The organism is Caballeronia sordidicola, from assembly GCF_000729995.1.
GTDB lineage: Bacteria > Pseudomonadota > Gammaproteobacteria > Burkholderiales > Burkholderiaceae > Caballeronia > Caballeronia sordidicola_A.
This window is the reverse complement of the sequence record NZ_JNFG01000199.1, coordinates 634387-692057: the sequence shown is the minus strand read 5'-3', so window position 1 is coordinate 692057 and position 57671 is coordinate 634387. Positions and strand designations below refer to the sequence as shown.

53 protein-coding genes (2 of these 53 only partly in view) are annotated in these 57671 nt (G+C 59.8%); 20 read left to right on the top strand and 33 right to left on the bottom strand.

Annotated elements, in window-relative coordinates:
- Window positions 1-1162, top strand: the 3' portion of a protein-coding gene (locus tag FH08_RS0137865; RefSeq protein ID WP_031363332.1) for a dienelactone hydrolase family protein. Its footprint begins 77 nt before the window's first position; the window shows 1162 of its 1239 coding nt (coding positions 78-1239); the start codon falls outside the window, past its left edge; the stop codon is at window positions 1160-1162.
- 63 nt (window positions 1163-1225) lie between these two features.
- Here FH08_RS0137865 and FH08_RS0137860 read toward each other — a convergent pair whose 3' ends face one another.
- Genes FH08_RS0137860 through FH08_RS0137835 form a run of 6 tightly spaced genes read right to left on the bottom strand, consistent with a single transcriptional unit; the run spans window position 1226 to window position 5845 of the window.
- Window positions 1226-1969, bottom strand: a complete 744-nt coding sequence (locus tag FH08_RS0137860; RefSeq protein ID WP_031363331.1) for an SDR family NAD(P)-dependent oxidoreductase — start codon at window positions 1967-1969, stop codon at window positions 1226-1228.
- Between the two features lie 11 nt (window positions 1970-1980).
- Complete coding sequence (locus FH08_RS0137855) at window positions 1981-3120, bottom strand: amidase (protein ID WP_031363330.1); 1140 nt, start codon at window positions 3118-3120, stop codon at window positions 1981-1983.
- 13 nt (window positions 3121-3133) lie between these two features.
- Complete coding sequence (locus tag FH08_RS0137850) at window positions 3134-3646, bottom strand: nuclear transport factor 2 family protein (protein ID WP_031363329.1); 513 nt, start codon at window positions 3644-3646, stop codon at window positions 3134-3136.
- Entirely contained in the window at window positions 3643-4008 is a 366-nt protein-coding gene (locus tag FH08_RS0137845) for a hypothetical protein (RefSeq protein ID WP_031363328.1), read from the bottom strand. Before FH08_RS0137845 ends, FH08_RS0137850 begins: the two co-directional genes overlap by 4 nt.
- 45 nt (window positions 4009-4053) lie before the next feature.
- A complete protein-coding gene (locus tag FH08_RS0137840) occupies window positions 4054-4551 on the bottom strand; it encodes an aromatic-ring-hydroxylating dioxygenase subunit beta (protein ID WP_031363327.1) in 498 nt (165 codons plus the stop codon).
- Between the two features lies 1 nt (window position 4552).
- On the bottom strand, window positions 4553-5845 hold the full coding sequence (locus FH08_RS0137835; RefSeq protein WP_031363326.1) for an aromatic ring-hydroxylating oxygenase subunit alpha: 1293 nt from the start codon (window positions 5843-5845) through the stop codon (window positions 4553-4555).
- 134 nt (window positions 5846-5979) lie between these two features.
- Here FH08_RS0137835 and FH08_RS0137830 point away from each other — a divergent pair, with 134 nt between their 5' ends.
- The gene (locus FH08_RS0137830; RefSeq protein ID WP_031363325.1) at window positions 5980-6915 is read left to right on the top strand and encodes a LysR family transcriptional regulator; all 936 of its coding nucleotides are present in this window, start codon (window positions 5980-5982) and stop codon (window positions 6913-6915) included.
- Window positions 6916-6936: 21 nt separating this feature from the next.
- Here the strand turns inward: FH08_RS0137830 and FH08_RS0137825 are convergent, their stop codons facing one another.
- Window positions 6937-7905: a PDR/VanB family oxidoreductase gene (locus FH08_RS0137825; protein WP_031363324.1), complete on the bottom strand. Its 969-nt coding sequence runs from the start codon at window positions 7903-7905 to the stop codon at window positions 6937-6939.
- Window positions 7906-8225: 320 nt separating this feature from the next.
- Between FH08_RS0137825 and FH08_RS0137820 the strand changes: the two genes are divergently transcribed.
- A complete protein-coding gene (locus FH08_RS0137820) occupies window positions 8226-10979 on the top strand; it encodes an MGH1-like glycoside hydrolase domain-containing protein (RefSeq protein ID WP_031363323.1) in 2754 nt (917 codons plus the stop codon).
- 138 nt (window positions 10980-11117) lie between these two features.
- Here FH08_RS0137820 and FH08_RS0137815 read toward each other — a convergent pair whose 3' ends face one another.
- Entirely contained in the window at window positions 11118-12158 is a 1041-nt protein-coding gene (locus tag FH08_RS0137815; RefSeq protein ID WP_031363322.1) for a LacI family DNA-binding transcriptional regulator, read from the bottom strand.
- A gap of 92 nt (window positions 12159-12250) precedes the next feature.
- Between FH08_RS0137815 and FH08_RS0137810 the strand changes: the two genes are divergently transcribed.
- The gene (locus tag FH08_RS0137810) at window positions 12251-13444 is read left to right on the top strand and encodes a phytanoyl-CoA dioxygenase family protein (RefSeq protein ID WP_031363321.1); all 1194 of its coding nucleotides are present in this window, start codon (window positions 12251-12253) and stop codon (window positions 13442-13444) included.
- Between the two features lie 118 nt (window positions 13445-13562).
- Here the strand turns inward: FH08_RS0137810 and fliM are convergent, their stop codons facing one another.
- Window positions 13563-14561, bottom strand: coding sequence for a flagellar motor switch protein FliM (gene fliM / locus FH08_RS0137805; RefSeq protein WP_031363320.1), 999 nt, complete (start codon window positions 14559-14561; stop codon window positions 13563-13565).
- A 564-nt stretch (window positions 14562-15125) separates the two neighbouring features.
- Here fliM and FH08_RS0137800 point away from each other — a divergent pair.
- The 4 genes from FH08_RS0137800 (at window position 15126) to FH08_RS53760 (ending at window position 21317) form a co-directional block, all read left to right on the top strand.
- Entirely contained in the window at window positions 15126-16091 is a 966-nt protein-coding gene (locus FH08_RS0137800) for a chemotaxis protein (RefSeq protein ID WP_031363319.1), read from the top strand.
- A 405-nt stretch (window positions 16092-16496) separates the two neighbouring features.
- Window positions 16497-17561 (top strand): hypothetical protein, encoded by a 1065-nt coding sequence (locus FH08_RS0137795; RefSeq protein ID WP_063771264.1) that lies wholly within the window; start codon window positions 16497-16499, stop codon window positions 17559-17561.
- 11 nt (window positions 17562-17572) lie between these two features.
- Window positions 17573-18010: a phosphate ABC transporter substrate-binding protein gene (locus FH08_RS0137790; protein ID WP_235210630.1), complete on the top strand. Its 438-nt coding sequence runs from the start codon at window positions 17573-17575 to the stop codon at window positions 18008-18010.
- 58 nt (window positions 18011-18068) lie between these two features.
- Window positions 18069-21317 carry an EAL domain-containing protein gene (locus FH08_RS53760; RefSeq protein WP_051888830.1) on the top strand — a complete coding sequence of 1083 codons (3249 nt, stop codon included), beginning with the start codon at window positions 18069-18071 and terminating at the stop codon, window positions 21315-21317.
- 235 nt (window positions 21318-21552) lie between these two features.
- Here FH08_RS53760 and FH08_RS0137780 read toward each other — a convergent pair whose 3' ends face one another.
- The 14 genes from FH08_RS0137780 to FH08_RS48935 all read right to left on the bottom strand — a co-directional run bounded on the left by FH08_RS0137780 (window position 21553) and on the right by FH08_RS48935 (window position 35585).
- A complete protein-coding gene (locus FH08_RS0137780; RefSeq protein ID WP_235210629.1) occupies window positions 21553-23391 on the bottom strand; it encodes a TadE/TadG family type IV pilus assembly protein in 1839 nt (612 codons plus the stop codon).
- Window positions 23391-24065 (bottom strand): TadE/TadG family type IV pilus assembly protein, encoded by a 675-nt coding sequence (locus tag FH08_RS0137775; protein ID WP_031363314.1) that lies wholly within the window; start codon window positions 24063-24065, stop codon window positions 23391-23393. Before FH08_RS0137775 ends, FH08_RS0137780 begins: the two co-directional genes overlap by 1 nt.
- Window positions 24062-24556 (bottom strand): TadE/TadG family type IV pilus assembly protein, encoded by a 495-nt coding sequence (locus FH08_RS0137770; protein ID WP_031363313.1) that lies wholly within the window; start codon window positions 24554-24556, stop codon window positions 24062-24064. Before FH08_RS0137770 ends, FH08_RS0137775 begins: the two co-directional genes overlap by 4 nt.
- Complete coding sequence (locus FH08_RS0137765) at window positions 24553-25401, bottom strand: tetratricopeptide repeat protein (RefSeq protein WP_031363312.1); 849 nt, start codon at window positions 25399-25401, stop codon at window positions 24553-24555. The genes FH08_RS0137770 and FH08_RS0137765 overlap by 4 nt, the downstream gene beginning before the upstream one ends.
- A gap of 65 nt (window positions 25402-25466) precedes the next feature.
- Entirely contained in the window at window positions 25467-26429 is a 963-nt protein-coding gene (locus FH08_RS0137760; RefSeq protein ID WP_031363311.1) for a type II secretion system F family protein, read from the bottom strand.
- Window positions 26426-27400 carry a type II secretion system F family protein gene (locus tag FH08_RS0137755; protein ID WP_031363310.1) on the bottom strand — a complete coding sequence of 325 codons (975 nt, stop codon included), beginning with the start codon at window positions 27398-27400 and terminating at the stop codon, window positions 26426-26428. Before FH08_RS0137755 ends, FH08_RS0137760 begins: the two co-directional genes overlap by 4 nt.
- A complete protein-coding gene (locus FH08_RS0137750) occupies window positions 27397-28806 on the bottom strand; it encodes a CpaF family protein (RefSeq protein ID WP_031363309.1) in 1410 nt (469 codons plus the stop codon). Before FH08_RS0137750 ends, FH08_RS0137755 begins: the two co-directional genes overlap by 4 nt.
- On the bottom strand, window positions 28806-30026 hold the full coding sequence (locus FH08_RS0137745) for an AAA family ATPase (protein WP_031363308.1): 1221 nt from the start codon (window positions 30024-30026) through the stop codon (window positions 28806-28808). The genes FH08_RS0137750 and FH08_RS0137745 overlap by 1 nt, the downstream gene beginning before the upstream one ends.
- 28 nt (window positions 30027-30054) lie before the next feature.
- Entirely contained in the window at window positions 30055-30429 is a 375-nt protein-coding gene (locus FH08_RS0137740; RefSeq protein WP_031363307.1) for a CpaD family pilus assembly lipoprotein, read from the bottom strand.
- Between the two features lie 10 nt (window positions 30430-30439).
- Window positions 30440-31909: a type II and III secretion system protein family protein gene (locus FH08_RS0137735; protein ID WP_035568342.1), complete on the bottom strand. Its 1470-nt coding sequence runs from the start codon at window positions 31907-31909 to the stop codon at window positions 30440-30442.
- Between the two features lie 49 nt (window positions 31910-31958).
- Window positions 31959-32927 carry a Flp pilus assembly protein CpaB gene (gene cpaB / locus FH08_RS0137730; RefSeq protein ID WP_031363305.1) on the bottom strand — a complete coding sequence of 323 codons (969 nt, stop codon included), beginning with the start codon at window positions 32925-32927 and terminating at the stop codon, window positions 31959-31961.
- Between the two features lie 12 nt (window positions 32928-32939).
- Complete coding sequence (locus tag FH08_RS0137725; RefSeq protein WP_051888829.1) at window positions 32940-33449, bottom strand: A24 family peptidase; 510 nt, start codon at window positions 33447-33449, stop codon at window positions 32940-32942.
- A gap of 70 nt (window positions 33450-33519) precedes the next feature.
- Entirely contained in the window at window positions 33520-33711 is a 192-nt protein-coding gene (locus tag FH08_RS0137720) for a Flp family type IVb pilin (protein ID WP_031363303.1), read from the bottom strand.
- A 1175-nt stretch (window positions 33712-34886) separates the two neighbouring features.
- Entirely contained in the window at window positions 34887-35585 is a 699-nt protein-coding gene (locus FH08_RS48935) for an H-NS family nucleoid-associated regulatory protein (RefSeq protein WP_051888827.1), read from the bottom strand.
- 495 nt (window positions 35586-36080) lie between these two features.
- On the opposite strand from FH08_RS48935, the gene FH08_RS0137705 reads away from it, so the two are divergent.
- A complete protein-coding gene (locus FH08_RS0137705; protein ID WP_031363301.1) occupies window positions 36081-36554 on the top strand; it encodes an HU family DNA-binding protein in 474 nt (157 codons plus the stop codon).
- A gap of 237 nt (window positions 36555-36791) precedes the next feature.
- On the opposite strand, the gene FH08_RS0137700 is transcribed toward FH08_RS0137705, so the two are convergent.
- The 3 genes from FH08_RS0137700 to FH08_RS0137690 all read right to left on the bottom strand — a co-directional run bounded on the left by FH08_RS0137700 (window position 36792) and on the right by FH08_RS0137690 (window position 38867).
- The gene (locus FH08_RS0137700) at window positions 36792-37040 is read right to left on the bottom strand and encodes a hypothetical protein (protein ID WP_031363300.1); all 249 of its coding nucleotides are present in this window, start codon (window positions 37038-37040) and stop codon (window positions 36792-36794) included.
- 151 nt (window positions 37041-37191) lie between these two features.
- A complete protein-coding gene (locus FH08_RS0137695; protein ID WP_031363299.1) occupies window positions 37192-37434 on the bottom strand; it encodes a hypothetical protein in 243 nt (80 codons plus the stop codon).
- A 155-nt stretch (window positions 37435-37589) separates the two neighbouring features.
- On the bottom strand, window positions 37590-38867 hold the full coding sequence (locus FH08_RS0137690; RefSeq protein WP_051888826.1) for an MFS transporter: 1278 nt from the start codon (window positions 38865-38867) through the stop codon (window positions 37590-37592).
- Between the two features lie 95 nt (window positions 38868-38962).
- Here FH08_RS0137690 and FH08_RS0137685 point away from each other — a divergent pair, with 95 nt between their 5' ends.
- Window positions 38963-39634 (top strand): TetR/AcrR family transcriptional regulator, encoded by a 672-nt coding sequence (locus FH08_RS0137685; RefSeq protein WP_051888825.1) that lies wholly within the window; start codon window positions 38963-38965, stop codon window positions 39632-39634.
- Between the two features lie 137 nt (window positions 39635-39771).
- Here FH08_RS0137685 and FH08_RS0137680 read toward each other — a convergent pair whose 3' ends face one another.
- Complete coding sequence (locus FH08_RS0137680; RefSeq protein WP_031363296.1) at window positions 39772-40662, bottom strand: LysR family transcriptional regulator; 891 nt, start codon at window positions 40660-40662, stop codon at window positions 39772-39774.
- Window positions 40663-40783: 121 nt separating this feature from the next.
- Between FH08_RS0137680 and FH08_RS0137675 the strand changes: the two genes are divergently transcribed.
- Both FH08_RS0137675 and FH08_RS0137670 read left to right on the top strand, forming a co-directional pair.
- Complete coding sequence (locus FH08_RS0137675; RefSeq protein WP_031363295.1) at window positions 40784-41524, top strand: SDR family NAD(P)-dependent oxidoreductase; 741 nt, start codon at window positions 40784-40786, stop codon at window positions 41522-41524.
- Between the two features lie 49 nt (window positions 41525-41573).
- Entirely contained in the window at window positions 41574-42167 is a 594-nt protein-coding gene (locus tag FH08_RS0137670) for an NADPH-dependent F420 reductase (RefSeq protein ID WP_031363294.1), read from the top strand.
- A gap of 190 nt (window positions 42168-42357) precedes the next feature.
- Here FH08_RS0137670 and FH08_RS0137665 read toward each other — a convergent pair whose 3' ends face one another.
- The gene (locus FH08_RS0137665; RefSeq protein WP_031363293.1) at window positions 42358-43281 is read right to left on the bottom strand and encodes a carbon-nitrogen hydrolase family protein; all 924 of its coding nucleotides are present in this window, start codon (window positions 43279-43281) and stop codon (window positions 42358-42360) included.
- Between the two features lie 82 nt (window positions 43282-43363).
- On the opposite strand from FH08_RS0137665, the gene FH08_RS0137660 reads away from it, so the two are divergent.
- The 3 genes from FH08_RS0137660 to catA all read left to right on the top strand — a co-directional run bounded on the left by FH08_RS0137660 (window position 43364) and on the right by catA (window position 46610).
- Window positions 43364-44305 (top strand): LysR family transcriptional regulator, encoded by a 942-nt coding sequence (locus FH08_RS0137660; RefSeq protein ID WP_031363292.1) that lies wholly within the window; start codon window positions 43364-43366, stop codon window positions 44303-44305.
- Between the two features lie 185 nt (window positions 44306-44490).
- Window positions 44491-45648: a muconate/chloromuconate family cycloisomerase gene (locus tag FH08_RS0137655; RefSeq protein WP_051888824.1), complete on the top strand. Its 1158-nt coding sequence runs from the start codon at window positions 44491-44493 to the stop codon at window positions 45646-45648.
- Between the two features lie 53 nt (window positions 45649-45701).
- Window positions 45702-46610, top strand: a complete 909-nt coding sequence (catA, locus tag FH08_RS0137650; RefSeq protein ID WP_031363290.1) for a catechol 1,2-dioxygenase — start codon at window positions 45702-45704, stop codon at window positions 46608-46610.
- A gap of 154 nt (window positions 46611-46764) precedes the next feature.
- Here the strand turns inward: catA and FH08_RS0137645 are convergent, their stop codons facing one another.
- The 5 genes from FH08_RS0137645 to FH08_RS0137625 all read right to left on the bottom strand — a co-directional run bounded on the left by FH08_RS0137645 (window position 46765) and on the right by FH08_RS0137625 (window position 52133).
- Window positions 46765-47766 (bottom strand): anti-sigma factor family protein, encoded by a 1002-nt coding sequence (locus tag FH08_RS0137645; RefSeq protein WP_200878844.1) that lies wholly within the window; start codon window positions 47764-47766, stop codon window positions 46765-46767.
- Between the two features lie 252 nt (window positions 47767-48018).
- Window positions 48019-48942 carry an anti-sigma factor family protein gene (locus tag FH08_RS0137640; protein WP_031363288.1) on the bottom strand — a complete coding sequence of 308 codons (924 nt, stop codon included), beginning with the start codon at window positions 48940-48942 and terminating at the stop codon, window positions 48019-48021.
- The gene (locus FH08_RS0137635; protein ID WP_031363287.1) at window positions 48939-49484 is read right to left on the bottom strand and encodes an RNA polymerase sigma factor; all 546 of its coding nucleotides are present in this window, start codon (window positions 49482-49484) and stop codon (window positions 48939-48941) included. The genes FH08_RS0137640 and FH08_RS0137635 overlap by 4 nt, the downstream gene beginning before the upstream one ends.
- 331 nt (window positions 49485-49815) lie before the next feature.
- Window positions 49816-51069 (bottom strand): aromatic ring-hydroxylating oxygenase subunit alpha, encoded by a 1254-nt coding sequence (locus tag FH08_RS0137630; RefSeq protein WP_031363286.1) that lies wholly within the window; start codon window positions 51067-51069, stop codon window positions 49816-49818.
- Window positions 51070-51227: 158 nt separating this feature from the next.
- Window positions 51228-52133 carry a LysR substrate-binding domain-containing protein gene (locus tag FH08_RS0137625; protein ID WP_031363285.1) on the bottom strand — a complete coding sequence of 302 codons (906 nt, stop codon included), beginning with the start codon at window positions 52131-52133 and terminating at the stop codon, window positions 51228-51230.
- 255 nt (window positions 52134-52388) lie between these two features.
- Between FH08_RS0137625 and FH08_RS0137620 the strand changes: the two genes are divergently transcribed.
- The 5 genes in view from FH08_RS0137620 to FH08_RS0137600 are tightly spaced (at most 6 nt apart) and all read left to right on the top strand, a layout consistent with a single transcriptional unit that may run on beyond the window.
- A complete protein-coding gene (locus FH08_RS0137620) occupies window positions 52389-54023 on the top strand; it encodes an ABC transporter substrate-binding protein (RefSeq protein WP_081889698.1) in 1635 nt (544 codons plus the stop codon).
- On the top strand, window positions 54023-54970 hold the full coding sequence (locus FH08_RS0137615; protein WP_031363283.1) for an ABC transporter permease: 948 nt from the start codon (window positions 54023-54025) through the stop codon (window positions 54968-54970). The genes FH08_RS0137620 and FH08_RS0137615 overlap by 1 nt, the downstream gene beginning before the upstream one ends.
- A 6-nt stretch (window positions 54971-54976) precedes the next feature.
- Window positions 54977-55807 (top strand): ABC transporter permease, encoded by an 831-nt coding sequence (locus FH08_RS0137610; protein WP_031363282.1) that lies wholly within the window; start codon window positions 54977-54979, stop codon window positions 55805-55807.
- Window positions 55804-57453, top strand: coding sequence for an ABC transporter ATP-binding protein (locus FH08_RS0137605; protein WP_031363281.1), 1650 nt, complete (start codon window positions 55804-55806; stop codon window positions 57451-57453). The genes FH08_RS0137610 and FH08_RS0137605 overlap by 4 nt, the downstream gene beginning before the upstream one ends.
- Window positions 57437-57671, top strand: partial view of a CocE/NonD family hydrolase gene (locus tag FH08_RS0137600; RefSeq protein ID WP_031363280.1) — the beginning only. Its footprint extends 1808 nt past the window's final position; only the first 235 of its 2043 coding nucleotides appear in the window; it begins with the start codon at window positions 57437-57439; its stop codon lies beyond the right edge, outside the window. Before FH08_RS0137605 ends, FH08_RS0137600 begins: the two co-directional genes overlap by 17 nt.

Below are 57671 nucleotides of genomic sequence, written 5' to 3'. Positions count from 1 at the left end.
GTCGGGTCCCGGCCTCGTGTTGCTGCAGGAAATTTTCGGCATCAACGGGTACATGAAGTCGATGGCCGACCGTTATGCCGAGGAAGGCTACGTGGTGCTCGTTCCGGATTTATTCTGGCGCATGAAGCCGGGCGTGGAACTCGGCTATGGCGAAGCGGATTTCAAGGAAGCCTTGAGCTACAACGAAAGGCTCGACGAAGAGAACGCGGTCAACGATATCGCCGCGACCATCGCCGCGATTCGTGCCTTGCCTGAGCAGGCGGGCAAGGTTGGAGCGATTGGCTACTGCCTGGGAGGCCGCCTGGCGATGCTCGCAGCCGCGCGCACCGATGTGGATTGCGCCGTGAGCTACTACGGCGTGGGACTCGATGCCTACACGAGCAAGATCCCGGCGATCCACTGTCCGATGATCTTCCATTTCGCCGAGAACGACGTGATGACACCGGCGGCATCGCGTGAAAAGATCATCGCGGCGCTGAAGCAAAAATCGTCGATTGAAACCTATGTGTACCCGGGTTGCGATCACGCATTCGCCACGCCCGAGCGCGAGCACTTCGACAAACCCGCGGCCATGATGGCGTATTCGCGGACCATGACGTTGCTGCGTAAAGTGCTGGGTCCCGTGTACGACCTGAACCAGCTTTGGGAGATGCATTGCTACTACGAATTCGGCACGCGCGACGTCAATGCCGTGATGCCGACGATGGTGGCACAGCCTTACGTTAACCACGTTCCCACGATGACCGGCGGTGTCGGGCATGACCAGCTCAAACGTTTCTACAAGTACCATTTCGTCGATTCGAATCCGGCGGATACGCGGCTGATTCCGGTATCGCGCACGATCGGCTCGGATCGCGTGGTCGACGAGTTCGTGTTCTGCGCGACGCACGATCGGGAAATCGACTGGCTGTTGCCGGGCCTCAAGCCAACCGGAAAATACTTCGAAGTGCCCATGCTCGCGGTCATCTGTTTTCGCGGCGACAAGCTGTACAACGAGCATATCTATTGGGACCAGGCTTCGGTGCTGGTTCAGATCGGCGCGCTCGACCCGACAGGCTTGCCGGTCGCGGGCATTCAGACCGCCAAGAAAATGGTCGATGAAACCTTGCCGACGAATACGTTGATGCCGAACTGGGCATCGAGTGAAGGCAAGCCGGTTTAACGGGGAAAAGGATGTGAAAAGGCGGCGGCACCACATGGTTCCGTCGCCTTAAAAGCACACACCTCAGCGCATGAACAAGCCGCCGTTCACATCCCAGCATGCCCCGTTCGCAAAGTAGGCATTCTCTGCGGCGAGCATGACCGCCACATCGGCAATGTAATCGGCCGAGCCAAGACGTCCGCCCGGAATGCTCGCAATGACCGCGTTCAACTTGTCGGCAGGCACGCTTTCATGAACGATGGGCAAGTCCATCGGGCCGGGTGAAATGGCGTTGACCGTGACGCCACGCGAGGCGAGGTCACGCGCGAAAACCTTGGTGAGCGTAATGACGCCACCCTTCGATGCCGCGTAATGCGCGCCCGTTGCAGAGCCGCCATTCTGCCCCGCGAGCGATGCAATATTCACGATGCGCCCGGCGCCTGTATCGGCGAAATGCTGGCCGAAAACCTGGCATCCAAATAAGACGCTGCGCAGATTCACGTTGATGACATGGTCGAATTGGTCCGCTGTGATTTCCATCACCGGCACGACCTTCGATGCGCCCGCGTTGTTGACCAATGCATCGATGCGTTGCCACTTGTTCAGGATTGCATCGCGCGCAGCGCTGAAATCGGCCTTCGATGTCACGTCGAGGTTCAACGCAAACGCGGTCGAGTGATCCGCGCTGAGTTCGCTCGCCAGTTCCTGCGCGTCGTTGAACGCAATATCGCCGATCGCCACGCGATATCCCGACGCGTGAAAGCGCCGTGCGATGACTGCGCCGAGACCCCGCGCCGCACCTGTCACCAGGACTACCCTGTCCGTCATGCTCTCTTCGATCATTGAATAAACGCACCTTCAAAACAAGCTTCAAAACACGCGGCGATAGCGCAAACGAGTTCATCCTCACCCTTGCGTCCGACGATCTGCAAACCTGCTCGCAGGGGAGAACCGGCAATCGGTAAGGGCAGGCTGAGCGCCGGATGACCGCTTAGATTAAATGGCCGGATCAACGACGACATGGCGATCACCGGTGTACCGTTCCTCGCCGCCTCCAGTGTAATCGGCAACGCGGGGAGTGTCGGCAGCACGATGACATCGACGTTCTGCAATGCATGATCGACCTCGGCGGTAAAGCGGGCACGCACCGATTCAGCAACGGCAAGATCGGCCTCGGTCGTCTTCGACGCCATCCGCAAGCGTGCTTCCAGATCCGCACCGAGCTTGCCCGTCTCGAGCAGATGCCCGAACGCGGCCCACGTTTCGGCGTTGATCACGGTCAGGCCTGCATCGAACGCGGCACGCAGGTTGAGCAACTCGATGCCCTGCGATGCGAAGCCCGCAAGCGACGGCGCGTTTGTCACGGCGTCAGTGATCTCACGGGTTGCATCGGCGGAAACGACGCCGATCCTGATCGATGACGGCGCCGTGTTCGCCACGTGTTCATCGAAGCCGGGCGAAATAGCTGCCATCACATCGATCAGCGTCAGCATCTCGCGCGCAAACGGTCCGACGCAATCGAGCGTGCTTCGTGCCGGCGCCACGCCGCGTCGCGACACGCGACCGAACGTTGGCTTCATGCCGATTACGCCGCAGCAGGCAGCAGGACCGCGTACTGAGCCGCCGGTGTCGGTGCCGAGCGCCGCGCACGACAGATGCAGCCCCACCGCCGCCGCCGAGCCGCTCGACGAACCGCCCGGAATCCGCGTTTCGTCCTGCGGATTTTCGGGCGTGCCGGTGAAGTCGTTGATGCCGGTCATGCCGAACGCCAGTTCATGCATGTTGGTTTTGCCGACTACGCGCCAGCCCTGCGCGAGCAAGCGGTCCACCACGTCCGCATGACTCTGCGCCGGCGGGGTATCCAACAGCGCACGGCTTGCCGCAGTGGTCTGATACCCCGCGACGTCGATGGTGTCCTTGAGCGCAATGCTCGGGCCGTCGGCGTCGCCAAGCGTAAATTCACTGATGAATTCGTTCATTGCCTAAGGGACCCTAGGGGCTGGGTGTGGAGGGGTGGACCTGCCAGGGCGCATCGAACAGGCGTTGCGTACGGAAATGCCTGATGAGCCAGCGCCGGCCATCGGTGGCCGGCACGAAATCCACATCAAGTCTCGCGGACACCAGCTCGGCCCCGCCCGCCTGATAGCCCGATGCCTGCAACATGATCCAGCGCCCGGTGGCATGCGTCGCTGTAGCATCGACATCAATAGTCTCCGATGCCATGAAGTGCGTGTTCACACTGAAATGCGGCGTGGGCGGCAGATAGCGCGCCAGCATTGCGATGATCGCTTCGCGGCCGGTGAGCGCGCCGAACTTCTGTGCGTACTCGGGGCCGACGCCTTGCCATATGGCGTCTTCGCTGAATAGCCCAGCGAGTGTTTCGTACGGCCGGCCACCCGATGGCACATCGCAGAGCGCCATGTATCGCATCATGGTCCGGCGCACCGCACGCTCGGCCTCGAGCACGGCGAGCCGGGCAGTCAGATCGGCCAGGGTGTCGTTCATGTCGGGTTCGGCACGCTCAGCGCCCGGCCTATGCGGGCTTCAATCTTGCCGTAGCGCCACAGGTTGTATTCGCCCACGGGAGTGGTCCGGTACAGATTGCAGACGGCGGCGGCCGTGTCGAAGCTGTCGACATCGGCCATGATGTAGAAGGTCCACGGCGCACCGGCGGACTGACCCACAACCACGCGGTCATCGTCCATGATGCCGAGGACCTTGACTCCTTCCATGGCCTCGATGCTCTTCAGCATCACGCCATAGGCCTGCCACACCGTGCCGATCTGCTCGCGCGGAAGGTCAAAGAAATTCTGCGTTACGCCGCAGCAAAATAGTACCCGCAGAGGCAACGATACGTCGTCCACCATGGTGGAGTTCTCCTGAAATTTTTGTTGGATTGCCAGTGTAGCGAGTTAGAGCAAAAAGCCGATCGCGTTCAGCGCATCAGTGGAATCGATCAGCCTCACGACCTTCTGCACAATGCGCGGCTCGCCGCCGGACAGATCAATGCGATGCTCCACGTCCGCCGCGAATAGCGCGCTGACACCGCGCTTGTACGCGACGACAACCTGCGCGCTGCGTACGTCGACTGTGTCTGCCGAGTCACTCGACATCGTGAAGCGCGACACGGTGCGTACCGTGCGCGCGGCGTCCGTGACGGACGGTGAATAGCCCGAACTCAGCCGCTGCACGCGCAACGCGCGCATGGCGTCATCGTCATAAACGTAGTTCAGCGTGGCCGCGAAGTCGGTCGCAAGCGGGTCGATAGGCACCACGTAGAACCCCTTGGGCGACCACAGATCGAGCCATGCACGATAATCCTTTCGATCCAGAATCTCGGCTTCACGCCAGATGAACTGCACGGCTTTCGCAAACGCAGCCGGCGTGAGGAGGGCGTTGATATCGTCCATGTTATTGCTGCTCCATCAGCTCGCGCCATTTCGCGTAGGCGGCGCGCATGCCGGTTTCGTCGGTGGCGTGTGCCGTTTTCTCGCCGTTCGCCGCCGTGGTTTCGCGGTTCAATCCACGATTGACGAGGATCGGTACGTCGGGTCCCGCATGCGAGCCGCGCTGCACGCGCTCCCACGCTTCGGCGTCGTCGGGGCTGCCGAAACCGAATGGGCCCTGGAAATGTTCATGCACCCGCAAGCGTGCGCGGTTGGCTTCCTCGGGACCGCCGTCCATGCCGAGCGCCACATGACGGATCTCGGTCTCCTCCACCGAGATGGGCCGCAGTACGCGGAAAAATGCCATCGATAACGCCAGGTTCGGAAACAGGTTCAGGTTGAAGCCGACGCCCATCAGCGAGCGCACGATTCGTCTTACCTGATCGGGCGGATAGTCCTTCGCCAAGGACTCCGCCAGCGCCTCGTAGCGCGTCGGTATCGGCGCACCGTTGTCTTCGTCCAGGTCGACAATCTCGGGAACCAGGACGGCGAGACTATGGCCGTTGCCAAGCGAGCGGCAAAACGCTTTGTCGCTGGTCATGAAGCTGGTGATCGCAGCGGCAGTTTCGTCGTCGATGGTCTTCATCCACGACTTGTGGACGACGGGGAAGTGATACAGGTCGGTCGTGTTTTCGAGCTGGATCTTCCAGTTGCCCTTGAACTTGAACTTGTGTTCGCCGTTTGCCTTGACCGGAAATCCCGCGCCCTGTTTCATGAACAGGTCGATCCACGGTTTCGCTCCGCCCAGGAAGTCCTCCAGCGGTTCGATCGACTGATCGAAGCTCGCGAAAATCAGTCCGTGATAGATGCCGACACGCAGGCTCTTCAGCGGCAGTTCGGTCTTGTCGACAATACCCTCGTAACCATCGCCATACGGCAATGCGCGCAGTGCGCCGTCGAGTCCGTACGTCCAGCTGTGATACGGGCAGGTAAAGCCGCGTGCGTTGCCTTTGTGCTGTTCGCAGACGGTTGCGCCGCGATGGCGGCAACGGTTCTCGAGCACATTGATTTCACCGGTCTTGTCGCGGACCACGATCACCGGTTGGCGTCCGATTATCGTCGTACGAAAGTCGCCCGGCTTCGGCAGTTCGCTTTCATGCGCAACCCAGATCCACGTCTTGTAGAAGATGCGTTCGAGTTCCGCTTCGAAAATCGCCGGATCGTTATAAAGCGACGGCGAAACGCGGTCGGCTTCCGCGCGCTTGTAGAGCGCACTTGTATCGATGACGTGAGAGGCCGTGGAATTGATATCGCTCATCAATGACCTGAGTAAAGTGGGAGGCCCGAGGTGGGGAGGGGCCGTGGCGCTAGTTATGGATTGAAGTGTCGGCCGATAGCGCTTATAGGTCAAATTCATCTAAAATCGGTAGGTCCATCAATCCGGCAAATATCATGACCTCCATCGACCATGTCGACCTCAACTTGCTGCGCGTCTTCAACGCGATCATTGAAGAGCGCAGCCTGACGCGCGCGGGGCTGCGGCTGGCGTTGTCGCAGCCGGCGGTCAGCTATTCGCTCGGCCGCCTGCGCACGCTGTTCGACGACCCGCTTTTTATCCGCACGCGCGTCGGCATGCAGCCGACACCCATCGCGCTCGAACTGGCGGCTATCGTGGCGCGGGCGCTGGATACGGTGCGTGAAGCACTGCGTTATGCGGAACGGTTCGATCCGGCCATCAGTACGCGGACCTTCAGGCTGTCGTTATCGGATGCGGGGGAGTTGGCGTATTTGCCGCCGATCTGCGCGGCTTTGCAGCGGCTCGCGCCGCGCGTGAAGCTGCGGATAGAGCCGACGCCCGTGGAGGAGATTGAAGAAGCGTTGAGGGTAAGCCGGCTGGATTTCGCGATCGGCAATTTGCCGGAACTCACGGCGCGAACGTGCCATCGGCTTTTGTTCGAAGAGACTTACGTGTGCATGACGCGCAAGCGTCGCGGCTTGCCGCGCGGCGCGCAAATCGATCTGGCCGCGTTCACGGCGGCGCCGCACGTGCAGATCCTGTCGGTCGAGCACAGTCACCATGCACTGGAAGACGCGTTCCGCTCGCAAGGCGTCGGGCGCAATACGCTGCTCGAATTGCCGCACTTCGTCGCGTTGCCCAGCGTGCTCGGCGTCACGGATTACTACGCGACGCTGCCACGCCGGCTCGCCCAGATCTTTAATCGCGATGGCCGCTTCAAGGTTTACGAACTGCCGGTTCAGCTACCCGGTGCGTCCGTCTCAATGCACTGGCACGAGAACTTCAACAACGACGAAGGCAATGCCTGGCTCCGTGAATTGCTGAGCGAGAGGGTGCAGACCTTCGATCAGTTTCCGCTGGCGGAGGCGTAGAGGTCGATTTCAGAGGTCGATTTAGAGGTCGAGAATCAGCACGGGAGATCGCGAGCGCGAGACGCAGCAGCAAATGACCGTGCCGCTCGCGCGTTCCGATTTGCTCAGACAGTGATCACGATGTTCAGGCTCGCCGTCGACGACATCCACCATGCAGGTGCCGCAGACGCCTTCACCACAGGACGTGTCGACGATGATGTCGATGGACGCGAGCGCTTGCACAATCGACATGCCCTTGCCCACCCGAACTCTCGACCCTGTGCTGGCGATTTCCACGTCGAAGGAATCGAGTGTGGGGGCGGTGGTCGTATCAAGATCGGCGGCGAACCGTTCCAGATGGATCGATTCAGCGGGGACGTGTTGTTCCGCCACGCTCACCACGCGATTCATGAACGCGCCCGGGCCGCATGTGTAGACATGAGCGCCCGGGGCGATGCCTGCTAGACACCCGGTGACTTCCGCATCGACGCGATCCGCTTCGACGCCGCAATGAAACACTACATTAGCGGCGAAAGGAGGCTGCGAGAGCAACGGGATGAAGGCAGCACTTGCCTGGTCGCGAATGAAATAATGCAGCTTGAACGAGGCATTCTGTCGAACCAGGCGGTACGCCATGCTCAGTAGCGGCGTAATGCCGATCCCGGCTGCGATCAGGATATGTTCGCTGGCTGCCGGGTCAAGGCGAAACAAGCTGCGCGGCGCTCCGATCGACAGATGCGCGCCAGCCTCTACGTGGTCGTGCAACGAACTCGATCCTCCACGTGAAGCGTCTTCACGCTTGACCGCGAAAAGATGCTGCTCCCGCAGATCCGGGTCGCCACACAGGGAATATTGACGGGTGACACCGGAGGGACTGGTTACATCGATATGAGCGCCGGGTTCGTATGCGTCGAGCGGCGCGCCGTCGACGCGCGAGATGACGTAGGAGCGGATACCGGGGGCTTCGTCGCGCACAGCATCGACGCAGACGGTGATGACGGAAGAGTTCATGGTGTGTGGGGCTGCTTTTCGATTGACGATTAACGCGTGCAACGGTACCGAGGGATTTGGCCGGAGCGCGCTGTAATGGAAAATACAGGCAGATTAAAGATAGGCCAAATCGATAATAAATTGATAGTGCTATCAGTCGTGTTTATTTTGGTCGGCGCAGCCGGCATAGGGGAATGGGTTACTGGCCCCGTTGAGCAGGTTCCGCCGGCAGGGTACTCTTCCAAAGGAGGCCATCATGCAAGGTGTGGTTTGCGAAGGAGCCGGCTGGAATGCCTCGATCAGTAATGACGTAGAATTTCAGCACGCAATCGGGAGATTCCATGCAACCGCTACGCGCAGTCAATCTTCTCCAGTCGAAGGAAGGCGCCCGGCTTCACGGTCCGGAACTCGACCAATGGCGCCGCTGGGGACCGTATTTGAGCGAGCGGCAATGGGGCACTGTTCGCGAGGACTACAGCGAATACGGCACCGCATGGGACTACTTTCCACACGATCATGCGCGCAGCCGCATGTACCGCTGGGGTGAGGACGGCATTGCCGGGTTCGGCAACGACCCGCTCGACTGGTGCGTATCGCTTGCGCTCTGGAACGGGCACGATCCGATCATCAAGGAACGGCTCTTCGGGTTGACGAATGAACAGGGGAATCACGGCGAGGACGTAAAGGAGCTTTACTTCTATCTCGACGGCACGCCGACGCATTCGTACATGAAGATGTTGTACAGGTATCCTCATTACGCATTCCCTTACCAGGACCTGATCGACGAAAACAGGCGGCGCGGCGCCGATCAGCCCGAATATGAAATCCTCGATACAGGCGTGTTCGACGATAACCGCTACTTCGATATCTGCATCGAGTACGCGAAGCACACACCCGACGATATCGTGATGCGCGTTACTGTCGAAAACCGTGCGGATCACCGCGCGGCGCTTCATGTGTTGCCGCAATTCTGGGCGCGCAACAGATGGGCGTGGTCGGGCAAGCCCGGCAAGCCGTCGCTCAAACTGGAGCCGAATGCACGGGAGGGCGCACGTGTCATTGCACGTAACCCCGCGCTGGGAACGATGATCGTGACGGCTGCGGCGCAGCAGCCAATCGAGTGGCTCTTCTGCGAAAACGAAACGAATATGCGCCGCATTTTCGGCTTCGATGGAGCGGGGCCCGGGCCATTCAAGGACGGCATCAACGACTACCTTATCGACGGCGACGAGCAGGCAATCCGGCGCGACAGGGGCACTCGCGCCGCTGCGCATGTGCACCTGGAGCTCGCGCCTCATGAGCGCTCGGTGCTGTATTTGCGCTGGCGTCCAGAATCGTCTTCGGCTCCGGATGCCGTGCCGCTCGACATGGAAGCGCTCTTCGCGCGCCGGCAAGCGGAGGCCGATGAATTCTATGCGGCGCTTCAGCACGACATTGCCGATGCCGATGCACGGCTTGTACAGCGTCAGGCGCTAGCCGGCATGCTGTGGTCGAAGCAGTACTACCAGTTCGACGTGACGCGCTGGCACGATGGTGACCCCGGCCAGCCGACGCCACCGAGAGCACGCAGGCGCGGGCGCAACGCGGACTGGCGGCACATGTGCAATGGCGACATCGTGTCGATGCCCGACAAGTGGGAGTACCCCTGGTACGCGTCGTGGGACCTCGCATTTCATGCGGCTGCGTTCGCCATGATCGATCCCGACTTCGCGAAGCAGCAATTGCTGCTGCTCGTGAAGGAGCGCTACATGCATCCGAACGGGCAATTGCCTGCCTACGAGTGGGCGTTCGGCGACGCGAATCCACCGGTTCATGCGTGGGCTACATGGCGTGTGTACGAACTCGACCGCGAGGTGACGGGCGTTGGCGATCACGCGTTTCTCGAAGTCATGTTCCACAAGCTGCTGCTCAATTTCTCGTGGTGGGTCAACCGCAAGGACGCCGATGACCGCAACATTTTTCAGGGCGGTTTTCTCGGGCTCGATAACGTGGGCATCTTCGACCGGTCTTCGCCGCTACCGACCGGTGGCCACATCGATCAGGCCGATGGCACGGCATGGATGGCCTCCTACGCGCTCGACCTGATGCAGATCGGGCTCGAACTGGCGATGACGAACAACGCGTATGTGGAAATCGCAGTGAAGTTCTTCGAGCATTTTCTGTATATCGCTGAAGCGGTCAGTTGCAGCGAAGGCTGCAGCACCGGGTTATGGGAAGAACAAGACGAATTTTTCTATGACGTATTGCGCCTTCCGGACGGTACCCGTGTGCCCATGCGCATTCGTTCGATTGTCGGGCTGATTCCGCTCTTCGCCGTTCACGTGCTCGAGGAGCGGGTGTACGGCCATCTGCCGGGATTGCGCGAACGGCTGGCGTGGTTCCTTGAACATCGGCCGAACCTGGCAAAGCTGGTGTCGCGCTGGACCGAACCCGGGAAGGGCAACACCACGCTGCTGTCGATGTTGCGCGGACACCGGATGAAAGCGCTGCTGCAGCGCGCGCTCGATGAAGACGAGTTTCTCTCCGAGCACGGCGTGCGGGCTTTGTCCCGCGTCCATCTCGATGCACCGTACCTCTTCGACCATGACGGCACGAGCTTCTGCATCAAATACGAACCAGGGGAATCGGATTCGCGTTCGTTCGGCGGCAATTCGAACTGGCGCGGGCCAATCTGGATGCCGGTCAACTACTTGCTGATTGAGTCGCTGTATGAGTTCCATCGCTACTACGGCGATGAGTTTCGCGTCGAATATCCGACGGGATCGGGCAACAGCTGTTCACTGAGCGAGATTGCTGACGATCTCGCGCGGCGCGTCACCACACTCTTTCTCAAGGATGCAAACGGCGTGCGGCCCGTCATGGCGGCCTATCCAATGCTGCAGTCCGACCCGCGTTCGCAGGATCTCGTCCTGTTCCATGAATACTTTCATGGCGACAACGGACGCGGTGTCGGCGCTTCGCATCAGACTGGCTGGAGCGGGCTCGTTGCGTTGCTGCTTCAGCCGCGCATGATGAAGCTGTCTCACGTGGCGCCTGATGCTGCCTCAGTGGCCGCATCGGTGGCCGAAGTCACCGCACCGTCGATGGCGCGTTAGCATTTCGGCTGCTGGAATGATCATGCGTGTCTGGGCATACTGCATCGCACGGTGACAACCGCACGGGCAACCCGACCGGGTTTATTTCGAAGCCAACTCGGATCACGCCGGCTTGCAGCGCCTGCACTAACGTCGTTATCAACGAAACCGGCTCGCTATATGCTCCGGAATATTCTCGGGCGTGACGACAACAACCGATGAAGACGGCGACACGGCCGACGCCGGCAGGAGTTTGTGGAAACAGATGATGTGTTGGCACGCTGAGCGCATGTCCTGACGCAGATCGTGATGAAGAATTGCCTGCAGCTTACCTTCGCGCAACAGACGCACGTTGTCTCGATCCAGGTCGTGCCCGATAAAGCAGATCGGAGATTGCTGTTGTGCTTCGAGTGCACGGAGAATGGCGGCGTTTCCTCCTCCCATGGAGTAGACCGCGGCTATTTTGCTGTCTGTGGCGAGGACATCGAGCACTCGCTTTTCAGTGGATGTGTCAAGGCCGTGGCCGCCACTGGCATCAATCAACGTAAGCTGCGGATAGCGGGTTCGCAACGCGCGTCGAAAGCTTATTTCGCGTTCCTCCTCGCCCCTGAACCGCTCATCGCTCATGGTTATCAAGACGTTGCCAGTCCGTGGGCCGAGCCACTGCGCAACAAGATAGGCAGCAGTGGCGCCGGCGACTCGATTGTCCAGCCCCGCATAGGCGACACGTCCGGACAACGGGATATCGGTGAAGATCGTGATGACCGGAATGCCGCGACGTTGGAGATCGCCTATTGCATCGGCAATCTCGGGAACATCGCGCGCCTTCAGGACAACGCCGTGGCTTCCTCGACGTGCAATCGATTGAAGCGCTTCGACGACCTCAGCCGTTGTCATCGTTTCCCGCATCAGGAATCGCGGCCGGACGACTACCGGGTGCATCCCCGTCAGTTCCGTTTCAAGCGCGTCCTTGATCTCGTCAGCAAAGCGTGCAGGAGCTTCAACGATCACGTCGATCATGAGCTTTCGCCCTATGGTCGCCAACTGCAGCTCCTGCTTTTCGAGCTCCTTGATAGCTTGTTCGACGCGCTTGCGTGTGTGTTCACGAACGTGTGCACGTCCATTGAGCACGCGGTCGACCGTTGCCACCCCGACGCCGGACTGGAGAGCTATCTCCTTGATCAGAAAGCGGTGTGCCATGCCTGCGTTTCCGTTTTTGATGTGTTTTTGATGGTTTTATGATAACCGCATGTCAGCTTTGGACGCTATGCTCGCTTCACAGTGGAGGGCATATGAAACAGAGCCAGGGAAGCGCCGCGAATTGCGGGCCGCAGTGGTTTAGCGAACGTGATTGCTCCCTCAACGAATTCGTGGAGCAGCTCAAAGCGGACGACGAGTGTCCGCCGCGTTATGCGGCGGACGTCAGGCAGGGGATCCCCGTATACGACTGTGATCAGCTCGATGGTGTCATTGGCGACGCGTCCGGCCGCGCGCAGTTGGAGGCGGAATGGGCACGCGTGCTTCGGGATGGTGCGGGGGTGCTGGTGCTCAATCGGGCGTTCGCTGACACGCGATCCGTCGATGCCACCACGGCCGTCTTCGACGCCATTATCCGGAGTGAGAAAGAGCAGGGCGCAGGTGCCGCGGATCATTTCGCCAAGGCAGGCGCAAATGACCGGATCTGGAACGCGCAAGAAAAGCTCTGCCTTCGGGCGCCGGCCGTATTCGCAGATTATTTCTCGAACCGGATGCTTTTGGCCGTGTCGGAAGCGTGGCTCGGCCCGTGTTACCAGATGACATCGCAGGTCAATGTGGTTCGGCCCGGCGGCGATGCTCAACAGGCACATCGCGACTATCACCTTGGTTTCCAGACTGTAAGCGCTGCTGAACGTTATCCCGCGCACGTGCACCGGATGTCCGCCTTTCTTACCTTGCAGGGGGCGGTGGCACACACCGATATGCCGGTCGAAAGCGGGCCGACAAAACTCCTGCCGTATTCACAGCGATATGCCGAGGGATACCTCGCATGGCGGCGTTCAGATTTCCGCGAATACTTCGAGGAGCACTTCGTCCAACTGCCACTCTCGAAGGGCGATGCCGTGTTTTTCAATCCCGCGCTGTTTCATGCGGCGGGGGCCAATCGCACCGCGGACGTTCAGCGCATGGCCAATCTCCTGCAAGTCTCGTCTGCATATGGCCGGGCGATGGAAGTGCTCGACCGTAGAAGTATGTGCGAGGCGGTCTATCCGGTATTGCGCGAGCGCCGCGCGCTGGGGCGAATGAGTGGCGCCGAAGCCACTGCGGCAATTGCATCCTGCGCTGAGGGATACCCGTTCCCTACCGACCTCGACCGGAACCCACCGGCCGGCGGGCTGGCGCCGGAAAGCCAGCGGGAACTCATGCAACGCGCACTTGACGAGGATTGGGACCCCGCCAGATTCACAAACGCCTTGAACGAGCACGCCTCGCGAAGCCGCACCGCGTAAATTCCCGTCAGATCCGGGTGAACGTTCTGGTCGATGGTTTCAATGCCGTTAGAGATTGACCTGCCGCTGCTCTTCTCAGGCCTCGCGCTAGTCTCTACGCGTCGAACCATCAGCAGGGCTAATATTCCACCACCGCTTTCAATGCTTGTTCTGAAGCGATCATCTTGTTCACGCGTAGCGCGTACTGGCCATTGAAAATTCCATAGCCGCACTCCATGACCGGCACGGAGTCCACTTTGGCGGTGACGAATTGGCCGAGGTTAATCGGAATCACGTCGCCTATGCGCATGCTCAGGAGCTTCTCGAACGTGGTCGGTATGTCGACGAGATCAACTGTCACCTCGAGCTCGGCCGCCTGCAATTGCGTGGCGAGCACGCGCCCCCATCGCTCGTCGACGTCAAGCGTCTCTCCCTGATGCGGTGAAAACAGCAAATCACGAATGGGCTCGATCATTGAATACGGCAGGCAAACGTGCAGTGTTCCTCCGGTCGTACCAAACTCGATGGAAAACTCGGTGACAATGACGATCTCATTGGGTGTCGCCACGTTCGCGAACTGCGTATGCATCTCTGATCGAACGTATTCCAGGGTCAGGGGGCGTACGTTCATCCACGAGGCCATATAGTGTTCAAAAACCACGTCGAGCAGTTTGCCAATGATGCGCTGTTCAGTAGCGGTGAACTCGCGCCCCTCTACACGAACGTGAAACCGCCCGTCGCCACCAAACAGGTTATCTACCACGAAGAACACCAGATTCGGGTCAAACACAAAGAGCGCGGTACCGCGCAGCGGTTTGACATGCACTAGATTCAGGTTGGTCGGAATGGGGAGGTTGCGCGTAAATTCGCTGTACTTTTGAACCTTGATCGCTCCGACCGATATCTCTGCGGTGCGGCGCATCAAATGAAAGATCCCGCCGCGCAGGAGGCGAGCGAAGCGATCGTTGATAATTTCAAGGCCTGCCATCCGGCCCCGGACTATACGCTCCTGGGCGGACAGATTGTAGGGGCGTGGGACCGACGAAGAGGTTTGCTCGACAACCGTGTCGGTCTCGCCGGTGACGCCCTTCAACAGCGCATCGACCTCCTCCTGCGACATGAATTCTTCGTGGCCCATTCCCGCCCTTTGATCTGATTGGTCGCGATTTTCTAAAACGGTACTTTGTCGCTTCGGGGTAAGGCAGGTCCCTTTTGCAGCACGTTCTTAATTCAATACGCTGGCGGTCCTTCATTTGCAGCGTAAGCCAAGCTTAGCCTAGTGCAGGGATTGCAAGGCCGCAAAGAGAGGCGCGATTGTGGCTCAGTTCACCGACTTGGGCTCCTATGCGGGTGTTGCGCTCCGCTTGGCGGAAATACGTGGGCATGGCGGACAAGCAGACGCCCAACCTTCAAGCGTGCCTTATAGGGAATACCTTAGGGGTCTTGAGAAAATCAAAAATCAAGCTGGCGAACTATGTGTCGTTAACACATATGAAGCGATGGCTAAGCGACAAACGTCTGAACAATAGAATTCGAAGTTCGACCAGCGCTTGCTTACGGAACGCATCGTCGGCTTGCGGATCCGCACCTTGCGCAGCCTGTTTGCAGCCTGTTTGCAGCCGGAGAAGAAAGCTGCGTCATCAACTATATCGAAGCGTGCTCCGAACAATCGGTCATGCTGCACAGAATCGAGGCGAATCAGATGAGTAGTTCCCAGCATGATGTTGAGCAGCGGACCAACCTGGCCGGAAACAACCGCTTCGAACTGCTCCTGTTCCGCCTTGGCGAAGCACCGAACTCGACGCAACGCGAACTTTACGGCATCAACGTGTTCAAGGTTCGGGAGATCATCGAGATGCCTGCCTTTACGGTCATCGCAGGCGCATCGGACAATATCCTCGGCATTGCTGATATTCGCGGGCAAATCATTCCTGTCATTGACTTGCCTAGGCTGACGGGTTGTACACCGAGGGGGAAACCACGGATCTTGCTCGTCACTGAGTTTGCCAGGACGACCCAGGGGTTTGCGGTTGAAGAGGTCGATGACATCGTCCGCCTTGAGTGGGATCAGGTGCTGTCTGCGGAAGCGCATTCGAGCGGAAAGACCGTGACCAGCATCGCACGTCTCGATGGAAACGTAGACGGCTCGCGTCTGGCTCAACTGCTCGACGTCGAGCAGATTTTGCGCGACGTGCTTCCGGGAAGCGAGCCTGATATTACTGAGGCTAGCGTCGGCCGCGTCAATATTGCGCGTGGCGCCAAGATTCTCGCGGCCGATGATTCGGGTGTAGCGCGCAGCTTGATTGAGCAGAGTCTCACTGCAATGGGCTTGCCGTTCATCATGGCGAAAACGGGGCTCGAAGCATGGAACATGCTGGACGCGGCGGAAAAACGCGCACATGCATCGGGGCGCGCGGTAAGTGACGAAATCGCACTCGTTTTAACGGACCTCGAGATGCCGGAAATGGACGGCTTCACCTTGACTCGCAAGATCAAGGGTAACGCCGCGCTGCGATCGATCCCGGTCGTCATCCATTCTTCGTTGTCGGGATCTGCCAATGAGGAACACGTGAGAAAAGTCGGCGCCGATGCGTATATCTCCAAGTTCGTCGCGCACGAGCTAGCCACGGTGTTGCGTGAAACGCTGGGGCATGCCGTCGCAGCCTGATTCGCTGAGTGGGTCGAAGAAGCGGCGGCGGCCTCTCAATCGCTGGAAGAACAGGGTCGGCGTTTAACGGAGTCCGTGGCTTTTTTCCGCCTTGGCGCGGCGACTCACGAGCACGCAGTCGTGCACGCAGCCGATCGCGCAAAGGTGGCGCTGCGCCGCCTGTCGCCGCCTGGACGCCAAACGGCGCCTACCACCAGGACAGCGGTCAAGGCCGTTTAGCCCATTGGTCTCAAGGTTTAATCGCAGCGGCCGTTAATCAGAATATCTAAAGCAGGTTGGCCATCGGTTGTCATGTGGCGCCGCTCATTCATTCCGCATATCACCGGCAATACCATGAAGAAGCGCTTCGGTAACGGGCGGAGGTCGTTGCGCGCCGCATCACTGACTGCGATAGCACTGGCCTGTATGACCAGCGCACGCGCTGAGGACGCGTCGAACGCCACTGCCTCGCCAAGCATGTTTACGCTAAGCGGCTTCGGAACGCTTGGGATGACGCATTCGAGTCTCGATAGCGCTGACTTCATTAGCACGGCGTTCGAGCCAAACGGCGCCGGACATAGCCGCACCTACGACTTCGCCGATGACACCAAGCTCGGCGTACAACTTGTTGGCCGCTTTACCGACAAGCTCTCCGCGGTCGTTCAAGTCGTGTCCCAGCACCGTTACGACAATACGTTTGTGCCGCAGATTGAGTGGGCAAACCTGAAATACGCGTTCACACCGGACTTCAGCGTGCGCATCGGACGGATCGAACTGCCGACGTTCCTGAACTCCGACTATCGCGATGTGGGCTATGCGAATCCTTGGGTACGCGTGCCGGCCGAGGTCTATAACACCGTGCCGATAACGAATAGCGACGGCGCCGACCTGTCGTATCGATTTCGCCTCGACGATGTGGTCAACACGGTGCGGGTGCTCTACGGCTATAGCGCTTTTCACGTGAATCCCGGAATGATCAGGACCACGGGTACCGGCATTGTGGGCGCGTTCGATACGATTGAATATCGCGATTTCACCGTGCATTTCGGCTTGCTGCACGCCGATGTGAAACTCGCCGTTCTGGAGCCGAAGCTGCCTGCGAACGTCTACAGCATGGCCGTTGACTACGACCCAGGGCCGTGGTTCGTGCAAGGAGAACTTGCACGCGTCACCGTCGACCAGCTCACCCCCGGCTATATGAGCGGCTACGTGACCGGCGGCTACCGGATCAACAAGTTTACGCCGTTCCTGACGTATTCCGAATCACATTCGCTCGGACACGCCACCCTCGTTCCGAACTACAACATGGGGCAAAAAGACATCTCGGCCGGGGTGCGCTGGGACTTCATGAAGAACATGGACCTGAAGGTTCAATTCGATCACGTTTGGCTGCCCGCGAATTCGACAGGCTCGTTCACCAACCTCCAACCGAATTTCCAGCTCGGCAGCGGCACCAACGTGTTCAGCGCCGTTCTCGACTTCGTTTTCTGATCGGAGCCTTCGTGGACATCGCCAACAAAAACGTCAGGGTGGTTCTTATAGGCTTGGTGCTCGGGTTGAGCGCCCAGGCGTCGATGGCCGAGCTGGTCGTGGTCGTATCCGCCTCAAACCCGCTGGCCGAACTCAGCAACGGCCAGGTGGCGGATATTTTCCTCGGCCGCGCGGCCTATTTTCCGGGCGGTGGCGCGGCCGTTCCGCTCGACCTGGCAGAAGACGCCGCGAGCCGCGCAGAGTTCTACAGGCGGGTTACAGGCAAGTCGGCGGCGCAACTGAAAGCGTACTGGTCGAAGCTGATCTTCACAGGGCAGGGCCAGCCTCCGCGTGAACTACCAGATGCCGCCGCGGTAAAAAAGGCAATCGTCGCCAAGCCGGATTCGATCGGCTACATCGACAGGAGCGAACTGGACGCCAGCGTCAAGGCAGTGCTGACGCCTCACTAGTCGGACGCCGCCGTTGGCAGTCACGTGGCGGCACGTCGACACACGAAACCTGGAATGTATGCGCAGCCTTATCGAATCAAACGCTCAGTTCGTATCAAGCGGCCCGTACGGCCGTTTGATCGCATTGGGTATGGCGCTGCGTCCCGTTCTGCGACGCCTGCTCGAAGCCTATGTCCTGTTTCCGCTGTTCGCAGCCATGCTGCTGGTGCTCACCTGGACTACCGTCATCCATCTGATCAGCGCTGAAAACGTCGCTGCCCAGGGTGCAGCGGCGGAGTTGAGCCGCGAACTCGCCGATACCTACCAGGCACAAATGGTGCGCAATCTGGTCTCGATCGACCAGACGCTAAAGACGGTCAAATACGCCTACGAGATGAAAGGCGCCGCAGGATTGTCGGAGCTTCGGGACAAGGGGCTACTTCCGCCAGCCATTGTGTTCAAGGTGGCAATTGTCGGCACTGACGGCCGGCTTAGCGCCGCAACCCGGCCTCAGGCGTCAGTAACGGTAGTGGACGAGCCTTATTTCTGGACGCAGCGCGATCGTGTCGATGATGCCGCAATGCCCTTTGTGAGCGAGGTCACGCGCGATCCCGTCACGGGGACCCCCGAAATCACCTTCAGCCGCCGGCTGCAGAACGCAGCCGGCGGTTTTGCCGGGGTCGTCATTCTATCTGTAGACCCCGGCTATTTCACGAGCAGCTACGACTACGCGCGGATGGGCACAGAGGGCGTGCTGGCCTTGCTCGGCACCGATGGCGTCATGCGTGCCGAACAAGTGGGTGAGCAACAGTCGTGGGGCGAGCGCCTCTCTTTGACTGCCGTACGCGCGGCCGCCGCAGCATCAACCGGTATGGCATCGATCCAGCCTTGGGATCACGGGGTGCCGCGCTACACAAATATGCGCACGCTGCACGGCTTTCCGCTCATCGCGATGGTGGGTCTCGGCCACGACGAGCAGGTCGCGCAGCTCCGTCGGCACCGGCGTGCCTATCTGCTGTGGGCCGGCGGCGGCAGCGTGGTGCTGGTCATGCTGGCGTTTGTGCTGAGCCGCTTGAGCTGGCAGCTCGCTGTCAGCCGGCAGCGTGCACGCCTGGCGCAGCAGACCTACTACGCGGCGTCGGAGGCCAGTCTGGACGCATTTTTCGTCTTTCGTAGCGAACGCGGAGCCAACGGCCAGATCGTCGACTTTGCGCTTACCGACACGAATCGCCGGGGAGCCGAACTGTCAGGCAGGCATCGTGGCATGTTGGTCGGTAAGTCGCTCGATGTTGCGTTCCCTCATTGTCGCGATGACGGCATGTTTGACAAATTGGTCGGCGTCGCGCTCACGGCTGCTGTCGAGGAGCATGAATGGATACACGAGAGACCCGATACGTCATCGGTATGGCTGCAGCGGCAGGTTGTGCGGGTAGAAGACGGCGTGGTCGCGATCGTGCGCGACATCAGTTCGCGCAAACGCGCTGAAGTCAGGCGTGCAGAACAAAATCGGGTGTTGGAAATGATCGCCACCAGCACGCCGCTCGAGGAAGTCCTCTCCTATGTGACGCGGCAGCTGGAGTCGCAGATCGCCGGTTCGGTGTGTGTCGCGCTCCTGCGCGACGAAGACGGCCAGCACCTGAAGCTGGGCGCTGCGCCCAGCCTGGCCGAGCAATACCATAAGCAGATTCATGGCTCGGTGATTGGTCCAGACGCCGAGCCGGGCGGACGCGCGATTCATTGGCGCCAGCCCGTGTACATATCCGACGTGACACAGGACGCGTGCCTGCTCCAGCAAATGGAAGGCTACGGCATGCATGATCATGGTGCCTGCTGGGCGCTCCCGATTTTGTCACACGACGGCAGCGCGCTTGGCGCACTGACGCTATTCGTCCGGGATCCTCATGAACCGACCGCCGGCGAGGCGCACGCCATTGCAATGGCGACGCGTATTTGCGGCATCGCGATCGAGCGTAGCCAGGCAGAGGAACGCATCCGCCACATGGCGAATCACGACGCGCTGACGGGCCTTCCCAATCGCACCTTGCTCTCGGATCGTCTGAATCAGGTTTTGCTGCATGCGCAGCGCTATCAGCGCGGCGTGACGGTGGTGTTCATCGATCTCGACAATTTCAAGCTGATCAATGACAGCCTCGGTCATCGCGCCGGTGATGACCTGCTGAAGACGGTGGCCGCGCGTATGGTGCGATGCGTGCGACGCACTGATACCGTGGTGCGGCTCGGCGGTGATGAGTTCGTGATCGTTCTGTTCGACCAGGCGCTGAACAACGGAGACATAACGGCGGCCATCGAGAAGATTCGCGACACGATTCTCGAACCGATCGAACTGAACGGCCAGACCTTTCAAGTCACGTGCAGCATGGGGTTGGCAAGTTATCCGAACGATGGAACTGACGCCGAAACTCTGCTGATGAACGCTGATGCGGCGATGTATCGCGCAAAAGAGATGGGCCGCAATAACTACCAGTTGTTCACGGCTGAGATGAACATCAAGGTGCACGACAGGCTGCGTCTTCAGGAACAGTTGCGGCATGCGCTGGCGAACGACGAATTCCGGCTGGTGTATCAGCCGCAGGTGGATTTACGCACGAATAAGATTTTTGGCGTGGAGGCGCTGTTGCGGTGGGATCACCCGATCGAGGGCCCGGTCTTCCCGGCCACGTTCATACCCCTGGCAGAGGAAACAGGGTTGATCGTCTCGATCGGCGACTGGGTGCTGCATACGGCCTGTTGCCAGAACAAGGCCTGGCAGGACGCAGGTATGCCGCCAATGACCATGTCCGTTAACGTCTCGGCGCGGCAGTTCCAGCAGAAGGAATGGGTCACGCGGGTGGCGCATGCGCTGAGCGTGAGCGGGCTCGACGCTCAGTATCTCGAGCTCGAGCTCACCGAGAGCCTCATCATGCAGGATCTCGACGGGGCCGTCGCTACGATGACCGAGTTGCAGGCCATGGGAGTGCGGTTGTCTATCGACGATTTTGGAACCGGGTATTCGAGTCTCAGTGCATTGAAACACTTTCCGATCGTGCGCCTTAAGATAGATCAGTCGTTCGTGCGGGACCTGCCCGATGGCGAAGATAACCGCGCGATCGCACGGGCCGTGATCTCACTCGGGCGGCAACTGAATCTCAAGGTCATTGCCGAAGGCGTCGAAACGGAAAGGCAACTTGATTTCCTGCGTGACAACGACTGTCACGAAATCCAGGGCTATCACTACAGCAAGCCCGTCTCGCCCAGCGAGTTGGAACGATTGGTCAGGGAACCTTTTAGTTGGCCTGCGGAAGGGGGCGGCGGAGAGGTGCCTCGATAGGGGGCTGTTGAGGTAGGGAGTTCGCGACGCGTTGACGGGGATGACACGCAATTGCTCAGGAAGTGGACGATAAGACAGCCTGCTTGCGCTCAGGATCGCGAAGGCCGCGTGTGCCCTGAAGGAAGTCCGCTGGGGGGGTGCGTCGCTCGCGTCCGCCACATTGACGAACATGAACAGTGCAACCCCACGCGAGCTACTGCGAGAGAACGATACCACTTGAACCGTCCAGCGCAGACTAATGCGTTAACCGAAGCACACCCAAATTGCCCGCGATTTGTTGGAAGATGGCATTGAGTGTCGCGTTGTCCGGCGCGTGATAATAATTTCCTGGACTGGCGCAGTTTTGCATCGCTTGCTGCGCAACCGAGTTTGAGGCATCGCTGCCGAAGGTGATCGCATACACGATCACGCCGCTCTGCTTGATTGCTGTGCACACAGCCGACTGGAAGGTGTTGACGTCATCAGGCCAGCCCGCGTTGTTGCCGCTCGACGGATCTGCCGGATTGCCGCCATGCAGTTCCGCCGAGTCGGTCTGGCCATTGCTGAGAGTAGTCCCGTCTGTTCGCACCACGGTAGGGGCGGCGAGACTGCGTGAGCCGACACCTGACAGGCCGTTGAAATAAAGGTCGTTTGGAATCGTGCCGGCCGCGCCAATCTGGTTCTCGCCATCCGTCAAAACAATCATGACGCGTTGTAGTCCAACTGTGGTCTCCGGCTTGGGAAAACTTGAATCGGTTGAAACCCAGCCATTGCCGTTGGATACGTTGTTGGACCACGATGACGACAGCATGCGCCATCCCCACAGCAAGCCCTCTGGAATGATCGTGGAGCCACCCGCGGTCATGCTGGAAATAGCCTTGGTAAGTGTTGACTGGTTGTTGGTCAGAAAGGTCACCGGCTGCGCGATGCAGTCGCTGTTTTGCGTCAGAGTCGACGTCCCACCACGACCGCTCTTGGATACTTGATCATAGTAGATCCCGAGACCCGAGCCGGGCACGCTTGACAAATAACCGCTGCATTTGTTGGGCTCGCCATTGCTATTGAGCGTGACTGGCACACCGAGTACCGTTTTCGTGGTCGACTGACCACAAGACTGATTGGTGTATGAGCGAATTTGCAGGCCGGCGGCCGGTACGTTGTAATAATACGGCGTGAACTTGAGCGTGTCAGAAGGGGAGTACGCATTCGGATACAGGAAGCTGTTCGCGTCCCGCGGTTCGACCGCGCAGCCACCCCATCCGGCAATTTGATTTTTTGCGGTCATTCCGACATTCGTCGTATTGTAGGCGAATGACGGATTCATCCAGGTACCCCCAGCGGGCAACGCGCCAAGGACATTCACGGTGCTGGCGAAGGGCACGAGACCGACGTAGTAGGTGGAGACCGCCTGCGAATACAAATTTTGCACGAGACTCGTCGTCGCCGCCTGGAGACCCGCCATCTTGCTCGGCCCGTTCCCTGACCCAGATGCAGGATCGTTCATGGAGCCGGTGTTATCCAGGACCATCACGAGTTCGAGCGTGCTTTGCGGGAGATACAGCGCGGTGTTGTCGGCAGTCAAGGGCGCGGTGGTCGGAAAAGTCGTGGTTCCGGAACCAGAACCCGAGCCATTGCCGGACGTCCCTGGCAAGACCACGGGGGCGATCAGTTTCAAGCTGCCCGTCGCGGACAATTGAATGGTTTCTCCAGCGGCCGGCGTCCCGGTCACCGTGGCCAGGAAACCGCTGTCTGGCATGGTGAGGGACATATAGCCGGTTGGCATGTTCGCGTTGTAGTAGGCGCGCGCGTCTTTTTGCCATTGAGCAACCGAGAGATTTGCGCCGTGCGCGAGATCAATACCTGCGGAAAGTGTCGCGACGTCGAGCGCCGACTGCATGCGCGAGTGCGTCATGCCGCCGTCGATCGTGTCGAGCGCAATGCACATGCACGCGATCATCATGCTGCCGCATACGGCAAACACGACCGTGACCGCGCCCTGGTCCCTACGCATCAAGGCAGTAGTGCGACGCAGCTTCGGCTCACTCGCACGGGCGGAGCGGTTATCGCGAAGTTTCCTGGCGGTGCGAGTCAACATTATCCGGCCACCAGTGTGAGCGGTTGAAGAGTACGCGGCCGCACGTAGATGCGTTCGTAAAGAGTCTGCGTGCCCGGAGCACCCGGCCATAAGCCGGCCGTCATCGCGAACGGATTGAACGTATAGAAGACCTCGACCACGATGGCAGAGTCTCCATTGCGGAACGGCCATGTCGCGGGAAGAATATTGCCGGGGGTCACCGCCGTCTTCATGCCGCTGCCGTTCCATGGGGCACTCGCCTGCCACCAGATTTTCGGGACGCCAATCGCCATGGTCGGGGGGGGCATCGCGGGCCACACGCACGATGACGTAGTTTCGCATATCGAAGTAATGATTACGCCACCACCCTGGTTCAAGCTGTTCGGTGCGCTTAGCTGTGCCGCTGCGTTCCAGATCGAGCCAAGGTCGTTTGAGTCGGTGGTGGCGGTGGTGTTGATGACATTGGGCGTTTGCCCGAGCGAATCGGCCAGCGTGAAAGCCGTGTGCTCCAGCGCGCTCACCGTGCGCATGTACAGGTAGATCTCACTGAATCCCACCATCAACAGCACCATGATCGGAATGATGATGACCAATTCCACTGCCACGCTGCCGCGGTCCGAGCGAAGCAGCGTCCGAAGAGTCGCGCGGAACCCCAAGTGTCTGTGCGAGCGTGCTGTGGCGAATGCAGTTGTCATTTTTCGTTCTGCACAATGTAGTTGCGCTGGAAAGTCAGCAGGGGAATGCCAACCAGTTGTGGAATACCCGAGATGCCCGGCGTCGTGAACGTGATGTTGTACGACACGACATCACCGAGCAAGCCGAGCCCGGCGGTGTAACTACTGCTGCCGACATTGTTGTACGTGCTGTAGTCGAGCTCGGTGATGGTGAGAGTCGTTTTGGGCATGCCAGTCCAGCCACTCATGATGCTCGTCACCATCTGTTTCGCCTGGGTCGCACGCGTGCCGGTCGCAGGGTTCGTCGTCGTCAGCCCCACGCGGGACGCGGACTGCGCGGCGATCTGCACGGTCGCGTCGATCATCATGTCGACCGCGAGCTCCACGGTACCAAGCACGAAGATGAACACGAACGGCGCGGCGATTGCGAACTCGATCGCCGACACGCCGCGGTTGTCGCGGCGCAGCGCGCCAAGGAAGCGCACGAAGCCGTGCAGGTCCGTTGCTTTCATCGCACGCTCGACGCCTGGATCGAGGCCGTCGGAACGGCCGTAGCCACAGTCGCAGGATGGCCGGCCGTCTGCGTCAGCTGGGCGCGCTGGATTTCATAGAAGCGCAGATTGTCCTGTACCGACGCCTTCGGCAACGTCTTTCCAAGGATTTCGGCTGCGGCCTCGGTATTGCCGAGCAGCCCATAAGCGAGCGCCAGATCCTGGCGCGCCTGCGGTGGGGCTTCCGGATAGCGCGTGACGTCGAGCAGCACGTTGGCGCCCTCGCGCGGATTGCCACCAAGCACGAGCGACAAACCCAGGTTCACGCTTAGTAGCGGGTCGCCCGGATTGGCCTTTAGCGCTTGTCGCAACACGGCTTGCGCGCCTGCGTGGTCCCCCTTCAGGTCGAGCGCCGCGCCCAAACCCGCCGACGCCATTGGATCGCCCGGCACGCGGGAGAGTACGCCTTGATAAGTCGAGATCGCATCGTCGAAGCGGCGTTGATGGATCGCGACACGCGCAATGCCGATCAGCGGCGCCACTGCGGTTGGATCGAAACTGCTGGCGCGCTGGTAGTAGACGCCCGCGCGGGTGAAGTCACCGACTGCGTATAGCGTATCGCCGAGGCCAGTCAGGCCCGGCACGGACTTCGGGTCGGCTTTCACGACCTTGTCGAAGAGTGATGTCGCCAGTTCGATGTTGCCCGAGTCGAGGGCGGTGGACGCGATGCGCATTTCCCCCATCGTGCCCGGCGACGAATTTCGGGTCACCGGGCGCGCTTCGGTCACATGCTCGGTCGTCGTGCAGGCGGCGCTCGCGAGCAGTAGTGAAGCGCCTGCCGTCGCGAGGCACATGCTCCGCAACATTCGGACCCCTGAAGATAGAACGGTGGCCGACGTTGTCTTAACGGAAGAAAGCAGGGCGGATGAGTTCATTTTTTGTGGATCACTTCGAGAAGCTGAATGACGGCCGGCCCCGCTGCGATCACAACGACCGCCGGAAGAATGAAAAGCATCATCGGAAGCACCATTTTTGGCGCCAGCTTGGCCGCTTTTTCTTCAAGGGAAACGATGTGCGTCAATCGTTCGGTGCGCGACAGGATACGCAGTGCCTGGGTGATCGGGGTGCCATAACGCATTGATTGCGTCAGCGTCGAGATCAGCGCGCGGATCGAGGGCAGGTCGATGCGCTCCGCGAGACCTTGCAGCGCGCGGGTGCTATCGCCGGAAAGCTTCAACTCGTCGGCGGTCAGTGAGAATTCCTCGGACAATGGCGGGCAGATCGTCGCGAGTTCATCGGCGACGCGCCGGATGCTGACGGCAAGACTGTTGCCAGCATTCGTGCAGATCACGAGCAGGTCGAGTGCATCGGGCAGGGAGCCGGCCATCTCTTTGCGCCGGCCTGATGCCCTAAATGCGATCGCATATTCAGGCAGCATCATGCCGATCACGAAGGCGCCCATCATGGCCGCGCCGCGTCCGACCGGAAACGAGCCAATCAATGGAATATGTTGACCCAGCATTACCGTCGGCACGGCACACAGCAGGCCAAAGCAAAACTTGACGGCAAGAAGAACCGACACTGCATAGTGGTTGCGATAGCCGCTGCGGACCATCTCCTGACGAAGTTTTGCGCGGTACTTTGCGTCGAAGAGCGGCAGTTTGTCGCCGAATGCGGCAAGCCGGCCCAAGAGGCGGCGGCGGAAAGTATTTTCTTGTCCGTCGTCTTCGAATTCGACCGGGTCTGTCTGGTGACTGAGCGCGGCTTCACGCACACGCTCGGCGATACGCCCGCGTCTGCCGCCGTGTTTGGTCGCCCACCAGATCGCGAGCCCGGCAAAAAGCGCAAGCAGCATCAGCAGGTTGATTAGGGTCTCGACGTTGGACGGGCTCATCGCGAGGTATCCAGTTTCGCCAGCTTGTTGATTAGCGCCACGCCGAACACGACCGAGATCGCGGCGTAGCTCAGCAGTTTGTGCCCCGCCTCCCGTTCGAATAACACCATCATGTAGGGGCGGTTCATGAAATACAGGCACAGCATGATGCAGACCGGGATGGCCGCGAGAATCTTGGTCGTGATGCGGGCTTCGGCGGTCAGCGCCTTGGTCTTTTGCCGAACTTCCCGCCGGGTCCGGACGATGCCGGACAAGTTTTCCAGTGTCTCGCCGAGCTGGCCGCCGGTTTCCCGCTGCAGGAGCAGACAGACGCAAAAGAACGAGAAGTCGGCGATTTCGATCCGCCGCATGGCGACGGCCAGTACTTCTTCGAGATCACGCCCGACCTGCAGTGAATCGCTCATCTGCTTGAACTCGTGTTTCAGCGGCTCGGGGCATTCGTCGGCGGCCGATCCGATCACGTGCGTGACCGGCACGCCCGCGCGAACCGCGCGCACGATCGTATCGATCAGGTCCGGGAAACCATTGAGGAAGCGCTTGCGAAAGCGTTCGACCAAGAAGCTATAAGCGCGCATGGCCCCGAACACCGGCAGCCCCAGGATCAGGAGCGGTTTCGCGAAACCGGGCAGCGGCATGAAGTGCGTCATGAGAAGTGCAACCAGTTCGCCGGCAACCGTTACCGCAACAACGACGCGGATGCCACTGGTACCGGCAACCGTCCGTAGCCGTGAAAGCTTTGGCCGAAGCCAGCCGCTAAACACGTTGGCGGTTTTATCGACGGTGAACAGGTCCGAATCGACGTTGACGGTGCTCCTGTCACTCGCTAAATGACCTAAGAACGATTCACGCATGCGCATCCTGATCCGCGCGTCTGGCTGCTTATGCCGCATGTCCATGACGACGAGCGCCATCACGCCGCAGAGGATCACGCCAATGAACGAGCACACCGTGAAGACGTCGATCGCACTCATGTCCTCATTGCCTCCAGTAAAGACTCCTCCAGCCCGTAGTAGGCCGCGCGCGCTGAAAAGGCGGGCCTGACGGACGCACATTCGTACAGGCCCTTGACCTCTTCGCTGTAGGCGGTCGCGTCGTAGTGGAACGTGAACAGGTCTTGCGTGATGATGACGTCGCCTTCCATGCCGACCAGCTCGGTGATGCGCGTAACGCGCCGCATGCCGTCGCGCATCCGCTCGATCTGCACGATCAGGTGCACGGCGCTTGCGATCTGCCGGCGAATCGACATCAGCGGCAGGTTGCCGTTCGCCATCATGACCATGCTTTCCAGCCGCGTAATACCGTCTCGCGGCGTGTTGGCGTGGATCGTGGTCATTGAGCCGTCGTGACCGGTGTTCATGGCCTGCAGGACGTCGAATGCTTCGGCGCCACGTGTTTCACCGAGGATGATCCGGTCCGGACGCATCCGCAGCGCATTACGCACGAGGTCGCGCTGGGCGACAGCGCCCAGGCCTTCGGCATTCTCCGGCCGCGTCTCAAGGCTGACAACGTGCGGCTGCACGAGCTGCAGTTCGGCCGCGTCTTCGATCGTGATTGTGCGTTCGCCGAGTCCGATGAAATGTGACAACGCGTTGAGCAAGGTGGTCTTCCCGGACCCCGTGCCGCCGGACACGATGATATTGAGGCGGCACGTGCTCGCCAGTTTGAGCACGTTTGCCATTGCGATCGACATGTTGCCTTGTTGCGCCATGCGGTAGAGCGTGATATTGCGCTTCGAGAATTTACGGATGGAGATGGTCGCGCCGTGAATGGCGAGCGGGGGCAAGACGACATTGACCCGGCTGCCGTCGGCAAGCCGTGCATCGACCATTGGGCTGCTTTCGTCGACACGGCGCCCGACGCCCGCAGCAATCCGCTGCGCGACGTTGACGACGTGGGCGTTGTCGCGGAACTTGTACGCAGTCAATTCGAGCCGGCCGTTGCGCTCCACATAAACCTGGTCCGGTCCGTTGACCAGTACATCCGTGACGGTTTCATCGGCAAGCAGCGGTTCGATGGGTCCGAGTCCGAACATGTCGTTGAGCAACTCACCGACAATCTGCCCCTGCTCGGACATGGTGATGTTCAGGCGTTCCCGTTCGGCGATGCTCAGCACGAGCTGTTCGACACCAGGTTTCATCTGCTCGCGTGTCTTGCCGATCACCGCCGATGCATTCATGGAATCGAATACACCGCCGCGGATGACCTTGAACAAATCTGAGCGAACCAGCGCTTCGTTACCTTCGACCATCGGGGCATACGTGGCAGCCGGTGCATCCGGAACGGGTGCGCCGATCTTCTCGAATGCCGCCAGCGCCGCCTCTCCAGCGGTGGGAACGCATTCGGTCTGCGTTTGCGCGACCTGCTTTTGCCCGAACATCAAGCTTTCCTCAGTTTGAACTTGCGCAGCAGCGTGCGTTCAACTGCCGCGTGCTGTCCGGTCAGATCGTTTGCAATCCGCATGATCGACTGGTTGAAGCCGGTCGCCGATTTTTCCTTCGGTGCCTCGCCGAGGTTTTCTGCGATTGACAAGGACTTCGCTTCGAAGTGGACTTCGTGCAGTACGTTGCGGCCGACCGCCGACGTGAAATCGGCCGTCTCGACCTTGCCCGCGCTTGCCGCGTTAGGGCTGTTCAATAGCAGCGACGTCGCCGGGTTGTTATCGCGGTCCTCGATGTAGCGCAGCAGACGGATCGTTTGCCGCGTGGAGAACACGGTGCGATCGGTCACGAGATACACGCGCGAGGCGTTGTCGAAGGCTTCTACCGCGAGCGGATCAACCGGGTTGCCGATATCGAGCAATACATAGTGAAAGCTGTCGCACAGCAGTTGCACCACGCGCTTGAGTGCTCCCGCCTGATAGGACTGTGCAGCGTCGAAGTCCAGCTCGGCGGACAACACGAAAAGCCGGCTGCCCTTCGCGACGAGCGTGCGGTCGACGTACTGCGGATCGAGCCGGTGCACGTTCTGAAGGACATCGTTCAGGCCATTGTTGCTCGTGATGCCGAGCATGCTGTTCGCGGCGCCACCGTTCAAGTTAAGGTCGACATAGGCCACGCGCCTATGGGTTTCGTCAGCCAGATGGCGCGCGAGATTCAACGCGAGGGTGGTGACACCCACGCCTCCACGCGTCCCGGTAAACACGATTGTCTTGCCGATCCGCGCGGTCGTAATCGGGCTGATTTTGCCCTCTCCAACATTGATGGTTCTCTTGAGCAGTTCGACGGTCAGCGGTTTCACCAGATAGTCGCGCACGCCAATTTTCAACAGGCTGCGGAAGAGTCCGACGTCGTTTCGTTCGCCGAGTGCGACGACCTGGACCGACGGCTCGCACACCTCCGAGAGGCGGGCGAGGTCAGACAGCGGCATGGCGGAGTTATGCAGGTCGACTAGCAGGAAGAGCGGCGAGCGCTCGAGTTTTGCGACATACGCGATGGCGTCGTCAATCCCGCCGATCACGACATGGACATGGGGCATCGCCTGTTCGAGCACGAAGGTCTTCAGGACCCGCTCGGTCGCCCGGTCTGAGACGAAGGCGATGAAGTCGGCCATCCGCACGCCGGCACCGCCTTTCGTTAAATTGAACCCTGTCGTGCTCATAGCGTGTCGTCAATGAAGGTTGAGCGCATCACTTGGAATCGCGTGATGTGGTAGTGTCGAGCGGGATCACATGGCCGGTCTCGTAACGGCGTACGGCGCTCGCTGCGACGGCGGCATCGGCGGGTGCGAGCTTGCGCGGCGCCACGAGATCTTTTGGATTGGCAACCTGGGCAGCGAGGTTGGTGTACGTCGCGCAACCCCACTGCATGGACGGACGGTGCCAACCTGCATCGGTCAATACCGAGCCGCGAGCAAGCTCGGTGCAGTCTGGCGATACCGCATTCTTGCCATCGAATCCGATGACAGATTGATCGGGCATATCACGCGGCGGCTTGAAACAGCCGCTGACGCAGGTGGTTGCCGCACAGGCAAGAACGAGGGTGAGAATTCTTATGGAGTTCATGGCATCCGGCTCAATAAACGTATCCGGCCGCGCCGACGAGACGTGGCTCTACAGCCTGCGAAGACGCGCTGGCTGCCCGGTGTTGCTGGAAGCTGTATTCCACGTCATTGCTGGGCGATACGAGCGATTCGAGCGGCGTACGCAGCTTGCCCGGATCAGTTGGCTCGACCAGGTAGGGCGTGACCATGATCACCAGTTCGGTCTTGTTATTCTGGTAATTGGTCGACGAGAAGAGCTTGCCCAGGATCGGAATGGAACCCATGCCCGGAATCTGCGAGATGATGTCGGTCGTATTGCTTTGGAGCAGACCGCCGATCGCGAAGCTTTGACCGCTCGCGAGTTCGACGGTCGTATCAGCACGGCGCACACTCAGGCCCGGGACCGTGATGCCACCGGTCGTCACGCTCACTGTCGTGTCGATCTGGCTGACTTCCGGACGTACCTTGAGACTGATGCGGCCTTCGCTCAACACAGTTGGGGTGAAGTCGAGCTTGACGCCGAACTGCTTGAACTCGACAGAAATCGCGCCGTTGACCTGCGACACGGGGATCGGAAACTCGCCGCCTGCGAGGAAACTCGCCGTCTGCCCTGACAGCGCCACGAGACTTGGCTCGGCGAGCACGGTCACCAGACCTTCCTGGTTTAACGCGTCGACCAGGGCCTGAATGTCCGTGCTGCCGGTCTTGAACTGACCAAATAGCGAATAGGCATTGTTGGTCGGAAGATTGACCGGATAAGTGACCTGGCCATTGGCACCGGTTAGCGGCTGCGACAGGTTGTAGATGGGACGGCCGCTATAGATGCCGCCGAAGAAATTCCCTGCTGCATTGCCCAGCGCCTGCCAGTTGATCCCGAGCTGCTGCGTCACATTCCGGTCAACCTCGGTGATGCGCACGCGTAATTGCACTTGCTGCGGCCGATCGATCGTCATGCGATTGACCAGCACTTCCTTGTCGGCCAGATAAGGCGTGAGCGATTGCACCACGGCGTCGGCATCGGCAGCGTTAGCGGCTTGTCCAGACACTTGCAACGATCCGTTGCCCGCGCTCAATTGCAGATTCATTGATGGAAATCTGGCGGCAACCATGCTGTGCAGCGCGTCCATGTCGCGGCCGACCACGATCGAGCGCTGCAGCAACGTTTTGTTGTTCGCGCCCAGCACGTAGAGCGTCGTGGTGCCAGCCTTCTTGCCCAGCACGAAAACCGCCCTTGGTGAAGGGACATGAACATCGGCGATTGCCGGGTCTGCCACGAACACCGAGGTCGCGTCTTCGTTGAGGCGCACGAGGGTGCCCTTGCCAGCGGCGACATCGAGTGAACCTTGTGAAGCGACCGGTGCGTCGGCGGACAAATTGGCTGCGTTGGCCGCTAGCCGGGGCTGTGCGGCGTGTGCCGGCGCGGCGAGGATAGAAGCCGCCGCGCACAAGGCACATGCCGAGAGCCTCGTCGTGTTGGCATGCAAATTGAACGGCAATGTCATGACTTCCTGTCCTGGCGAATGGGTGCGAGGTCGAACGGCTTGCATGGGATCACCGCGGCGTGGGGACGGTTGGCAGCGGTGGCACCGCATCACCACCGGCCTGGGCGACGCTCGATGTCGAGTCGGCCTTTTCGGAACCTCTATAGACGGTCACGGATTTCGGCGTGGCCGGCGAGACCATCCCGCCTGCCTTGAGCGCAACAGGATGCGATTTGGGCAGGTCACGCAGTGCGCGAGAAATGTCGCCAGCCCAGACGGGTGCACGCGGCGCATCGCCGGATGCGGAGGCGGCAGCGGCTCCCGACGCGAGGGCATACGGATCGCGCGAGACCGTCGCAAAGCTGCGCAATGCGAGCGACAAGCTACCGAGCCGGGCTGCCACCGCCACGACCTCGCCCATGTGCGGTGTCACTTCGAGCGTTACGGTGCGAACACGCTCGTTGTGATCTGTCGCGTCGCCGCTTTTCGGGCGGTTGATATCGGATCCGGACGCTAGAACGCGAACATGCTCGACGACAGTTTCACTCGACACCGCCAGATCGGGCGAATCAGTCTTGCGGTCCATCTGCTGAGTGAGCAGCAGGTCCACGTAATCGCCCGGTTGAATCAGTCCGGCATTGCCGGAGACATCATCGACCGCAACCGATACGGCGCGCATCTCGGGTTTCAGCGTGGCGGCCAGGAAGCCGGGTGCGCTTGGAAGAATGACGTCGTCGGCGACAATGACCGTATCGCCGGTGACCGGATGGCGCAGCAGCGCGCCTTTTAGTTCGACCGCCCCGGGTGCACCGGATACGATGGCGCCCGGCGGCAGTGTTTTGACGGGAACATCCTTCCACTTGATGTCTTCGTCTCGCAACAGCAAGCCTTGTGGAAGATCTGCAGCGCTCACGCGTACTTTTTCCTGGTTGATGATCGCCGTGGTGGGTCGTGTCGCGCTCGCGACGACCACGCGTACGATCAATGCAACCAGGATGGCACCCACGATCAGGATTGCGAATTTAATGATATTAGACATAAGAATGCAGTCCTATCGCGCCAAAATCAAAGGCAGTAAAGCGGGCAGCATGATGACTGAGCCGCCCCCGAATGCGAGTGCTACACCGTAAGGGACACCTCGCGCTCCTGAGAACATCGCCAGTGCCCGCATGGGGAGTAAATGCTGGTCCTGGTCCATGTGTCGCGTCGCAAGGCTGACTAGCGAGACGAGTGTTCCGATCACGGAAATCAGCGTAAGAGTCGGCAGCCAGAGACTCGGGCCGGTCCACAGAAAAATGATTGAAGCCAGTTTTGCGTCACCGCCGCCGAGCATCTTTGCGGCAAACAATGCGGCGCAGATCACGAATACGCCGGATCCCAGAAGGAGATGCGCAAGAACGTCGCGCAGAGACATGCGAACGATCAGTGCGTTAAGGAAAAACAGCCCGCCGACAGCAAGGACCACTGGCGTGGGCAGGCGCCGGACCCGGACGTCGACGACAGCCAGCCATAGCAGTGCGCAAAGTACTACGAAGCGAATTGCGAGGGGCAGGAGTTGCACGATGGTGCGATCCGAGAACGGTGAATGAAATGGAGGTTCGAAAATACGGTCGAACCTCCTGGGGCGGTGATCAGTTGGCGGTGCTGCCAGCCTGGGCCGTCGTGATGGAACTGAACATGGTCGTAAACATGGTCTTAACGTCAGTGCTGAACGTCCCGGCCACCGCGCCAAGCGCTACCGCGACGATGCCTGCCAGAACCGCATATTCCATGGCGCTGACACCGCGCTCATCGCGAACGAACCATTTGATAAATTTGCGCATTTTTATATTCCCCTAACGTGATGGTTGGCGTCGGACCATCAGGTAAGTGAAAACCCTGAAGACCGACAGATCGCACCCAGCAGCCCTGATTTCCGAAGAGCAGACGCAAGGCAAATCTCGCCTCAGTTCGCACTTTTGGATACGGGGAGCGGGTGAATTACTTAACGACTGCGCGTAAGAGAACTTTAGGATTGGAAACAAATAAGTTCCGTGCGGTAAGAAATAGCGCTTGGTTTTCGTCGTCGCCAGACGAGTAGAAGCTAGTCTCTAGAGGTTTGCCGGCCGTTTTTTGTGGTTGCACATCGGTTTTTTACGAAGGGTTGAATTAGCGCCTGCGTCCTTAGGAAAAACCCTCGGTGCAACTAGTTTCTTATTGACACCCAGTCTGGTGAAAAGGCGACGCAGACTTAAGTGATCCTGATGGCTTGCAGTCGACCGATATTTGGGACTGGACGGCGCAAAGGCAGATCGATCGGCATCGGTCCGATTCGGCAGCACTTCGTACTCAAGCGATATCTGCTATGCACCTCGCTCCATCGAAGACGGCTCGCCGCCCGCTTCGACGCATGGCATCGTTTCGCCGAAACTGCGCAAAATCCGTCCGCTTTCTGAGCAATTGCGAGTCTTGTCCGCAAATGCGTTGCGATCGCTTTAACGTGACAGCGCTGAATGGGGATATCGAAGGAATAGAGGGGGCGCACCGATCAATGCGACATGCCGCAGTGATCGTGCGCAATACCGAAAGTGCTTCCGTAAGTTCCAGTCAGCCTGGACGGTTGAGCGTTTGAAACTTCGAAGGTCGGGACAACGCGGACTCGATCGAATAGGTCCAGGCGAATCGCGTGGTTTAGGTGGCCCGGGTGGCCATCGTTGATGGGCAGCGTGTTCCAGTTGCCAACGTGCGAAGAACATCGCGAAAAAGCCCTAGACGCGGCTGTGAATGAACGGCTTGGCCCCGGTTCCCTACCGCAGTACAAACAAGACGTCGTGCACTTCGTTCGCCCGATGTGGCAAGCAATCGCTGGTCAAATCGGGCAACTCACATTCAGATCGTTTGGGCCGACACGCGTTTCGACAACTACAAACGGGGCAGTCGTGGCGGCGCTCTTTAATGACGTCTTTTTCGTCGGTGTCTTTGCCGCGGGTGGCTTCCGCGTCGCACTCACCAAAACAATTTAGCTCACAGTCTTCGCGGTCACGGCCTTCTTGGCAGCTTTCTTCGCTACCTTCTTGACGGTAGTTTTTTTACCCACAAGCTGGGCGCTGCCCGCATCCGCCGCACCGCTGTCGGCACCGTCAACCAGAAACTTCGTCCGGTCTTTCGCCGCTGCCAGCCATGCGGGTGCCGGACCACGTCCGCTCCATGTTGCTCCGGTCTTCGGGTCGAGGTACTTTGCCGGCTGCGGCCCTTTACGCTGTCCCTTGGACGCAGGTGCGCCTGCAGCTACCGAGGCTTTCCCGACCGAAGTCTTGGCCTTACTCACTGGCTTCAGTGAATTCACACTCGCCGCGCGAACAGCGTCAGTGCCACTCGCAATCAGGAACTTGGCGCGATCCTTGGCCTCCGCAATCCACGCCGGTGCGCGACCGTGACCGGTCCAGGTGGCGCCTGTCTTTGGATGTTGATACTTTGGCGGGGTACTGCCCTTTAGACTTTTAACGACCTTCGCCTTGATGTTTGGAGCACTTCCATTCGCCGCTTTCGCATCGCGCTTTGCCTTTGCTTTGGCCTCGATGTCGTCCGTTGTCAAACCGTGCGTCAGCATGATTTTTCGAATTTGGTCGACCGCCGCTTGCGCCTTTTTTGCAATCAACGTATCCGCTTGCACCTGCAATTTCTTCATCTTTGCCTGGATCTGTTCGAGGGTGAGCATCGTGAGCTCCTTAAATGGACATGGCCGCACTATGCCATGAGCCTCGATAGTGTGAAAGTGCCGACAGGGTCGTCGCGTTACGCAGATGCAACCAACGATGGCGGTTGGACCGGTGAGGGTCCTTCGCGATTTGCGTTTATGAGCCACCGTTTGTGTACGCCCGATCATCGCGACACCAGCCAGCTGAGGCACTGTTTTTTTCAAAGCAGCGACTGTCGGGCAGTAGGACCGTGGTTTGATTCGACCGTCTTTGATGCGTGCCCGAAGCCTCGCTGGATAGGGGTTTTACTGAAACCGCCTCCCTGAAGCGAGGTACAGGTCACCATTTTCGTGACTTTTATGCAAAAAACCCCTCAATTCATGGTCCCAGACGTTGCGTCTTCAAGTCGGTGTTGTTACGCTGGCGCCCAACCCGAGAATTTGTACCTTTGCGTTAGTCGGTGACGGCGCAAAGGCAAAGGCCTTGGGCAACCTTTGACTAGAAGAGAGGCATTCATGGCAACAACCGCTACCAAGAAAACCGCTGCTCCCGCTACGAAGAAAGCGGCAGCGCCCGTTACGAAAAAAGCACCGGCTGTCAGCAAGAAAGCTGCCCCTGTCGCGAAGAAGGCAGCTGCACCTGCAGTAAAGAAGCCAGATGCGGCGGCTCCCTTGAAACCGATCAAGGATACGTTCACGAAGGCGTCGCTGACCATTCACCTGGCCGAGCGCTCGGGCGTGGAGCCCAAGGCGGCCAAGGCGTTGTTGGCGGCTCTTGAAGAAACGGTGCTCGCATCGATTCACAAGAAGGGCGCGCAGGAGTTCACATTGCCGGGATTGCTGAAGGTGGTCGCGCAAGATGTTCCGGCCAAGAAGAAGCGCTTTGGCAAGGACCCGTTCACGGGTGAAGACAAATGGTTTGCAGCGAAGCCGGCGTCGGTGCGACTCAAGGTGCGCCCGCTGAAGAAGCTGAAGGACGCCGCGCTGTAAGAAAAAGTGTTCTAGAGTAATAACGCCCCTCGCGACGAAAATCCGGGGGGCGTTTTCCATTCGCCGTCGTGGTCGAAGACGGGATTACAAAAAAATGATTGTTGGCCGCGAGCGAATTGGACTCCACGCCCTCGGGTGATGACCACGTGTCTCACCTGCAAACCCCATGACGTCGGCTTGTCCATATTGGCAATGGCAGCAACTCCCCGCGTTGCTATTCCCAGACGCCGGCGACCACTAGCCGATGTGCAGCAGCGACATCTGGCTTTCCAACAACGCGCGAAGCTCATTCGAATCGGGCCGTGTTCCCCAATTGCGGGCGCCGGCGACTGACGCAATCGCCATCCACGAATTTGGCGGAAACCACTCGCGCACAAGAGCATCATCTTTAAGGATGCGAAGACGTCCGGTCTGCGCGCAGTACTCGGCGCACAACTCTGCGTCTGCCAACTGCGCGGTAACTCGAAGGCTAGGGATTCGCAGCATGGGTCTCTCCAATAGGGTGAGGCGGTGACCGTGCAAGCCGCTGACACGACCGTCGTCGACGCAAGGCGAGACGAAGCGAAGCAACACGTCTATTGGACTGTGCACTACGCCACATTCGATGCGTTCGATGCGCGCTACCTGAAATTAACCATCAGGACGGCGCGGCAGCAGTGCGTTGGCTCACAGATAAGGCCCGCTCTTTCTCCTTTTCCTTCGCATAGTGATGACCCACGATGCACCCGCCCATGGCTCCAATTACGGCATGGTGACCTGCGACGTGGCCGGCCACTCCTCCTACCACCGCACCTTTCAGGCATCCCTCTGCGTGCGCCGTGCCGACAGCCGCAAGTAATGTCAGCGCCGATATTGCAGTGACCACATGCCGTGTGTTCATTTGTAGCTCCAAAAAGATGGTCGGACTCGGATGCCGTCCAGATCACTGGAGTCTATGTGCGGGTCGCGCTCACAAGTGAAACCGGCTTGCGAGATTGGTAACACGCAGTTACCGCTCGCACCGATGCCTCCGTCGCTGAGCAGCGTGCGCGTCTCTTAGATTAAGCTGTTTACGACCGGCTCGCAGCATGCTTCGGACGCTTGTGTGACTGGGTGAACACGGTCGGCCTTCCTGAGCGCGGGAAATGCTGCCATCCATATCGCCGCGACAAATAACGTACCGATGCCACCGAAGACGACACTCTCAACAGTCCCGAACATTGAAGCGACGACGCCCGACTCGAAGGCGCCGAGTTCGCTTGAAGCACCGATGAACAGCATGTTGACCGCCGAGACCCGTCCGCGCATGGCGTCAGGGGTCGCCAACTGGACCAGGGACGAGCGAATGTTGACACTGACCATGTCACTGGCCCCGATCACGACTAACGCCGCCAGCGACGCAACGAACGACCTCGAAAGCGCGAAAACGACGGTAGCGATGCCGAAGACGGTGACAGCGGAAAACAGTCTGGATCCGACGCGCCTGTTCAGGGGGTAGCGAGTCTGAAGGAAAGCGACAATGCAGGCGCCGGCCGCTGGTGCACTACGCAGCATCCCCAGACCGGCCGGCCCGACCTTCAGGATGTCGCGCGCGTAGATCGGCAGCAGTGCCGTCGCACCGCCAAGCAGGACCGCAAAGAGGTCAAGAGAGATGGCTCCCAGCACTATCGGTTGGGAACGGATGAATTCAATGCCCTCAGTGATGCGCGCGATGCGCCCCGTTGGCAGATCGGTGTGAACCGGTACAGGCTTGCGGCCACCGAGCGCAGCGAGTGCTGCCATCGCCGTCAGAAATGCGAGGCCGCAGCCCGCGTACGCGACGCTTGGACCCAGCGCGTAGGATAGCCCGCCAAGTGCAGGACCCGCGATCACCGCCATTTGCCACGCGGTGGAACCGCCGGCGATCGCGCGAGGCAGTTGCTCAGGCGGTACCAGCAATGGCAACAGCGCCTGCGCTGCGGGATCGGCGAGCGCGCGAGCCGAGCCGAGTACCAGCAAGACGCTATAGAAAGGCCACGGCGTGGAAACATGAAAGAGGGTGAGTCCGAGGAAAGCGCCGGCGCACAGACTTTGCAGTGCAAATCCCGCCGCTGCAAGCGGGCGGGGCGAGAATCGATCACACAGCTCGCCGGCGGGAAGCGTCAGCAACATCATCGGGATGAATTGTGCAATGCCGACAATGCCAAGTGACAGGGGCGTGTCCGACAAGCTGTAGATCGTCCAGCCGATCGCGACAGTTTGAGCCAACGCAGCCGCTTCCGACAAAAACCGGACGCCAAGATAAACCAGCAAATCCCGGCGGCGATAAACCTCTCCGTGTCCATGCACGACCATCGTCTCCCTCCACAAAATTTCCGCTTGCAGGCGGATGTCAGGCTCTTCATCTAAAATGCGAGCATATTGCTCATATTCCCATTTGAGAGGTACGCTTGGCTACTCGCATTACCAAGGCTTCGGGCGCGATGCGCAAAACGCCGCAGCAAGCGCGTTCGCGGGCCACCATTGACGCAATCCTCGATGCCGCAGCTCACATTCTGGGCGAGCGCGGCTGGGCAGGGCTGACCACCAACGCGGTCGCGGAAGCCGCTGGCGCCAGCATCGGGTCCCTTTATCAGTATTTCCCGGACAAACTCGCGCTGATCGATGCCGTGCGTCGACGGCACTTCGATGACGTGCTTGAGGTGCTGCACGCTGCCGCGAATCTCGAGACACCCCGGGCGGCCCGCATCGCGGTACTCGTTGACGGGATGATCGCGATGCATAGCCGGCATCCCGCGGCCCATCGGGTTTTGCTCGAAGAGAGCCCGCGCGGCGAGGATTCGCGCAGCGCTCACGATCTTTTCGCACGGGAGTGCAAGAAAGCCTATGAAGTTTTGTTCGCGGCGAACGTTCCCGGAACAGTGGATGATGTTTGCGTCGGCGCGCAGGTGCTTGCGGCGGCGCTTGCGGGTGCCGTGCATGCAGCAGCACGAGAAGGGCAGCTTTCATCGCCGGTCTTGAGGCGGGAACTGATCACCCTGGTGGACTCGTTCCTCAACACTCCGCGTCCCATGGCAATATCCAGGACTCCAGATAAGTCGCGGCGTCGACGGTCAGTCTGATGCTGATAGAGTTGATGATCCGAGACGTTAGGCGTCTTTCGGCTCGCATGCCACGCACGATGACGCCGGAGGACACTCAGTCCACGATTCAGGCATTCGGCTACTCGGACTTCGGTGCGCCGATTGATTCCGTTTGCCTAAATACGCTGCGGGAGGGCCGCAGCAAAAAAGTCGGTCACTCGACGCACGCGCGCCGGTACATACCGACGTTTTGGCCAGATGATGCTTATGTCTCTGACGTCAGCTATAAATTCGTCGAGAACCGAGATCACGTCCGGATGCCGGAGTTCATCGGCAAGAGAGACACCGGCAAACAGGCCAATTCCAACGCCGGCCAGAACACCGGCCCGGATTGTTTCGACACTGTTGGACGAAAGATTTCCGCGAACGGACACGCTGAATCGACCTTTCGGCCCGACAAACGGCCAATCCGCTGATTCCATCAGGCCGCCATAGAGAAGGCAATTGTGATCAACGAGCTCGGCGGGGGTCTTTGGTATTCCGCGTTGCTCGAAGTAGCGACGGGATCCGACGCATACGAGGGGAGTGCTGGCCACGCGCCTGACGACCGCGTCCGGTTCGTTGACCGGGCCCACCCGGATCGCCAGATCAATCCGGTCTTCCACCATATCTCGCACGGAGTCCGAAAGAATCATATCTACCTGAAGACCGGGGTTGAGTAACAACAGGTCGGGTATGAGTGGAAGTATGTGGAGGCGACCGAAAGTGGCGGATGCGGCGATCCTGATCTGACCCGACACATCAAGCGTAGTGCTCGTCAGTTCGCTGTCGGCTTCGTCCATTTCGTTAACAAGCGGTTTTGTCAGATCGTAGTACCTCTGCCCCTGATCCGTCAGGGTCACGCTGCGCGTGCTTCGGTTAAATAGCATCACGCCAAGGCGTCTCTCCAGCGCGCCGACGGCCTTACTGATAGCGGACTGTGACTCACCGGTTCTACGCGCCGCGGCAGAAAAACCGCCCGCTTCGACAACGGCGATGAAGGCGTTCAATTCGTGAAACCGATCCATTGCGTTCCTCTCGTTTGACTCATTCTCTTTAAGAATAGACCTTATAAGAAATCCGCGGATTATCATCGGCGCAAACGGCAATTACCATCTTCCTGTTATTCACGAACAGGCAGAGGTTTTAATGTCCACTCTTACAGGCAAGATTGCCGTCATTAGCGGCGGCACGACCGGTATCGGTTTGGCGATAGCCCAGCGGTTTGTCGCCGAAGGCGCTCACGTCTTTATCTTCGGCCGTCGGCAAGCACAGCTCGACGAGGCCGCCAAACTGATCGGACGCAACGTCACCGCACTCCAGGCTGACGCCGCGAACCTCGATGACCTCGACCGAGTTGCTGCGGCAGTAAGGGAGGAAAAGGGTGTCGTCGACATCATCGTGTCGAACGCCGGCTTTACGGTGCAGGCTTCGATCGACACCCTCACGCCTGAGCACTTCGACAAGGCGTTCAACCTCATGGCCCGCGGCCCCGTCTTCCTCGTGCAGAAGCTGCTGCCGCTGATGACAGGTGGTGGATCGATCATTCTGGTTTCGTCTGCCATGCACGGCATGGGTATTGCTGGCCACACCGCCTACGCGGCGACCAAGGCGGCGGTGCGTTCCTATGCCCGCACCTGGGCCGCGGAATTCAAGGATCGCGGCATTCGCGTCAACACGCTCAGCCCCGGCGTAACCGATACGCCGATTCTCGACTCTCAAACTGAGACACGAGAGCATCTGGTGAACATGTACCAAAGCATGGTCCCGATCGGTCGACTCGCCCGGGCTGAGGAGATTGCCAGCGCGGCGCTCTTCCTGGCGTCCGACCAGAGTTCGTACGTGACGGGTGCGGATCTGATGGCCGATGGTGGCATCGGCCAGGTCTGAGCCCTGAGGGTCATGGACAAGATCTTTCGATAAATAAAGGAGAATTTCAATGAGCTACGCAATCATCGGGCTGGGCAAGATCGGGACGGCCATCGCCCATGCGTTCGCCCGCGAGGGGATCGAAGTCACCGTGGCAGGCAGGCGGCCGCTGGACGCGCTCGCGGCGCAGATCGGCCCGTCGCTCGTTCCCCGGCGAATTGAGGACGCGGTCAAGGCCGACGTCGTCATCCTTGCGGTTCCCTTTGCCACTCACCCGGACATCGGGCGGGCCGCCGAAAGCTGGCAAGGGAAGGTCGTGATCGACGCAACCAACGCGTTCGACGTCCCTCCGGAGGAGTTAGGTGGGCTGCCCTCGACCGCTGCCGTTGCGAAGGCGTTCCCGGGAGCGAAGTTGGTGAAGGCCTTCAACCACCTGCCAGCAGGCACCCTCGCGCAAGGGCCGAAGACGCCGCAGGGAGGCCGGCGGGTCGTGTTTATATCCAGCGACGACGACGCGGCCAGCGCCTCGGTGGCGACCCTCGTCGAGCGGCTTGGCTTCGCCCCGATCGAACTGGGGAAGATAGGCGAGGGCGGACTGCTCATCCAGGCACGGGGCCGCACGTGGGGTCATCTGATTTTCCAGGACCTGGCCAAGTTCGGCTGATCGAAGCCGAGAACACTCAGTCGAGTCTCCCGGACGGGACGGGTCGCGTCTGCCTCGATCGGAGGGGCACACAATGGTGTGTAGGCCGAAATTGATCCACTCCAGGATCGCTCTGCGCGGAAAGTGGCGAGAGCATTCGATGAATTCGTTACGGAGCGGACCCGGAATAGCCGCGTACCCGGATAAAGCATCAACGCTGGAATTCAACGGTTCTTTTCGCGCGTTCATCCACATGCAGCGAAAAGATATCGGGGCGGGCATAGTGGCCAACCACATCGAAATCGTAGCGCGCGCGTACCAGTTCGTCGGTATCGACACTCGCGACAACGAGTCCGGACTCGCCGACCAGGGGGCCGGCAAGGATTTCTCCCAGTGGCCCGACAATCACGCTGCCTCCTCGAATGAGCAGACGATCGTTGTCCCACCCGGGCACCTCCACGCCTAAAGCGCGGGGCGTCGGTTGAATTTGGCATGCGCTGATGACAAAGCAACGTCCCTCGTGCGCAATGTGACGCATTGAGGCTTGCCATACATCACGCTCGTCGACAGTCGGCGCGCACCAGATCTCTACGTTCTTGGCGTACATCGCCGTGCGAAGCAGTGGCATGTGGTTTTCCCAGCAGATCGCCGCTCCTACGCGACCCACTGGCATGTCGACAACCGGCAAAGTCGAACCGTCCCCTTGACCCCAGATGAGCCTCTCCGTACCGGTCGGCATCAACTTCCTGTGCTTCGTGACCAAACCATTCTGGGGATCGAAAAATAGCGCAGTGCAGAAAAGCGTGCTACCTGCACGCTCGATAACACCGACAACCAGACTTGCGTTGGTTCGACGGGACAGGTCAGCCAGGGCGTCGGTCTCCGCACCCGGAACGTCAACTGCGTTCGCGAAGTACTGTGCGAACGCCTCACGTCCTTCGGCTAACCGGTAACCCAGTCGCGTACCGAAGATTTCGCCCTTCGGGTATCCGCCCAGGAGCGCTTCGGGCATGACAATGAGACTCGCGCCTGAATCGATGATCCGTTGTTCATAGCCCAGGATCTCCGCAAGCGTGTCCGCCTTGCCAGACGGGGACGAGCCTAGTTGAAGCGCGGCGACGATCGATTTTGGCATTTCCTGCTCCACATGTTGTAAGGGATGTGTTGATCATGGCAGACCGATAGAATGAAGCAACTGCCTTCCCTGTATAAGTGATATGAGCCGAATTGATATCGTCGAGATGGACCTCAATCTTTTGAAGGTATTCGAGGCCCTTTATGAGGAAGGCGGTGCAGGCAGAGCAGCGATCCGGCTCGAACTCACTCAGTCGGCAGTGAGTGCTGCGCTGAGACGGCTGCGCGAGGTCTATCGGGATGCCCTCTTCACACGGACTGGGCGAGGTCTCGCGCCGACCGCCCGAGCCGATGAATTAAAGCCTCTTATCACCGAGGCGCTTGACCGATGCCGACAGTCGCTGGCAATAACCGTAGACGACACCAGCAACTATCGAGGCCGTTCAGTCTCTATCGGTATGTCCGACGACTTCGAAATGGCTATAGGACATCAGGTGATGGGCACCGTGGCGAAAAATGCACCGGGCCTACGTTTGATCTTCAGGCAAACACACAGTCACATTGTTGCCGATGCGCTGCTCAACCGGCAGATAGACCTCGCCATTGCCTCAGGCGGATTGTCGTCGCGAGGGTTGAGTCGACAGGCGCTAGGCGAAGGAGAATATGCCTGTTTGGTGGACTCCGCATCGCTCCCTGACCAACAGGGGGAGTTAACACTCGATGAGTACGTGGCGCGGCCGCATATCCTCGTGTCGTCCGGAGGCGTAGTGGGTATTGTCGATGAAGGGCTCGCGAACATCGGACGTAAGAGGATTGTTTGTGCTTCGACGACGCATTTCGCCGCTCTACCTTACTTGCTCCATGGATCGGACGCCATTGCGACAATACCGAAGCACGCGGCAGCAGCAATATCCAGGATGACCGGATTGTGCCTGCTGCCCAGTCCGCTTGCACTGCCGAATTATCCGATTGAGTTGGGATGGCGCTCGATCAGGACGCGCGAATCCGCGGTCCTTGCGGTCCAGCAGGCGGTGGTGGAGTCGTTCGCCATGCTTGGGCTAGCGCAAAGGCAATCTTGCGAATGAAACGCTGTCGGCGCTCAGCGAACTTGTTGACTGCCGCGTCGTTGCCGGCCGCGTGACTACTGCTGTCAGTGTGACATGTGATGATTGGTCGCTCCATACTTCCAGAGTATGAAACTAGTCGGAAGCGGTGTTGGACTTCCCGGTTCGTTTCTTTCTACCATGTGTGCACTTGGAGGAAATGCACAATGGCGACAGCGGTAGCAACAACGGTAAAAGCAACGGTAAAAGCAGCGGTAAGAATAGAAAGCGTGGAAACGCTGCTGATAGATGTTCCAACGATCCGGCCGCACCGCCTGTCGGTCGCGACCATGAACTGCCAGACCCTGGTGCTGGTCCGGATCCGCTGCTCTGACGGTGTGAGCGGCGTGGGCGAGGGCACGACCATCGGCGGTCTCGCTTATGGCGAGGAGAGTCCCGAGAGCATCAAGGTCAATATCGATACCTACTTCGCACCCTTGCTCAAGGGGTTGGACGCAACCCGGCCCGGTGCGGCCATGGCGAAACTGCGCAAGCTATTCCAGGGCAACCGTTTTGCGAAATGCGCGGTGGAAACGGCGCTCTTCGATGCCCAGGCCCAACGAATCGGCGTGCCGCTTTCGGAGTTGTTTGGCGGCCGCATAACAGACTCGGTTGAAGTGGCATGGACCCTTGCGAGCGGCGATACGCGGCGAGATATCGATGAAGCCGAGCAGATGCTGGACCTCCGGCGGCATCGCGTGTTCAAGCTGAAGATCGGTTCGAATGCGGTGGCCGACGATGTAGCGCATGTCGTGGCGATCAAGAAAGCGCTTGGTGAGCGTGGCGACGTTCGCGTGGATGTGAACCAGGCATGGAGCGAGTCGGACGCCATCTGGGCGTTGCCGAGATTCGCTGACGCCGGCGTCAGTCTGGTCGAGCAACCCATAGCCGCTACGAACCACGCGGGCCTCAAGCGTCTCACTGACCTGGCCCGCGTGCCGATCATGGCTGACGAAGCACTGCATGGTCCAGCCGATGCATTCGCCGTGGCGAGCAACCATTGCGCCGATGTCTTCGCCGTCAAGATTGCCCAGTCCGGCGGACTGCTGGGCGCGGCTAGCGTTGCGTCGATCGCGCTTGCGGCTCATATCGATCTATATGGCGGCACGATGCTGGAGGGGGCGATCGGCACGATTGCATCGGCGCAACTGTTCAGCACGTTCAGCGCGTTGAAGTGGGGAACAGAGTTGTTCGGTCCGCTCTTGCTGACCGAGGAAATTCTCACTGAACCCCTGCGTTATGAAGACTTTTCGCTGCGCCTGCCGCAAGGCCCGGGCCTGGGCATCACGCTCGACTGGGAACGTATCGAACGGCTGCAGCGCTGACCGGCAGACCCCGCATTAACAACCACCGACCCCCACAACACACGGAGACAAACATGAACCACCAAGCTATCGATGCACTGCTCAAGACCATTAACGACAGCGCCACCAACGAGGGCAATCCACGCACGAAGGCGATCGTGAACCGCGTTATCCGAGACCTGTTTTATACGATCGAAGACCTCGATGTGCAGCCCGATGAGTTTTGGACCGCACTCAATTATCTTGGCGAAGCAGGCAAGAGCGGCGAGCTTGGATTGCTTGCTGCGGGCTTAGGCTTCGAGCATTTCCTCGACTTGCGGATGGACGAGGCGGAAGCGAAGGCAGGTATTGAGGGCGGCACGCCGCGCACGATCGAGGGACCGTTGTATGTGGCCGGTGCGCCGGAGTCGGTCGGGCATGCACGCCTGGATGACGGCACCGACCCGGGCGAAACGCTCGTGATGCGCGGTCGCGTGATTGGCGAAGATGGCGCGCCTCTGAAGGATGCGTTGGTTGAGGTATGGCACGCCAATCATCTGGGTAACTACTCATACTTCGACGCGTCGCAACCGGCGTTCAATCTGCGTCGGACCATTCGTACCGATAGTGCGGGCAACTACAGCTTTACGAGCGTCGTACCGGTGGGCTACAGCGTGCCGCCCGCAGGCAAGACCCAGCAATTACTCGATCAACTGGGCCGTCATGGTCATCGTCCGGCGCATATTCACTTCTTTGTGTCGGCGTCGGGTCATCGCAAGCTGACGACTCAAATCAACATCGATGGTGATCCGTACCTGTGGGATGACTTCGCGTTCGCCACGCGTGATGGTCTTGTACCCGCGCTTAAAAAGGCTGAAGGGGCAGAAGGCAAACCGTATGGAGTGGAGGGTCAGTTCGTGCTGATCGATTTCGACTTCACGCTCTTCAAGGAACGCGACGATGTGAAGAGCACGGAGGTTGAACGCGTGCGCGTGGGAGCCTGATAGCAACGGAGGCCTGTATTCGCTGCCTACCGCCGCTTACCGCTGCGATGGTGTAGCGAACGCTTGTTCGCTCAGATGACTTCACGCATGCCGCTAAGTGTTGGATACGCCTGTAAAAGACTGCCCCAATCAACAGAACAGTCAGGCGATCAGTTTATTCCACGCTAGCCACAATAAACGACCTCGAGCCAGCGACCGCGTTTGGCGCCACGTTCACCGACGCCAAGGCGGAAGCTAGCGGTAACGAGGTTTCACGGCTGAACAGTTGCGCGGTTCCACCCGCCGATATCTGCTTGCCAAGCGCCGCCAGGTCGACACCCTCAGGCTGACCGATCAGCGCATAGCCCAACTCGGCCTGCCGCCAAGTGACAACGGTCATGGAGGCGACACGCTGGTCTTCTACCGCAGCATCGGGCTTGACCTCCTTCATCACGCACAGCGCAACAGGCGCGCCTTTCTCCGGCAGGTAGACAATTTGCACGAGCGGTTTGTTGTTGAACCGCAGTCGCTGCACGCGCTTGAACGTGAGTCCGGCCGCGCTCAGATCGGGAATGCTCAGTGCGAGGCCATCGTCCTCGCGAATTTCCTTGACCGTCTTGATCGACAGGTTGGCGTCGGGGGCCACGTACGCGAGCGTCTCGCGGGAATAGAGTTGCTGATAGCTGGCCGCTGCCATCACCCAAGGCGATACGCCCGTGCCGACCGACGCGAGCGAAGCACCGGTATTCGATGCCGGACCCATGCCAGGGCCTAGCCGAAGCACCAGTCCACAGGCAAATGCGCCTGCCAGGAATGCGACGCCCAGCCACGCCGGTGCAACGCGTAGCCGCGAGCGGATGGGCGAAGAAGACGCAGTGCCCGGAGCACGGGGAACGACGGGATCGTTGACACTGATGTCGGGACTGGCAACGGGCTGGGCGGTTTTTGCTTTAGCCGCACGCGCCATTTCTTCGATCTTCGCGCTAAGGCTCGGCGGCACCGGCGGCAGCTTTTGCGCGGCGAACGCATCGCGATACGGCAGCCGTGATGTCTGCAACAGCGCGACGCGCTCCGCTGCGTCGGGAGACGTGCGCAGTTCGCGCTCGACTTCCTCGCGTTGGTGCGGCGGCAGTTCGCCGTCCACGTAGGCCATTAGCAGGATATCGTCCGATTTCATAAGACTGGGCAGTTACTTTCGCTGATGATTAAATTCTCGCTTCTTCCCGTACGCCGATTCGCTAACCGGTGACTTGCCGCTAAACAACTGTCGAAATTCAGAGTGCCAGAACGGGTGAAAAATCGATGAATAAGCCTTGTTCCAAGTGTATCTGCGTTTCGCCGATGAGCGGCGGGGCTGTGTGTTTCCCACAACTGGACGTGGTTCGACGGACTAAGCATTCTGAGCCTTAGGACTTAGAGCCGTCCTCGCTTACCCGGCTAGCGCGAACAAGGCTGAAGTCGCGTTGCTAAATAGCTGATCTACCTCGCGGTTCGAAATACGCTTGCCGAGTGCATCCAGATCGACGCTTTCAGTCTTGCCGATCAACGCATAGCTAAGTTCCGCTTGCCGCCATGTGACCACATGCATTGTGTCGACCACCTGTGCCGCAACCGCTTGATCCGACTTCATGCCCTTCATCACGCATAGCGCGATGGGCGGTCCTGTCTCAGGCAGATAAACGATCTGCACGAGCGGCTTGTTGTTGAAATTCAAGCGGCGCACGGACTTGAAAGTCAGGCCGGCGCTGCTGAGATCGGGAATACGCAGTGCGAGTTTGTCTTCACGACGAATGTCATCGATTATCTTTGAAGTCGCTGCCGGATTCTCGTCGGCGTAAGCCAGCGTCTCGCGCGTGTAAAGCTGCTGATAGCCGACCGCTGCGGTTACCCACGGCGAGAGCCCGGAGCTTGCCATCGCGGCGCCGCCTGAACTCGGCATGCCCGGGCTGAGAAAAGCAAACGTCCCTGGCCGCAAAAAGAGTCCTCCGCAAAATGCGCCCGCGACGCACGCTGCCGCGAGCCAAGTAGGAACGGAGCGTAGACGTGATCGAACTGGTGCGAGAGCGGGAACGGTGGAAGGCGCAGGAACCGAAGAGTCATTTGCACCTGGAGCCGCGCTTTTAGTGCTTTGTGCACGGGCTATCGCTTCGATCTTCTGTGTCAGCGAGTCCGGTACCGGCGGCAAGTTTTGCGTAGCGAACGCTTGCTTGTAGTCAACACGCGATGCTTGCAGTAACGCCACCAACTCCGCGGCTTCAGCGGAAGCGCGGATGTGCTCCTCGACTTCCCGGCTCTCCTCGGGGGCAAGTTCGCCATCTACATACGCCATCAGCATGAGGTCATCGGTTTTCATGCGATGGAGTCCTTGCGCGTAACCGAAGCCCTGGCTTTCGAAGCAGACGTGCCTAACAACGCACCAATGGCCTGACGTGCACGCGAGAGCCGACTCATGACGGTGCCGATGGGCACTTCCAGAACATCGGCCGCTTCCTGATAGCTCAAGCCTTCGACCGCGACCAGCAGCATGACGACACGCTGGGCTTCGGGCAGACGCCCAACGGCGCTGATGACCTGACCGTGCATGAGTTGGGCTTCCGGGCCTTTGTCGACAGGATCTGCAACGTTTTCCAGGAAGTCATCGTCCCATTCCAGGCTGGAGCGCTTGCGTACGCTGCGCGCTCGCAACTCGTTGATCCAGGTGGAATGGACGATTGAAAACATCCAGCTTAGCGGGGACGTGTCGGGCTGTAATTGATGCGCCCGTTCGAGCGCCCGCACGCAGGCTCGCTGGACGAGATCTTCGGCGTCATGCTTATCACCGGAAATACGCAGCGCGAACGCCCATAGTCGCGGCAGCATCTCGGGAAGCATGCCTGGTAAGTCTGCGCCGTTCATTGAACGAATGTCTCCCGTGATCCCACTGTCAACTCAAGTGCCGTTGAGCGCCCGCATGTGCGGGCTGCATCGCGCTAACTCCCTATTTTAGCCTGAGGCAGCGGATGTCGCTGGACGCCATGTTTGGGCGCAAATGCTGTCGCATTGAGGGCGTGTGTTGAGTAAGCCAGGATGGGTGGGGAAGCAGTCGCTAAGAGATCAGCGCTCGCTGTAAGGCTGGAGTAATCAGGCGCTAACCATCCAGCGAATGTGGCGGTCGCTGCCTGAATATCCAAACTATCCGGCAACCGTGCTTGATCACCGGATCATACGTGCGACGCCACACAGCGCATCAGATGCCGTGCGCCTCCAGCCGCGTCGCGTACCAGCGTGAAAATCGTTCCAGATACGTCTCGGTGAAAGGTGAGAAGGGTCCAGGCCGGTAGCCAGGGTCCTGTGTACCTTGGTGATTGATCGAAACAAGGCGGGCATCCTGAGCATTGGTTGCTTGCCATACCTCGATCAGATCGGACAGCGAGTAGTCAACGCCCTCGATCGCATCCTCGTGAACAAGCCACTTGGTTCGAACGAGCGTTCGATCCGGTGCAAGCGGGATCAGGTACGAAATGACCGCGTGGTCGCTCATGAAGTGCGACCACGAGTTGTGCGTCCACAAATGCGTATCGCCGAGATCGCGTCGCGTGTTGTCGCCGAGTAGCCTGGTGCTGGCGACCTTTGTGTTCATCGTTTGCGATTCGCCGTTGCCGGCGATGACCAGGCGCTGTGTCCGGAACAGCGTGGCTACATCATCCAGTCGTTCTACGGCTTCGCTGAGCAGTCCCTCCTTGTGCCAGCTCGCAAGCGAAGCCTTGTTACGCGCCCGGTATTCGCCGAGCGCGCGTTCCGATTCCTCACTCAAGCCATCGGGGCAGAAGCCGAAATCTTCGGCCAGGAACGATACGGTGAGCTCCGGATGCGTTGCACCGCAGTGGTAACACTCGCGGTTGTTTTCGATTGCCAGCTTCCAGTTGCCGTTTTCAATGATGTCCGTCTCGTACGCGATCTTCGTGCGCGCCAGATCGAACGACGCAAGGCGTGGCGTCATGATCTCGTCGAGCGCCGCGATATCCGCGGGCGCTTCGTCGTTCAGGCACACAAAGATCAACCCGCCTACTACGCGTAGGGGGACAGGCATCAGGCTGCGGCAGGTCGGATCGAAATCCTGTCCCATGTGCGCCGCGTGTTTGAGACCGCCATCGAGTCCGTACGTCCACTGATGGTAGGGGCAGACGAGCATTCCCACGGAACCCTTGCCTTGCTCGCGAAGGCGCGCGCCGCGATGACGGCACACGTTGCGATACGCCCGAATAATGTTGTCATCGTCGCGAACGATGATGATCGAGGCACGGCCGATATCGACCGCCGAGACATCGCCGGGCTCGCGCACGTCGGCGACGACACCCGCCATGATCCAGTGCTTGTGGAAGAAGATATCGACGTCGTTCTCAAAGACGTCCTGCCGCCCGAACAAGGCGCCGGGCATGCCGTGACCTGAAGCCCGACTGCGAAACAAAGCGCCGTGCGTAGTGCCATTGATGCTCGACATCCGCTGGTCCTTATCTGATTCCCTACGTTGCCAGGCGCGACCTGAGTCACGGAATGAACGGAGTATCAGTAGGCCAATTCGAAGCGTCAACGCGCTTTATTTTCTCGCTCGCATAACAATAAGTAATGGCAACGGCGGGTTGCCGAAACGCCTTCGCTTCATGCCACCGTTTCCTCACGAAGCCATTCGATGACGGCATCCACCGCGGGCGTAACCGCGTGTCCGTGCGGCACGACGGCGTAATACGCGTCGGTCATCTTCACGCAGGCGTCGCCAAGCGGCACCAGTTGTCCCGAACGAAGCAGGTCGCCCAGCATCCGACGCCAGCCGAGCACGACACCCTGGCCCTGCAACGCGGCGTGAATGGCATCGGTGTACAGGCTGCAACGCAGGACATAGTTCAACCGGTTGCGCTTGATGCCCACTGTGTCGAACCAGTCTTCCCAGCCCATCCAGCCCTCCGACGTGGAGTCGTAGGCAATGAGCGGGGCATCGCTCAAGTCCTGGGGCGACTGAGGTTCGCCATGCGCCTCGAGCCACGATGGCGAACAGACAGGCACGACCTCCTCATTGAAGAGAAGCGTTGAGTGACCGTCGCGCCAGTTGCCGGAGCCATAGCGGATAGCAACATCCACCTCGTTATGACGCAGGTCCGCGGTGAACATCTGCGTGGTCAGGCGCAGCTTGAGTTGCGGCTGCGAGCGCTTGAGCAGCGGCAGTCTGGGCAAGATGCGGAATTGCGAAAACGCGGCAGTCGCCAGGATCGCGAACTCCTGTTCCCGTGTGTTGCTGCTAAGACTGTCGAAGGTGCCCGCGATCTTCTGGAGCGATTCCGACGTGACGAAAAAGAGGTCTTCGCCTTCTTTCGTGAGCGCGATCGAGCGATGCAGCCGATGAAACAACTGCAGCTTCATGGCGTCCTCAAGAAAGCGGATCTGGCGGCTGACGGCGGCCTGCGTGACACCGAGTTCGTCGGCTGCGAGCGTGAAGCTCTTGAGCCGCGCAACGGCTTCAAAGTCGACCAATGCGTTTAGCGAAGGAATCAGGCGTCGGTATCCTTTCATATCTCGCGCTTCCAGTGTTCTTCAGGGACCCGCTTGAGTTGCTCGCATGGCGACTTGCGTCCGGATGGCTGCGTTCATATTACCTGTTGTTATGCGAGAGTGAAAATAAAGTGCGTTGACCGCATAGTTTTGCCTACCGATACTCGCCGCGAGGTCGCCGCTCTGACCCCGTTGTCCGATAAGGGAACGCCTGGATTGACCAACCCGGTGCGCATCCTGATCCCACGCGTTGACACCATGAGGAGAAGCTCAAGCATGAAGCCGTTCGACGATCAAGGGGACTCGTTTGACCTGCCGCTGCATAAGAATCCGGATCGCCAGTTAAGCCAGTTAAGCCAGTTAAGCCAGCTAAGTCGCCGTCAGTTTCTGCAAGGTGCTGCGGCGCTGGGTGCAAGCGCGGGGCTTGGCCTGATCGTCCCGGCTAGCGCGCTTGCCGCGCCGCAGCCTAAGCGCGGTGGCCTGCTAAAGCTCGGCATGGGCGGCGGCAATACGACAGACTCGATCGATCCAACGCTGCTGCCGGATTGGGTGCCGCTCAATCAGGCTTACATGCTCATGAACGGCCTGGTCGAGATCGATGCAAAGATGCATGCGCAGCCGGAATTGCTTGAAAGCTGGGAGGCGAAACCCGGTGCTGCCGAATGGATTCTCAAGGTCCGCAAGGGCGTGGTGTTCCATAACGGCAAGACGCTCGATGCAGACGACGTGATCTATTCGATCAACCTGCATCGCGGCGATGCGTCGAAGTCGGCGATCAAGTCGAGTCTCGCGGACGTGACCGAGATCACGAAGATCGATCCGCTGCAAATTTCGATGAAGCTGAAAAGCGGCAATGCGGACCTGCCTTACCTGCTGTCCGACTATCACCTGCTGGTGGTGCCGAATGGTTTCAAGGACTGGAGTCATCCAATAGGTACCGGTCCCTTTGTATTCGGCGAGTTCACGCCGGGGGTGCGGTCGCTCTTCAAGCGCAATCCGCACTACTGGAAGAGCGATGGCCCTTATGTGGATGCAGTCGAACTGATTGTGATCAACGACGCCACGGCGCGCACCAACGCGCTGATCTCAGGTCAGGTCCACGCGATCAACCGGGTCGACTTCAAGACCGTCGACTTGCTCAAGCGCAGCCCGACTGTCAACATCGTGCGCTCATCGGGTGGCCAGCACTTTACGTTCTTGATGGACTGCGCTGCGTCGCCGTTCGCGGATAACAATGTACGGCTCGCGGTCAAATACGGCATCGATCGCCAGAAGCAATTGACGACCATCCTGCGCGGTTACGGGTCCATCGGCAACGATCATCCGATTCCGAAGACTGACCGCTTTTATGCCGCGGATGTGCCGCAACATGCGTACGACCCCGACAAGTCGAAGTTTTATCTGAAGAAGGCTGGCTTGTCCGAGTTGAAGCTCGAATTGTCGACGTCCGACGCAGCGTTTGCAGGCGCAGTCGATTCGGCTGCGCTGTTCCAGGGCGAATGCGCGCCTGCGGGCATTCAGCTTTCTATCCGCCGTCAGCCCGCCGACAGCTACTGGGACAAGGTATGGATGCAGGCGCCTTTTTGCATGGGCTATTGGGGCGGCCGGCCGACGGCGGACCAGATGCTCTCGACCGCGTACAAGTCCGACGCGAAATGGAACGACACGCACTGGCGCGATCCAAAGTTCGACGCTTTGTTGCTGCAAGCCCGTGCGATGCTCGACGACACCAAACGCCGCGAGATGTACCGCGAGATGCAGCTTATGGTGAGCGACAACGGCGGCGCGATGATCCCGCTCTTCGCCGACTATATCGATGCAACCAGCAGCAAGCTCCAGGGCGCCACGCCGCATCCGCTGTTTAACTTCATGGGCGGCAGGCTCGCGGAACACGTCTGGCTGGAGTCGTAATGAAGCGGCTTGTATTGCAGCGGGTGCTGGCGGGTGTATTGACGTTGTGGCTTGTTTCGGTGCTGACCTTCGTGGGCACCGAATTGCTTCCCGGCGACGTGGCGTCTGCCATCCTCGGTCAGTCGGCGACGCCGGAAACGGTCGCGGCGCTGCGGGCGTCGCTCGGTCTCGACCACCCGGCGCTGCAACGTTACGGGCTATGGTTGCTGCATTTCCTGCATGGGGACCTTGGGACGTCGCTGACGAACGGACGTCCGGTCAGCGAGGACTTGCTGCCGAGGCTATACAACACGCTGTTTCTCGCAAGCTATGCGGCCCTTGTTGCGGTGCCGCTGTCGATACTCATCGGCATAGCGTCCGCGATATGGCAAGACAGTCTCTTCGATCGCGCCGCCAGCGTGCTGTCGCTTGCGAGCGTATCTATGCCGGAGTTCTTCGTCGGTTATGTGCTGCTGCTCTTGCTCGCGGTCAAGTTTCCCGTGCTGCCGAGCTTGGCCGCCGTGTCGCCGGACATGGCGTTTTCTGAGCGCATCTACGCGACCACGTTGCCAACGCTCACGCTGCTGTTCGTCGTAGCCGCCCACATGCTGCGCACCACGCGAGCGTCCGTGCTTGCGGTGATGGGCAGCGCCTATACCGAAACAGCGATCCTCAAGGGTTTGCCCAAGTCATGGATCGTCTTGCGCCACGCGCTGCCCAATGCACTCGCGCCGATCATCAACGCGGTGTCGTTCAACCTGGCTTACCTGATCGTCGGCGTCATCATGGTCGAGGTCGTGTTCGTCTATCCGGGTGTCGGGCAGTTGATGGTGGACGCGGTATCGAAGCGCGACCTGCCGGTGGTGCAGGCTTGCGGAATGCTGTTTGCCACGGCTTATGTCGGGCTGAATACCGTGTCCGATGTGCTCGCTGTCTGGGCCAATCCGCGCTTGCGGCATGCGAGGTAAGGGGTAATGAAAGTGTTCGGTAAAGAAGCGCCCATGAGCGCGGCGATCGGCATGTTGCTGGTCGCGGTCATCGCAATGGCATCGCTGTTTGCGCCGCTCATTGCGCCACACGGCGAAACCGAAACGATCGGCGACGTATGGATGATGCCCGGTGCCGGTCATTGGCTCGGCACCGACAGCATCGGGCGTGACATGTTTTCGCGTCTGTTGTACGGCGGGCGTACAACGCTCGGCCTGGCGCTCGCGATCACGCTCCTGTCCTTTTCGCTCGGCATTGTCACGGGGTTTGCGGCCGCGGTGCTGGGACGCAAGGTCGATCAGGTGCTGTCGAGGATCGTCGATACCCTCATGGCGATGCCGGTCCTGATCTTTGCGCTGATGATCCTGTCGGTGCTGGGTACGTCGATGCCGGTGCTGATCGGTACGATTGCGATTCTCGATTCAACGCGCGTGTTCCGGCTCGCGCGGCTCGTCGCACAGGGTATCGCCGTACAAGAGTATGTGGAAGCGGCGCGGCTGCGTGGAGAAGGGCTCGCGTGGATCATCCGCCGTGAAATCCTGCCAAATGCAGTGCCACCGCTGCTGGCCGAATTCGGCATGCGCTTCGGGTTCACCATCCTGTTCGTGGCCGGACTGAGCTTTCTCGGGCTAGGTATCCAGCCTCCCTACGCCGACTGGGGCGGCATGGTCCGCGACAACGCGCAGGTGATCAATTTCGGCGGCATTGCACCGCTCGTTCCTGCCGCGGCGATCGCGTTGCTGACGATCGGTATCAACCTGATCGTCGACTGGCTGTTGTCGGTGCGCGCAGTCGGGCAGGCAGGAGTGATCGCATGAGCCCGGTCTTGAGAATGCGTGCGTTGCGGGTCGAGGCGCCCAACGGTCAGGTACTGGTCGACAACGTCGATGTAACCCTCGCACAAGGAGAGGTGCTCGGGCTGATCGGCGAATCCGGCGCGGGTAAATCGACGATCGGCCTCGCCGCGCTCGGTTATGCGCGCGGCCGCTGCCGGATCACAGGTGGCGAAGTGTGGCTCGCCGGCGAGAACATCCTGGGCGCAACGCCGCAACGGCAACGTGCGCTGCGCGCGACCAAGGTGGCTTATGTGGCCCAGAGCGCGGCCGCTGCATTCAACCCGGCGTTGACCATTGGCGAGCAGGTCTGCGAAGGGCCATTGCGACATGGATTGATGGGCCGCGACGAAGCGCGAGCCTGGGCGCGAGAGTTGTTCGCGTCACTCGACCTTCCCGACCCGGATACGTTTGGGCGGCGTTATCCGCATCAGGTCTCCGGCGGGCAGTTGCAACGGGCGATGGTGGCTATGGCGATGTCTTGCAAGCCATCAATCCTTGTGCTTGATGAGCCGACTACGGCGCTTGATGTGACCACGCAGATCGAAGTGCTGGTCGTGCTGCGCAGGATCGTGCGTGAGTTCGGCGCAGCCGCGCTCTACATCACGCACGACCTGGCGGTAGTCGCCCAAGTCGCCGACCGCATCATGGTGTTGCGCGGCGGCCGGATGGTGGAAGAGGGCACGACGGACGCGGTGCTGAACGCGCCGCGCGATGAATATACCCGACGTCTGGTTGCCGAACGAAGCACGGCTGACACCTTGCGCGCCAGTCTTCCACATGCGACAGAACCACTGCTTGCTATCGAAGGACTAAATGCGGGTTATCACGGCAAGTCGATCGTTCGGAATGTCGCTCTGCAACTCGCACGCGGTGAGACTTTAGCGCTCGTAGGCGAATCCGGCAGCGGCAAGAGCACGGTTGCACGTGCGATCGTTGGATTGATCGAACAGCAGAGCGGCGTGTTGCGGTTCGACAGCGGGCTCTTGCCCCATCGACTGGCCGAGCGTTCGCGTGAGCTCAAGCGGCGTATCCAGCTCGTCTACCAGTCGCCTGACGTCGCCCTCAATCCGATGCACACCGTCGGCGAGATCATCGGGCGTCCGGTGGAATTTTACTTCGGTATCCATAAAGATAAAGTGCGTGAGCGCGTACTGGAGTTGTTACGCCTGACGGAGTTGCCGGAAGCGTTCATCGAGCGGAAACCGGCCGAGCTGTCCGGTGGGCAGAAGCAGCGCATTTGCATTGCGCGGGCGCTGGCGGCGCAACCTGATCTGGTGATTTGCGATGAGGTCACGTCCGCCCTCGATCCTCTTGTCGCCGACGGCATTCTTTCGTTGCTGGAGTCGCTGCAAAAACGCATCGGGCTGTCATACCTGTTCATTACCCACGATCTGGGCACGGTAAGGCGCATTGCGCAGCGCGTGGCGGTGATGCTCCAGGGCGAGATCATTGCGCAGGGCGCCACGGCTGACGTGTTCAACGCACCGAGTCATGCCTATACGAAGCGGCTGTTGGCCTCGGTGCCCGAGTTGCGGATTGGATGGCTCGACGAAAACCTCTTGCAGAGCGCGCGGCCGGCTGAATCGAACACGTTCACGGGAGACTTGAAGTATGCAGCGCAACAATGAGCCGGCAGTGCGAGTGATCGAGCATGTCTGGATTCCGCTTGCTGACGGTACGCGGCTCGCGGCCCGTATCTGGTTGCCGGACGGCGCCGGGACTGGCGCTTCCCCCGCGCCTGCGATCCTCGAATACATTCCTTATCGCAAGCGCGACGGCACCCGGTCACGCGATGAACCGATGCATCACTACTTCGCATCGAACGGATTCGCGGCGGTGCGCGTCG

Coding starts and splice junctions, on each gene's coding strand:
- FH08_RS0137860 (WP_031363331.1), bottom strand. CDS start 1,969: ATGACGGACAGGGTAGTCCTGGTGACAGGTGCGGCGCGGGGTCTCGGC.
- FH08_RS0137855 (WP_031363330.1), bottom strand. CDS start 3,120: ATGAACGAATTCATCAGTGAATTTACGCTTGGCGACGCCGACGGCCCG.
- FH08_RS0137850 (WP_031363329.1), bottom strand. CDS start 3,646: ATGAACGACACCCTGGCCGATCTGACTGCCCGGCTCGCCGTGCTCGAG.
- FH08_RS0137845 (WP_031363328.1), bottom strand. CDS start 4,008: ATGGTGGACGACGTATCGTTGCCTCTGCGGGTACTATTTTGCTGCGGC.
- FH08_RS0137840 (WP_031363327.1), bottom strand. CDS start 4,551: ATGGACGATATCAACGCCCTCCTCACGCCGGCTGCGTTTGCGAAAGCC.
- FH08_RS0137835 (WP_031363326.1), bottom strand. CDS start 5,845: ATGAGCGATATCAATTCCACGGCCTCTCACGTCATCGATACAAGTGCG.
- FH08_RS0137830 (WP_031363325.1), top strand. CDS start 5,980: ATGACCTCCATCGACCATGTCGACCTCAACTTGCTGCGCGTCTTCAAC.
- FH08_RS0137825 (WP_031363324.1), bottom strand. CDS start 7,905: ATGAACTCTTCCGTCATCACCGTCTGCGTCGATGCTGTGCGCGACGAA.
- FH08_RS0137820 (WP_031363323.1), top strand. CDS start 8,226: ATGCAACCGCTACGCGCAGTCAATCTTCTCCAGTCGAAGGAAGGCGCC.
- FH08_RS0137815 (WP_031363322.1), bottom strand. CDS start 12,158: ATGGCACACCGCTTTCTGATCAAGGAGATAGCTCTCCAGTCCGGCGTC.
- FH08_RS0137810 (WP_031363321.1), top strand. CDS start 12,251: ATGAAACAGAGCCAGGGAAGCGCCGCGAATTGCGGGCCGCAGTGGTTT.
- fliM (WP_031363320.1), bottom strand. CDS start 14,561: ATGGGCCACGAAGAATTCATGTCGCAGGAGGAGGTCGATGCGCTGTTG.
- FH08_RS0137800 (WP_031363319.1), top strand. CDS start 15,126: ATGAGTAGTTCCCAGCATGATGTTGAGCAGCGGACCAACCTGGCCGGA.
- FH08_RS0137795 (WP_063771264.1), top strand. CDS start 16,497: ATGACCAGCGCACGCGCTGAGGACGCGTCGAACGCCACTGCCTCGCCA.
- FH08_RS53760 (WP_051888830.1), top strand. CDS start 18,069: ATGCGCAGCCTTATCGAATCAAACGCTCAGTTCGTATCAAGCGGCCCG.
- FH08_RS0137780 (WP_235210629.1), bottom strand. CDS start 23,391: ATGTTGACTCGCACCGCCAGGAAACTTCGCGATAACCGCTCCGCCCGT.
- FH08_RS0137775 (WP_031363314.1), bottom strand. CDS start 24,065: ATGACAACTGCATTCGCCACAGCACGCTCGCACAGACACTTGGGGTTC.
- FH08_RS0137770 (WP_031363313.1), bottom strand. CDS start 24,556: ATGAAAGCAACGGACCTGCACGGCTTCGTGCGCTTCCTTGGCGCGCTG.
- FH08_RS0137765 (WP_031363312.1), bottom strand. CDS start 25,401: ATGTTGCGGAGCATGTGCCTCGCGACGGCAGGCGCTTCACTACTGCTC.
- FH08_RS0137760 (WP_031363311.1), bottom strand. CDS start 26,429: ATGAGCCCGTCCAACGTCGAGACCCTAATCAACCTGCTGATGCTGCTT.
- FH08_RS0137755 (WP_031363310.1), bottom strand. CDS start 27,400: ATGAGTGCGATCGACGTCTTCACGGTGTGCTCGTTCATTGGCGTGATC.
- FH08_RS0137750 (WP_031363309.1), bottom strand. CDS start 28,806: ATGTTCGGGCAAAAGCAGGTCGCGCAAACGCAGACCGAATGCGTTCCC.
- FH08_RS0137745 (WP_031363308.1), bottom strand. CDS start 30,026: ATGAGCACGACAGGGTTCAATTTAACGAAAGGCGGTGCCGGCGTGCGG.
- FH08_RS0137740 (WP_031363307.1), bottom strand. CDS start 30,429: ATGAACTCCATAAGAATTCTCACCCTCGTTCTTGCCTGTGCGGCAACC.
- FH08_RS0137735 (WP_035568342.1), bottom strand. CDS start 31,909: ATGACATTGCCGTTCAATTTGCATGCCAACACGACGAGGCTCTCGGCA.
- cpaB (WP_031363305.1), bottom strand. CDS start 32,927: ATGTCTAATATCATTAAATTCGCAATCCTGATCGTGGGTGCCATCCTG.
- FH08_RS0137720 (WP_031363303.1), bottom strand. CDS start 33,711: ATGCGCAAATTTATCAAATGGTTCGTTCGCGATGAGCGCGGTGTCAGC.
- FH08_RS48935 (WP_051888827.1), bottom strand. CDS start 35,585: ATGCTCACCCTCGAACAGATCCAGGCAAAGATGAAGAAATTGCAGGTG.
- FH08_RS0137705 (WP_031363301.1), top strand. CDS start 36,081: ATGGCAACAACCGCTACCAAGAAAACCGCTGCTCCCGCTACGAAGAAA.
- FH08_RS0137700 (WP_031363300.1), bottom strand. CDS start 37,040: ATGCTGCGAATCCCTAGCCTTCGAGTTACCGCGCAGTTGGCAGACGCA.
- FH08_RS0137695 (WP_031363299.1), bottom strand. CDS start 37,434: ATGAACACACGGCATGTGGTCACTGCAATATCGGCGCTGACATTACTT.
- FH08_RS0137690 (WP_051888826.1), bottom strand. CDS start 38,867: ATGGTCGTGCATGGACACGGAGAGGTTTATCGCCGCCGGGATTTGCTG.
- FH08_RS0137680 (WP_031363296.1), bottom strand. CDS start 40,662: ATGGATCGGTTTCACGAATTGAACGCCTTCATCGCCGTTGTCGAAGCG.
- FH08_RS0137675 (WP_031363295.1), top strand. CDS start 40,784: ATGTCCACTCTTACAGGCAAGATTGCCGTCATTAGCGGCGGCACGACC.
- FH08_RS0137670 (WP_031363294.1), top strand. CDS start 41,574: ATGAGCTACGCAATCATCGGGCTGGGCAAGATCGGGACGGCCATCGCC.
- FH08_RS0137665 (WP_031363293.1), bottom strand. CDS start 43,281: ATGCCAAAATCGATCGTCGCCGCGCTTCAACTAGGCTCGTCCCCGTCT.
- FH08_RS0137660 (WP_031363292.1), top strand. CDS start 43,364: ATGAGCCGAATTGATATCGTCGAGATGGACCTCAATCTTTTGAAGGTA.
- FH08_RS0137655 (WP_051888824.1), top strand. CDS start 44,491: ATGGCGACAGCGGTAGCAACAACGGTAAAAGCAACGGTAAAAGCAGCG.
- catA (WP_031363290.1), top strand. CDS start 45,702: ATGAACCACCAAGCTATCGATGCACTGCTCAAGACCATTAACGACAGC.
- FH08_RS0137645 (WP_200878844.1), bottom strand. CDS start 47,766: ATGAAATCGGACGATATCCTGCTAATGGCCTACGTGGACGGCGAACTG.
- FH08_RS0137640 (WP_031363288.1), bottom strand. CDS start 48,942: ATGAAAACCGATGACCTCATGCTGATGGCGTATGTAGATGGCGAACTT.
- FH08_RS0137635 (WP_031363287.1), bottom strand. CDS start 49,484: ATGAACGGCGCAGACTTACCAGGCATGCTTCCCGAGATGCTGCCGCGA.
- FH08_RS0137630 (WP_031363286.1), bottom strand. CDS start 51,069: ATGTCGAGCATCAATGGCACTACGCACGGCGCTTTGTTTCGCAGTCGG.
- FH08_RS0137625 (WP_031363285.1), bottom strand. CDS start 52,133: ATGAAAGGATACCGACGCCTGATTCCTTCGCTAAACGCATTGGTCGAC.
- FH08_RS0137620 (WP_081889698.1), top strand. CDS start 52,389: ATGAAGCCGTTCGACGATCAAGGGGACTCGTTTGACCTGCCGCTGCAT.
- FH08_RS0137615 (WP_031363283.1), top strand. CDS start 54,023: ATGAAGCGGCTTGTATTGCAGCGGGTGCTGGCGGGTGTATTGACGTTG.
- FH08_RS0137610 (WP_031363282.1), top strand. CDS start 54,977: ATGAAAGTGTTCGGTAAAGAAGCGCCCATGAGCGCGGCGATCGGCATG.
- FH08_RS0137605 (WP_031363281.1), top strand. CDS start 55,804: ATGAGCCCGGTCTTGAGAATGCGTGCGTTGCGGGTCGAGGCGCCCAAC.